At 69.8% G+C, this 54,899-nt stretch carries 56 protein-coding genes (1 of these 56 running past the window's edge); 26 read left to right on the forward strand and 30 right to left on the reverse strand.

Annotation, left to right across the window (positions count from 1 at the left end):
• Nucleotides 1-382 precede the first annotated feature (382 nt).
• The gene (locus ACFYO0_RS31115) at nt 383-1,024 is read right to left on the reverse strand and encodes a DNA-3-methyladenine glycosylase (protein ID WP_388682718.1); all 642 of its coding nucleotides are present in this window, start codon (nt 1,022-1,024) and stop codon (nt 383-385) included.
• A 158-nt stretch (nt 1,025-1,182) separates the two neighbouring features.
• On the opposite strand from ACFYO0_RS31115, the gene ACFYO0_RS31120 reads away from it, so the two are divergent.
• From ACFYO0_RS31120 to ACFYO0_RS31130, 3 genes are all read left to right on the forward strand, one after another.
• Nucleotides 1,183-1,968, forward strand: coding sequence for a sporulation protein (locus ACFYO0_RS31120; RefSeq protein ID WP_388682720.1), 786 nt, complete (start codon nt 1,183-1,185; stop codon nt 1,966-1,968).
• Between the two features lie 50 nt (nt 1,969-2,018).
• Complete coding sequence (locus tag ACFYO0_RS31125; protein ID WP_388682722.1) at nt 2,019-2,558, forward strand: YbhB/YbcL family Raf kinase inhibitor-like protein; 540 nt, start codon at nt 2,019-2,021, stop codon at nt 2,556-2,558.
• 145 nt (nt 2,559-2,703) lie between these two features.
• The gene (locus ACFYO0_RS31130) at nt 2,704-3,210 is read left to right on the forward strand and encodes an HNH endonuclease (protein ID WP_165343612.1); all 507 of its coding nucleotides are present in this window, start codon (nt 2,704-2,706) and stop codon (nt 3,208-3,210) included.
• Between the two features lie 70 nt (nt 3,211-3,280).
• Here the strand turns inward: ACFYO0_RS31130 and ACFYO0_RS31135 are convergent, their stop codons facing one another.
• The 3 genes from ACFYO0_RS31135 to ACFYO0_RS31145 form a co-directional block, all read right to left on the reverse strand.
• Nucleotides 3,281-4,216: an SPFH domain-containing protein gene (locus ACFYO0_RS31135; RefSeq protein ID WP_386345381.1), complete on the reverse strand. Its 936-nt coding sequence runs from the start codon at nt 4,214-4,216 to the stop codon at nt 3,281-3,283.
• Nucleotides 4,217-4,347: 131 nt separating this feature from the next.
• A complete protein-coding gene (locus ACFYO0_RS31140; RefSeq protein WP_388682725.1) occupies nt 4,348-4,779 on the reverse strand; it encodes an NfeD family protein in 432 nt (143 codons plus the stop codon).
• Between the two features lie 72 nt (nt 4,780-4,851).
• Nucleotides 4,852-5,643, reverse strand: coding sequence for an ABC transporter ATP-binding protein (locus ACFYO0_RS31145; protein WP_388682728.1), 792 nt, complete (start codon nt 5,641-5,643; stop codon nt 4,852-4,854).
• Between the two features lie 121 nt (nt 5,644-5,764).
• Here ACFYO0_RS31145 and ACFYO0_RS31150 point away from each other — a divergent pair, with 121 nt between their 5' ends.
• Entirely contained in the window at nt 5,765-6,544 is a 780-nt protein-coding gene (locus tag ACFYO0_RS31150) for a hypothetical protein (protein ID WP_388682730.1), read from the forward strand.
• A 271-nt stretch (nt 6,545-6,815) separates the two neighbouring features.
• Here the strand turns inward: ACFYO0_RS31150 and ACFYO0_RS31155 are convergent, their stop codons facing one another.
• The 3 genes from ACFYO0_RS31155 to ACFYO0_RS31165 all read right to left on the reverse strand — a co-directional run bounded on the left by ACFYO0_RS31155 (nt 6,816) and on the right by ACFYO0_RS31165 (nt 9,020).
• Nucleotides 6,816-7,058 carry a chaplin gene (locus tag ACFYO0_RS31155; RefSeq protein ID WP_388682731.1) on the reverse strand — a complete coding sequence of 81 codons (243 nt, stop codon included), beginning with the start codon at nt 7,056-7,058 and terminating at the stop codon, nt 6,816-6,818.
• A gap of 182 nt (nt 7,059-7,240) precedes the next feature.
• The gene (locus tag ACFYO0_RS31160; RefSeq protein ID WP_388682733.1) at nt 7,241-7,882 is read right to left on the reverse strand and encodes a response regulator; all 642 of its coding nucleotides are present in this window, start codon (nt 7,880-7,882) and stop codon (nt 7,241-7,243) included.
• Nucleotides 7,875-9,020: a GAF domain-containing sensor histidine kinase gene (locus ACFYO0_RS31165; RefSeq protein WP_388682736.1), complete on the reverse strand. Its 1,146-nt coding sequence runs from the start codon at nt 9,018-9,020 to the stop codon at nt 7,875-7,877. Before ACFYO0_RS31165 ends, ACFYO0_RS31160 begins: the two co-directional genes overlap by 8 nt.
• Before the next feature lie 190 nt (nt 9,021-9,210).
• Between ACFYO0_RS31165 and ACFYO0_RS31170 the strand changes: the two genes are divergently transcribed.
• From ACFYO0_RS31170 to ACFYO0_RS31180, 3 genes are all read left to right on the forward strand, one after another.
• The gene (locus ACFYO0_RS31170) at nt 9,211-9,906 is read left to right on the forward strand and encodes an SDR family NAD(P)-dependent oxidoreductase (protein ID WP_388682737.1); all 696 of its coding nucleotides are present in this window, start codon (nt 9,211-9,213) and stop codon (nt 9,904-9,906) included.
• Nucleotides 9,903-11,069: an S-adenosylmethionine:tRNA ribosyltransferase-isomerase gene (locus ACFYO0_RS31175; protein ID WP_388682740.1), complete on the forward strand. Its 1,167-nt coding sequence runs from the start codon at nt 9,903-9,905 to the stop codon at nt 11,067-11,069. Before ACFYO0_RS31170 ends, ACFYO0_RS31175 begins: the two co-directional genes overlap by 4 nt.
• 298 nt (nt 11,070-11,367) lie before the next feature.
• On the forward strand, nt 11,368-12,222 hold the full coding sequence (locus ACFYO0_RS31180) for a transglycosylase SLT domain-containing protein (RefSeq protein WP_388682741.1): 855 nt from the start codon (nt 11,368-11,370) through the stop codon (nt 12,220-12,222).
• Nucleotides 12,223-12,333: 111 nt separating this feature from the next.
• Here ACFYO0_RS31180 and ACFYO0_RS31185 read toward each other — a convergent pair whose 3' ends face one another.
• Complete coding sequence (locus tag ACFYO0_RS31185) at nt 12,334-14,874, reverse strand: FHA domain-containing protein (protein ID WP_388683153.1); 2,541 nt, start codon at nt 14,872-14,874, stop codon at nt 12,334-12,336.
• A 242-nt stretch (nt 14,875-15,116) separates the two neighbouring features.
• Here ACFYO0_RS31185 and ACFYO0_RS31190 point away from each other — a divergent pair, with 242 nt between their 5' ends.
• Both ACFYO0_RS31190 and serB read left to right on the forward strand, forming a co-directional pair.
• Nucleotides 15,117-16,931, forward strand: coding sequence for a streptophobe family protein (locus tag ACFYO0_RS31190; protein WP_388682742.1), 1,815 nt, complete (start codon nt 15,117-15,119; stop codon nt 16,929-16,931).
• A gap of 151 nt (nt 16,932-17,082) precedes the next feature.
• A complete protein-coding gene (gene serB / locus ACFYO0_RS31195; RefSeq protein WP_388682743.1) occupies nt 17,083-18,288 on the forward strand; it encodes a phosphoserine phosphatase SerB in 1,206 nt (401 codons plus the stop codon).
• A gap of 199 nt (nt 18,289-18,487) precedes the next feature.
• On the opposite strand, the gene ACFYO0_RS31200 is transcribed toward serB, so the two are convergent.
• The 4 genes from ACFYO0_RS31200 to ACFYO0_RS31215 all read right to left on the reverse strand — a co-directional run bounded on the left by ACFYO0_RS31200 (nt 18,488) and on the right by ACFYO0_RS31215 (nt 21,043).
• On the reverse strand, nt 18,488-19,006 hold the full coding sequence (locus ACFYO0_RS31200; RefSeq protein WP_388682745.1) for a SixA phosphatase family protein: 519 nt from the start codon (nt 19,004-19,006) through the stop codon (nt 18,488-18,490).
• 77 nt (nt 19,007-19,083) lie between these two features.
• On the reverse strand, nt 19,084-19,299 hold the full coding sequence (locus tag ACFYO0_RS31205) for a hypothetical protein (RefSeq protein WP_388682746.1): 216 nt from the start codon (nt 19,297-19,299) through the stop codon (nt 19,084-19,086).
• Between the two features lie 184 nt (nt 19,300-19,483).
• A complete protein-coding gene (locus tag ACFYO0_RS31210; protein WP_344392901.1) occupies nt 19,484-19,600 on the reverse strand; it encodes an SGM_5486 family transporter-associated protein in 117 nt (38 codons plus the stop codon).
• Nucleotides 19,601-19,663: 63 nt separating this feature from the next.
• Complete coding sequence (locus ACFYO0_RS31215; RefSeq protein ID WP_388682749.1) at nt 19,664-21,043, reverse strand: CynX/NimT family MFS transporter; 1,380 nt, start codon at nt 21,041-21,043, stop codon at nt 19,664-19,666.
• 61 nt (nt 21,044-21,104) lie between these two features.
• Here ACFYO0_RS31215 and ACFYO0_RS31220 point away from each other — a divergent pair, with 61 nt between their 5' ends.
• Nucleotides 21,105-21,794, forward strand: coding sequence for a FadR/GntR family transcriptional regulator (locus ACFYO0_RS31220; protein ID WP_388682751.1), 690 nt, complete (start codon nt 21,105-21,107; stop codon nt 21,792-21,794).
• A gap of 18 nt (nt 21,795-21,812) precedes the next feature.
• Here ACFYO0_RS31220 and ACFYO0_RS31225 read toward each other — a convergent pair whose 3' ends face one another.
• The 3 genes from ACFYO0_RS31225 to fabG all read right to left on the reverse strand — a co-directional run bounded on the left by ACFYO0_RS31225 (nt 21,813) and on the right by fabG (nt 23,834).
• Nucleotides 21,813-22,163 carry a hypothetical protein gene (locus tag ACFYO0_RS31225; RefSeq protein WP_388682752.1) on the reverse strand — a complete coding sequence of 117 codons (351 nt, stop codon included), beginning with the start codon at nt 22,161-22,163 and terminating at the stop codon, nt 21,813-21,815.
• 195 nt (nt 22,164-22,358) lie between these two features.
• The gene (fabI, locus tag ACFYO0_RS31230; RefSeq protein ID WP_388682754.1) at nt 22,359-23,126 is read right to left on the reverse strand and encodes an enoyl-ACP reductase FabI; all 768 of its coding nucleotides are present in this window, start codon (nt 23,124-23,126) and stop codon (nt 22,359-22,361) included.
• A gap of 3 nt (nt 23,127-23,129) precedes the next feature.
• Entirely contained in the window at nt 23,130-23,834 is a 705-nt protein-coding gene (gene fabG / locus ACFYO0_RS31235; RefSeq protein ID WP_388682756.1) for a 3-oxoacyl-[acyl-carrier-protein] reductase, read from the reverse strand.
• A 187-nt stretch (nt 23,835-24,021) separates the two neighbouring features.
• Between fabG and ACFYO0_RS31240 the strand changes: the two genes are divergently transcribed.
• The 3 genes from ACFYO0_RS31240 to tyrS all read left to right on the forward strand — a co-directional run bounded on the left by ACFYO0_RS31240 (nt 24,022) and on the right by tyrS (nt 28,319).
• Nucleotides 24,022-25,545 (forward strand): TldD/PmbA family protein, encoded by a 1,524-nt coding sequence (locus tag ACFYO0_RS31240; protein ID WP_388682758.1) that lies wholly within the window; start codon nt 24,022-24,024, stop codon nt 25,543-25,545.
• Nucleotides 25,542-26,936, forward strand: a complete 1,395-nt coding sequence (locus ACFYO0_RS31245) for a metallopeptidase TldD-related protein (RefSeq protein ID WP_388682760.1) — start codon at nt 25,542-25,544, stop codon at nt 26,934-26,936. Before ACFYO0_RS31240 ends, ACFYO0_RS31245 begins: the two co-directional genes overlap by 4 nt.
• Nucleotides 26,937-27,050: 114 nt before the next feature.
• Nucleotides 27,051-28,319 (forward strand): tyrosine--tRNA ligase, encoded by a 1,269-nt coding sequence (gene tyrS, locus ACFYO0_RS31250; protein ID WP_388682761.1) that lies wholly within the window; start codon nt 27,051-27,053, stop codon nt 28,317-28,319.
• Between the two features lie 81 nt (nt 28,320-28,400).
• Here the strand turns inward: tyrS and ACFYO0_RS31255 are convergent, their stop codons facing one another.
• Nucleotides 28,401-28,676, reverse strand: coding sequence for a GlsB/YeaQ/YmgE family stress response membrane protein (locus ACFYO0_RS31255; RefSeq protein WP_388682763.1), 276 nt, complete (start codon nt 28,674-28,676; stop codon nt 28,401-28,403).
• A 245-nt stretch (nt 28,677-28,921) separates the two neighbouring features.
• On the opposite strand from ACFYO0_RS31255, the gene ACFYO0_RS31260 reads away from it, so the two are divergent.
• Both ACFYO0_RS31260 and ACFYO0_RS31265 read left to right on the forward strand, forming a co-directional pair.
• Nucleotides 28,922-29,308 (forward strand): DUF3099 domain-containing protein, encoded by a 387-nt coding sequence (locus tag ACFYO0_RS31260; protein ID WP_388682764.1) that lies wholly within the window; start codon nt 28,922-28,924, stop codon nt 29,306-29,308.
• Between the two features lie 425 nt (nt 29,309-29,733).
• Complete coding sequence (locus ACFYO0_RS31265) at nt 29,734-30,006, forward strand: hypothetical protein (RefSeq protein ID WP_388682765.1); 273 nt, start codon at nt 29,734-29,736, stop codon at nt 30,004-30,006.
• A gap of 67 nt (nt 30,007-30,073) precedes the next feature.
• Here the strand turns inward: ACFYO0_RS31265 and moaA are convergent, their stop codons facing one another.
• The 3 genes from moaA to ACFYO0_RS31280 all read right to left on the reverse strand — a co-directional run bounded on the left by moaA (nt 30,074) and on the right by ACFYO0_RS31280 (nt 33,268).
• Entirely contained in the window at nt 30,074-31,063 is a 990-nt protein-coding gene (gene moaA / locus ACFYO0_RS31270; RefSeq protein WP_388682767.1) for a GTP 3',8-cyclase MoaA, read from the reverse strand.
• Nucleotides 31,064-31,265: 202 nt separating this feature from the next.
• Nucleotides 31,266-32,915: a cation acetate symporter gene (locus tag ACFYO0_RS31275; protein WP_388682768.1), complete on the reverse strand. Its 1,650-nt coding sequence runs from the start codon at nt 32,913-32,915 to the stop codon at nt 31,266-31,268.
• Nucleotides 32,912-33,268 carry a DUF485 domain-containing protein gene (locus tag ACFYO0_RS31280; RefSeq protein WP_344392925.1) on the reverse strand — a complete coding sequence of 119 codons (357 nt, stop codon included), beginning with the start codon at nt 33,266-33,268 and terminating at the stop codon, nt 32,912-32,914. Before ACFYO0_RS31280 ends, ACFYO0_RS31275 begins: the two co-directional genes overlap by 4 nt.
• A gap of 376 nt (nt 33,269-33,644) precedes the next feature.
• Here ACFYO0_RS31280 and ACFYO0_RS31285 point away from each other — a divergent pair, with 376 nt between their 5' ends.
• The 4 genes from ACFYO0_RS31285 (at nt 33,645) to ACFYO0_RS31300 (ending at nt 39,418) form a co-directional block, all read left to right on the forward strand.
• Nucleotides 33,645-35,168 carry a S8 family serine peptidase gene (locus tag ACFYO0_RS31285; protein ID WP_388682770.1) on the forward strand — a complete coding sequence of 508 codons (1,524 nt, stop codon included), beginning with the start codon at nt 33,645-33,647 and terminating at the stop codon, nt 35,166-35,168.
• 47 nt (nt 35,169-35,215) lie between these two features.
• Complete coding sequence (locus ACFYO0_RS31290; protein ID WP_388682773.1) at nt 35,216-36,763, forward strand: S8 family serine peptidase; 1,548 nt, start codon at nt 35,216-35,218, stop codon at nt 36,761-36,763.
• A gap of 139 nt (nt 36,764-36,902) precedes the next feature.
• A complete protein-coding gene (locus tag ACFYO0_RS31295; protein WP_388682775.1) occupies nt 36,903-38,276 on the forward strand; it encodes a CoA transferase in 1,374 nt (457 codons plus the stop codon).
• A 125-nt stretch (nt 38,277-38,401) separates the two neighbouring features.
• Nucleotides 38,402-39,418 (forward strand): CopD family protein, encoded by a 1,017-nt coding sequence (locus ACFYO0_RS31300; protein ID WP_388682776.1) that lies wholly within the window; start codon nt 38,402-38,404, stop codon nt 39,416-39,418.
• Nucleotides 39,419-39,432: 14 nt separating this feature from the next.
• On the opposite strand, the gene ACFYO0_RS31305 is transcribed toward ACFYO0_RS31300, so the two are convergent.
• Nucleotides 39,433-40,128, reverse strand: coding sequence for a lysoplasmalogenase (locus ACFYO0_RS31305; RefSeq protein WP_388682778.1), 696 nt, complete (start codon nt 40,126-40,128; stop codon nt 39,433-39,435).
• Entirely contained in the window at nt 40,125-41,036 is a 912-nt protein-coding gene (locus tag ACFYO0_RS31310) for a sterol desaturase family protein (protein ID WP_388682780.1), read from the reverse strand. Before ACFYO0_RS31310 ends, ACFYO0_RS31305 begins: the two co-directional genes overlap by 4 nt.
• A 193-nt stretch (nt 41,037-41,229) precedes the next feature.
• On the opposite strand from ACFYO0_RS31310, the gene ACFYO0_RS31315 reads away from it, so the two are divergent.
• The 5 genes from ACFYO0_RS31315 to ACFYO0_RS31335 all read left to right on the forward strand — a co-directional run bounded on the left by ACFYO0_RS31315 (nt 41,230) and on the right by ACFYO0_RS31335 (nt 46,266).
• Entirely contained in the window at nt 41,230-42,225 is a 996-nt protein-coding gene (locus tag ACFYO0_RS31315) for a DEDDh family exonuclease (protein WP_388682781.1), read from the forward strand.
• 174 nt (nt 42,226-42,399) lie between these two features.
• Nucleotides 42,400-42,633 (forward strand): hypothetical protein, encoded by a 234-nt coding sequence (locus ACFYO0_RS31320; RefSeq protein WP_328772585.1) that lies wholly within the window; start codon nt 42,400-42,402, stop codon nt 42,631-42,633.
• Between the two features lie 76 nt (nt 42,634-42,709).
• Nucleotides 42,710-43,504, forward strand: a complete 795-nt coding sequence (locus tag ACFYO0_RS31325) for an SURF1 family protein (RefSeq protein WP_388682784.1) — start codon at nt 42,710-42,712, stop codon at nt 43,502-43,504.
• Nucleotides 43,505-43,733: 229 nt separating this feature from the next.
• Complete coding sequence (locus tag ACFYO0_RS31330; protein WP_388683155.1) at nt 43,734-45,506, forward strand: glycoside hydrolase family 15 protein; 1,773 nt, start codon at nt 43,734-43,736, stop codon at nt 45,504-45,506.
• Nucleotides 45,507-45,510: 4 nt separating this feature from the next.
• Complete coding sequence (locus ACFYO0_RS31335) at nt 45,511-46,266, forward strand: SDR family oxidoreductase (protein WP_388682786.1); 756 nt, start codon at nt 45,511-45,513, stop codon at nt 46,264-46,266.
• On the opposite strand, the gene amaP is transcribed toward ACFYO0_RS31335, so the two are convergent.
• The 5 genes from amaP to ACFYO0_RS31360 are packed head-to-tail and all read right to left on the reverse strand — an operon-like array spanning nt 46,263 to nt 48,636.
• Nucleotides 46,263-46,841: an alkaline shock response membrane anchor protein AmaP gene (amaP, locus tag ACFYO0_RS31340; RefSeq protein ID WP_388682789.1), complete on the reverse strand. Its 579-nt coding sequence runs from the start codon at nt 46,839-46,841 to the stop codon at nt 46,263-46,265. The genes ACFYO0_RS31335 and amaP overlap by 4 nt on opposite strands.
• Nucleotides 46,842-46,847: 6 nt before the next feature.
• Nucleotides 46,848-47,528, reverse strand: coding sequence for a DUF6286 domain-containing protein (locus ACFYO0_RS31345; RefSeq protein ID WP_388682791.1), 681 nt, complete (start codon nt 47,526-47,528; stop codon nt 46,848-46,850).
• Complete coding sequence (locus ACFYO0_RS31350) at nt 47,525-47,917, reverse strand: Asp23/Gls24 family envelope stress response protein (RefSeq protein WP_388682794.1); 393 nt, start codon at nt 47,915-47,917, stop codon at nt 47,525-47,527. The genes ACFYO0_RS31345 and ACFYO0_RS31350 overlap by 4 nt, the downstream gene beginning before the upstream one ends.
• Before the next feature lie 5 nt (nt 47,918-47,922).
• Complete coding sequence (locus ACFYO0_RS31355; protein ID WP_388682796.1) at nt 47,923-48,108, reverse strand: hypothetical protein; 186 nt, start codon at nt 48,106-48,108, stop codon at nt 47,923-47,925.
• 33 nt (nt 48,109-48,141) lie between these two features.
• Entirely contained in the window at nt 48,142-48,636 is a 495-nt protein-coding gene (locus ACFYO0_RS31360; RefSeq protein ID WP_388682799.1) for an Asp23/Gls24 family envelope stress response protein, read from the reverse strand.
• Between the two features lie 89 nt (nt 48,637-48,725).
• Here ACFYO0_RS31360 and ACFYO0_RS31365 point away from each other — a divergent pair, with 89 nt between their 5' ends.
• On the forward strand, nt 48,726-49,466 hold the full coding sequence (locus tag ACFYO0_RS31365) for a nucleopolyhedrovirus P10 family protein (RefSeq protein ID WP_388682802.1): 741 nt from the start codon (nt 48,726-48,728) through the stop codon (nt 49,464-49,466).
• A gap of 190 nt (nt 49,467-49,656) precedes the next feature.
• Here ACFYO0_RS31365 and ACFYO0_RS31370 read toward each other — a convergent pair whose 3' ends face one another.
• From ACFYO0_RS31370 to ACFYO0_RS31380, 3 genes are all read right to left on the reverse strand, one after another.
• Nucleotides 49,657-50,448, reverse strand: a complete 792-nt coding sequence (locus tag ACFYO0_RS31370) for an enoyl-CoA hydratase/isomerase family protein (RefSeq protein WP_388682803.1) — start codon at nt 50,446-50,448, stop codon at nt 49,657-49,659.
• Nucleotides 50,449-50,580: 132 nt separating this feature from the next.
• On the reverse strand, nt 50,581-50,802 hold the full coding sequence (locus tag ACFYO0_RS31375) for a helix-turn-helix domain-containing protein (RefSeq protein ID WP_006123601.1): 222 nt from the start codon (nt 50,800-50,802) through the stop codon (nt 50,581-50,583).
• Nucleotides 50,803-51,174: 372 nt separating this feature from the next.
• A complete protein-coding gene (locus tag ACFYO0_RS31380) occupies nt 51,175-52,773 on the reverse strand; it encodes an ABC-F family ATP-binding cassette domain-containing protein (RefSeq protein ID WP_386345455.1) in 1,599 nt (532 codons plus the stop codon).
• Between the two features lie 330 nt (nt 52,774-53,103).
• Between ACFYO0_RS31380 and ACFYO0_RS31385 the strand changes: the two genes are divergently transcribed.
• Nucleotides 53,104-53,517, forward strand: coding sequence for a VOC family protein (locus tag ACFYO0_RS31385; RefSeq protein WP_388682807.1), 414 nt, complete (start codon nt 53,104-53,106; stop codon nt 53,515-53,517).
• Between the two features lie 53 nt (nt 53,518-53,570).
• Here ACFYO0_RS31385 and ACFYO0_RS31390 read toward each other — a convergent pair whose 3' ends face one another.
• Nucleotides 53,571-54,899, reverse strand: partial view of a hypothetical protein gene (locus ACFYO0_RS31390; RefSeq protein WP_388682810.1) — the 3' portion only. The gene runs 75 nt beyond the window's last position; 1,329 of the gene's 1,404 nt are visible here — the last part of the coding sequence; the start codon falls outside the window, past its right edge; its stop codon occupies nt 53,571-53,573.

Below are 54,899 nucleotides of genomic sequence, written 5' to 3' on the forward strand. Positions count from 1 at the left end.
CTGGCGTTGATTTTTGGCACGCTGTTGAGTTCTCAAGGAACGGACGCTTCCTTTGTACTCACCCTCGCGGGCTTTCCTCCGGGCTTCCCTTCGGTGTTTCCAACGTTACCAGACCTTTTCGGATCCGATTCCCCGTCGGAGGGGATTTGCCATTAGGCTCCAAGGTCTCCCTCGCGGCCTTTCGACATTTACTACGTTAACCGATCCTCCCCGGCAACTCATAATCGAGTCCCGCGAGTTCGAATTACGGCACGCAGGCGTGCCGAACTCACCCTCGCTGAGAGGAAGTCGTAGGTAGTGGGTTGGCCGCTTCCGGCTGCTGGCTGAACGCCGTACCCGGTTCAAGCGGCTCGGGCTACATTACGGATCGCCCACAGGCGCGTCAAGTTCGGCGGCGACGGGGCGTATGGGCCCGATATGGGCTCACCGTCGGGTCGTCGGCGATCCAGAAGCGCCAGGGGTGGACGCCTCCGGCGCCGGCCACGCCGGTGCGTGGACCGTTGCGCACCTGGTCGGGGTGTACGGGTATGCCGGTGAGAAGCGTCAATGGGGAGCCCTCGGCGGCGCAGGCGTCCGTGCCGTCCAGGGCTCTGCCGACGCCCAGAGCCGTGGCCAGGCGGGCGGGCCCTTTGGCCAGTTCCTTGTCGTATCGGGCCGAAAGTCGACGTTTGCGTGCGAGTTCCACACCCTCGGTGATCTCTCCGGCGCGGAGCAGGACTGCGCTTGCCCTGCCTTCCGGACCGCACACCAGGTTCATGCAGTGCCACATGCCATAGGTGAAGTAGACGTACACATGACCGGGCGGACCGAACATCACGTCATTGCGGGCGGTGCGGCCCCTATACGCATGGGAGCCAGGATCGTTCGGGCCGTCGTAGGCCTCGACCTCCGTGAGGCGGAGCGCGATCGGTCCGTCCGGGGTGGTGCGCACGAGGATGCGTCCCAGGAGATCGGGGGCGACGTCCAGGACAGGGCGGTCGAAGAACTCCCGGGGCAGGGGCGTACGGTCGGGGGCCGCGATCATGGCGTACGAGCGTAGTGGAAACGTGTGACGCTGAGCGGGGTGGCCAGGGAAGTGCCGCCTTGCCAGGGTGAAAGGGCGCGGAACCGGACACGTCCGGATCGCGTGTGTAGGGATCAAGGAACCGGACAGAGACAGGCGTTGCCTGAGGAGGAAAAGACATGGGGTTCAAGCGGCTGCTTGCGAGCCTTGGGGCCGGTGGGGCTTCGGTCGAGACGGAACTGACCGAGGTGAATGTCGTTCCCGGCGGCGTCGTTCAGGGTGAGGTGCGGATCCAGGGCGGGTCCGTGAAGCAGGAGATCGAGGGACTCTCCGTGGGGCTTCAGGCCCGGGTCGAGGTGGAGGGACAGAACGACCAGGAGCTCCAGCAGAACATGGAGTTCACGAAGATGCGGCTCGGGGGTGCCTTCGAGCTGCAGGCGAACGCGGTGCACGCGGTGCCGTTCGGGCTTGAGATCCCGTGGGAGACGCCTATCACGACCATCGCCGGTCAGCCGCTGCGCGGGATGAACATCGGTGTGACCACTGAGCTCGAGATCGCGCGCGCCGTGGACTCCGGTGACCTGGACCCGATCAGTGTGCATCCGCTGCCGGCGCAGCAGGCGATTCTGGACGCCTTCATTCAGCTGGGCTTCCGGTTCAAGAGCGCGGACATGGAGCGTGGGCACATCCGGGGTACGCGGCAGAAGCTGCCGTTCTACCAGGAGATCGAGTTCTTCCCGCCGCAGCAGTACCGCGGTCTCAACCAGGTCGAGTTGAGCTTCGTCGCCGATGAGCGCGAGATGGACGTCATCCTGGAGATGGACAAGAAGCCGGGTCTGTTCAGCGAGAGCAGCGACACGTTCCGGTCGTTCAAGGTGGGGCTGAACGACTTCCAGGGGACCGACTGGGCGGCGTACCTCAACCAGTGGCTGTCCGAGGTCGGTAGCCGCCGGAACTGGTTCTAGGCTCAGGGACGAAAGACTCCATCGAGCAGAACCGATCAGGAGGTGCCGAGGTGACCGAGTCCAAGAGGCCGCCGCTTCCCCATGACTTCCATCCGACCGTGCCGTCGTTCGCGGTGACGAGCGAGGATGTCGAGGCGGGCGCGGTGCTGAAGGACGCTCAGGTCTACGCGGCCGGGAACACCTCGCCGCAGCTGCGCTGGGAGGGCTTCCCGCCGGAGACCAAGAGCTTCGCCGTGACGTGCTTCGACCCCGATGCCCCTACGGGGAGCGGGTTCTGGCACTGGGTCGTGTTCGACATCCCGGCCTCGGTCACCGAGCTGCCGGTGGGTGCGGGCAGCGCCAAGTTCGAGGGGTTGCCGGAAGGCGCGGTGCAGGCGCGTAACGACTACGGGACGAAGGACTTCGGTGGAGCCGCGCCGCCGCCCGGAGACCCGGCACACCGATACGTCTTCACCGTGTACGCCGTGGATCAGGAGAAGCTGGGTCCTGACGCGGACGCATCCCCGGCTTTCGTGGGCTTCAACTTGCGTTTCCATACGCTGGCGAGGGCGCAGCTCATCGCCGAGTACGCGGCGCCCGCGGAGGGCTGAGCGTTCACGGAACGTTTGCCCGCCTCTGGTCTTGGAATTGATCAGAGGCGGGCATTTTTTATTGCGTTGTCCATCTCGGCGTGCCCGGCCAGAGTTGATCCAAGCCCGCCAGGAGGTGGGCCGGTGCGCATAGGAGGTGGGCTGGATGCGGGACACGCTGGTGCTGAACGCGAGCTTCGAGCCACTGTCGACGGTGACGTTGAATCGAGCCGTCGTTCTGGTGCTGCAGGACAAGGCTGTCGTCGAGCAGGCCCACCCCGAACTGCGTATGCGCGGAGCCGTGGTCGACATACCGGCGCCGCGGGTGATCAGGCTGTGCCGCTATGTGAGGGTGCCCTTTCGAAGACAAGCTCCTTGGTCCAGGCGGGGTGTTCTGGTGCGCGACCGGCACAGGTGTGCGTACTGCGGCAGGCGGGCGACGACCGTGGACCATGTGGTGCCGCGGGCGCAGGGGGGTACGGACTCCTGGCTGAACACCGTGGCCTCGTGTGCGGAGGACAACCACCGCAAGGCGAACCGGACTCCGGAGCAGGCGGGTATGCCGCTGCTGCGGCAGCCGTTCGAGCCGACGCCGGCGGACGCGATGCTGCTGGCGCTGGGCCGGGACGAGTTCGACGCGCTGCCGGAGTGGCTGGCTCAGCCGGCCGCATAGGGCGTACGTGACTGGGGCCCGCCTCCTGAGGGAGGTGGGCCCCTTCACATGCGTACGACTGCCTACGACGTCAGTCGGTGACCGTTGGCTTCTCGAGACGCTCTGTGCCTCCGCCGGACGAGTTGCCGCCCATCGGGCCGAAGTTGCCCATGGCGCCGCTCAGTCCCTTGAGGGCATCGCCGATTTCGCTGGGGACGATCCAGAGCTTGTTGGCATCGCCCTCGGCGATCTTCGGAAGCATCTGGAGGTACTGGTAGGCGAGGAGCTTCTGGTCCGCGTCACCGGCGTGGATGGACTCGAAGACCGTACGGATCGCCTGGGCCTCGCCCTCGGCGCGCAGTGCGGCGGCCCTGGCCTCACCTTCGGCACGCAGGATCGCGGACTGCTTCTCACCTTCGGCGGTGAGGATCTGCGACTGGCGGATACCTTCGGCGGTGAGGATCGCGGCGCGCTTGTCACGGTCGGCGCGCATCTGCTTCTCCATCGAGTCCTGGATGGAGGTGGGCGGCTCGATGGCCTTGAGCTCAACGCGGTTGACGCGGATGCCCCATTTGCCGGTGGCCTCGTCGAGGACGCCGCGCAGCGCCGCGTTGATCTCCTCGCGGGAGGTCAGCGTTCGCTCCAGGTCCATGCCGCCGATGATGTTCCGGAGGGTCGTGACGGTGAGCTGCTCGATGGCCTGGATGTAGCTGGCGACTTCGTACGTGGCCGCGCGGGCGTCGGTGACCTGGTAATAGATGACCGTGTCGATGTTGACGACCAGGTTGTCCTGGGTGATCACCGGTTGCGGTGGGAAGGGGACGACCTGCTCGCGGAGGTCGATGCGGTTGCGGATGGAGTCGATGAACGGGACGACGATGTTCAGGCCCGCGTTGAGAGTGCGCGTGTAGCGGCCGAAGCGCTCGACGATGGCGGCGCTGGCCTGTGGGATGACTTGGATGGTTTTGATCAGCGCGATGAAGACCAACACCACCAGAATGATCAGGACGATGATGATCGGTTCCATCGTGGCTCCCCGTACCCTTCTCCGCCTCGGCGTTCCGGAAGATCTTGTGATTGTTGAAGATCTTGCTGGACGAGTGTGTCAGACCACAACTCTCCACGTGCAGCGTTCCGGTCATGCGACTTCGCGTGACTTCACATGACGATCGCCGTGGCACCTTCGATGTCCACGACATCGACCTCCTGGCCGACTTCATAGGTCCGGCCGGTGTCGAGGGCACGCGCGGACCAGACTTCTCCGCCGAGCTTGACCCGCCCTCCGGAGCGGTCGACCCGCTCCAGGACGACTGCCTGCTTGCCCTTCAACGCGTCTACGCCCGTGGCCAGTTGGGGCATCTGGGCACGATGTCGGGCCGCGATGGGGCGTACGACGGCGAGTAGCGCGACCGAGACCGCGACGAAGACCAGGACCTGGAGAACCACACCGCCCCCGAGTCCCGCGGTCAGGGCGCCGGCCACAGCGCCGACGGCGAACATTCCGAACTCCGGCATCGCGGTCACGACGAGCGGGATTCCGAGCCCGGCCGCGCCGATCAACCACCACACCCATGCGTCGATGTCGTCCACGTGGTCATGGTAGGACCGCAGGTCGGCTCGCCGACAGGGCGCCGATCAACTTGGCACAGATGTTCGAGCTCGTCAGGACAGGGGCAGGCCCTGCGCCGTCCAGCGGTCGCCGACCTGCTCGACGACGAGCGGGAGGCCGAAGCACAACGACAGGTTGCGGGAGGTGAGTTCGAGCTCCAGCGGGCCGGCGGCGAGCACCTTGCCCTGACGGATCATCAGCACGTGGGTGAAGCCCGGTGCGATCTCCTCGACATGGTGCGTGACCATGATCATCGAGGGGGCGATCGGGTCGCGGGCGAGACGGCCGAGACGACGTACGAGATCCTCGCGGCCACCGAGGTCGAGGCCCGCGGCGGGCTCGTCGAGGAGCAGCAGCTCGGGGTCGGTCATCAGGGCGCGGGCGATCATGGTGCGCTTGCGTTCGCCCTCGGAGAGCGTGCCGAACTTGCGGTCCAGGTAGTCACTCATGCCGAGACGGTCGAGGAAGGCACGGGCGCGCTGCTGGTCGATGTCCTCGTAGTCCTCGTGCCAGCCGGCGGTCATGCCGTACGCGGCGGTCAGCACGGTCTGCAGGACCGTCTGGCGCTTGGGGAGCTTCTCCGCCATGGCGATGCCGGCCATGCCGATGCGGGGGCGCAGTTCGAAGACGTCGACCTTGCCGAGGGTGTCGCCGAGGATGGTGGCGGTGCCACTGCTGGGGAAGAGATAGCTGGACGCGATGTTCAGAAGGGTCGTTTTTCCGGCACCATTCGGACCGAGGATGACCCAGCGCTCTCCTTCTTTGACCGACCAGGAGACCTGGTCCACCAGAGCCCGGCCCTCCCGGACCACGGATACGTCCTCCAGCTCCAGAACATCGCTCATGAGCGCGCTGTCTCCCATTGCAGTCTCGACCGTCGCTTACGTCTGTGGACGCAGCCCCCAGGGAAAACCTACGCCACCGGCCCCCCGCACCTTTCCATCGGCCGGTCCTTAGGGTGGGGGCATGCTCTCGGAACCACGCTCAGGACGGCTGGCCGCATGGGGAAATGCCCTGTTGGCCGGGTTTGTTTCCCCGGACGACGCGGTCCTCGCCGTCGTCGGTGAGGACGCCGTGCACCGGGTCGAGGGGCTGCCCGGCGAGACGGGGCCCGTGGGGCTCACGCTCGCGCTGGGGCGGCTGCGCGGGTTCGGGGTGACCGGTCTTCGGGTCGCGCTGCCCGCGCCGGGACATCCGCTCGGGCTGAGCGGGCCGCCGGAATTCAATGCTCGGGCGCTGGACGCGGAGGAGGCGGTCATCTGTCACGGCGCCGCGCTGGGGCTGGTGCCCGAGGTGTTCGAGGCCGGCCCTGAAGGCGACGTACATGTGGAGGTCGTCTGGCACTGCCTGGCGGTGCGGGAAGCGCCGCCTGCCGATGTACCGTCCCTCGGCGAGGCCGAGCGGGAGCTCGCGGAGGCGCTGCGCGAGGCCACCGACATGCTGTCGCGGCTCGATGTGGCCGCTTCGGGTCCGGTCGCGGAGGCGGCGATCGACGCGTACCGGGCGAGGGCCGAGAAGGGCGGTGAGGTGCTGGCTCCCGGCTATCCGCCGCGTGCGGTACGGGTGTTGGAGCTGGCTCAGCGCGTCGGGCTGCTCATCTCGGTGGCGTACGAGAACGGCCACGGCGGAGCGGTGAGCGCCTCGGAGATGGCGGCGCGCTCCGAGGCCCTGCGGCCGGTCGAGCGCACGGCCAGGCGGGCGCAGGTGGCGGCGTACAACGCGTTCGTGGAGGAACGCGAGCGGTAGCGCTCCGCTGGGGGGCGGTTCGACGCTGCGCGTTCGTTGTGGCTGGTCGCGCCCACGCGGCGGAGCCGCATATCGATACAGCCCCGCGCCCTTTCCGGGGCGCTGGTTGCGCCCACGCGGAGCCGCACCTCGGACAGCCCCGCGCCCCTTGGGGGCGCGGTAGCGCACCGGACTTCGCCAAGGCCGCTCGCCCCGAAGGCCGGAGGCCAACGCGGACCGGCCCCCCAGAGGTACCTGAGAGGCCGGTGGTCACTGATGACCCGGGAGGGCGTCAGCCGTTGAAGCCCTCGTTGCCGAACGCCGGGTTCAGGATGCCGATGACGTTCGCGGTGTTGCCGACCGCGTTCACGTCGACGTCGACCGGGGCCTGGACGAGGTTGCCCGAGGCGATGCCCGGCGAGCCCACGGCCTGGCCGGAGGCGTGCGCATCGGTGGCGGACGCGAAGCCGGCACCGGCGGCAACCAGGCCGCCGGCCATCATCGTGACGGCTGCGGCCTTCTTCAGGTTCTTCACTTTTCTCAAGCCCTCCTTGTGGTCACTGCGGCAGGTGCCGCAGCACGCACTGGAGAACGCGTCGGATCCCCGGAGGATGCGCCATCTGGGTGACATTCCCACGACGGTATGAATCTCAGCCCGGAACGGAACCCTCCATATTGTCGTCAGGGAGTCGTCAAGTAAGCGTGCCGGAGCCGGGATCAGCCGGTCACCCCATGGCGTACCGCCCACAGGGCGGCCTGGGTGCGGTCGGCGAGGTCGAGTTTCATCAGGATGTTCGAGACGTGCGTCTTGACCGTCTTCTCGGAGAGGACGAGGGCGCGGGCTATCTCGCGGTTGGAGCGGCCGTCGGCGATCAGGCCGAGCACCTCCCGCTCCCGCTCGGTGAGTGAACCGCCTCTCCCCTGGCCGAGGTTGGAGTCCTCCTGGGACAGCAGCGCGTCGGCGACCTCGGGTTGCAGAAGTATGTGTCCCGCGTGGACGGAGCGGATGGCTCCGGCCAGGGCGTCGGGGTCCACGTCCTTGTAGACGTATCCGGCGGCGCCGGCGCGCAGGGCCGGGACGACTGTGCGCTGCTCGGTGAAGCTGGTGATGATGAGCACGCGCGCGGGGTTGTCGAGTTCGCGCAGCCTGCGCAGGGCCGCGACGCCGTCCATGCCCGGCATCTTGACGTCCATGAGAACGACGTCGGGCTTCAACTCCTCGGCTCGGTCCACCCCTTCGGCGCCGTCGGACGCCTCTCCCACGACCTCGATGTCGTCCTGTATCTCCAGAAAGGTGCGCAGTCCGCGGCGGACCACTTGGTGGTCGTCGACGAGCAGCACCTTGATTGCGTCAGCCACCGGGGACCTCCATCTCGATCGTGGTGCCTTTTCCGGGCGCCGATTCCACGGTCAGACGGCCGCCGACTCCGCTCGCCCTGTCGCGCATGGACACCAGGCCCAGGTGCCGTCCCGCGCGCCGTATCGCCTGGGGGTCGAAGCCGCTGCCGTCGTCGGTGACCCGCAGGGCCGCTCCCGGGCCCCACCTGTCGAGGGTGACATCGACGTGGGCCGCTCCGGAGTGCCGCAGCGCGTTGTGCAGGGCCTCCTGGGCGACGCGCAGTATCGCCTCTTCCTGGGCCGAGGGCAGGGCGCGTACGCGTCGGCCGGTGAAGGTCACGCGTGCGGCGTGGGCGCGGTCGAGGACCTGGATCTGGGTGCGCAGCGTGGCCACCAGGCCGTCCTCGTCGAGGGCCGCGGGGCGCAACTCGATGACGGCGGCGCGCAGTTCGTCGGCGGCCTCCGCGGCGAGCGCGGCCACCTGCTGGAGTTCGCCCTTGGCGCGGCCCGGGTCACGGTCGACCAGGGTGGCCGCGGCCTGGGCGGTCAGGCGCAGGGAGAACAGCTTCTGGCTGACGGCGTCGTGCAGTTCATGGGCGAGGCGGGAACGCTCCTCGGCGATGGTGAGCTCGCGGCTGCGCTCGTACAGGCGGGCGTTGGTCAGCGCTATCGCGGCGTGCTGGGCGAGGATCGCCAGGAGCTCTTCGTCCTCCTCGGTGAAGCCGCAACCGCCCTCCGGTTTCGGGCACTGCTTGTTGGCGAGGAAGAGGATGCCCATGACCTCGTCGCCGTCGCGGATGGGCAGGCCCAGGAAGTCGGCGAGCTCCGGGTGGGCGCTCGGCCAGCCCTCGAAGCGGGGGTCCTTGCGCACGTCGGCGAGGCGCTCGGGCCTGGCCTCATGGAGCATCGATGCCAGGATGCCGTGCTGGCGCGGCAGCGGGCCGATGGCCTTCCACTGAGCATCGCTCACGCCGTCCACCACGAACTGGGCGAAGCCGCCGTGGTCGTCGGGGACACCGAGCGCCGCGTACTCGGCGTCGAGCAGCTCGCGGGCCGAGGCGACGATCGTCTTGAGGACGTCGCGCACCTCGAGATGCCTGCTCATGGCCAGCAGCGCGGAACTCACCGCGGCCAGGCCCGACCGGGGTCCTTGACTCATGACCTCAACGTACCCGCCGGGTGTGACAGCCCGTATCGGACCTGTGGCGGCCCCTGACTAGGGCGGTGGGCCTAGGGCAAAGGGCCCCGGATCATTGCGGCTCCCGTCCGAGGCGGCGGGGGTGGCCCCGTTTCTACGTTGAAGGCAGCCGCCGGGAATGGCGGTGATGTGGGACGAGGGGACGGTTGGCATGCCGGTAGCGATCATCACGGGGGCTTCGAAAGGGCTGGGGCGGGCGCTCGCCGAAGCCCTGGCGGAGCGCGGCTGGGATCTGGTGCTCGACGCCAGGACGCCGGAGGTGCTCCAGGAGGCGGCCGCGGCGCTCGGCAAGCACGGGAAACGGGTGGAGGCGCTGCCCGGGGACGTCACGGATGCGGCGCACCGTGCCGCGCTGGTGGCGGCGGCACAGCGGCTCGGTGGTGTCGATCTGCTGGTGAACAACGCGAGCGCGCTCGGCGCCGAACCCCTCGTACGCCTGGAGAACCTGGCGCTGGACGGCCTGAGGCGGGCGCTGGAGGTCAACGTGGTCGCGGCGCTCGGCCTCATCCAGGAGGCGCTGCCGCTGCTGCGGGCCTCGGCGGCGGGCACGGTCATCGACATCAGCTCGGACGCGGCGGCCGAGGCGTACGAGACCTGGGGCGGCTACGGGGCGTCGAAGGCGGCCCTCGACCATGTCTCGGCGGTGCTCGCCGAGGAGGAGCCCGGGCTGCGGGTCTGGGCGGTCGATCCGGGCGACATGAACACGGATCTGTACGCGGCAGCCGTTCCGGACGACGAGGACCCTCGACCGGCACCGGCGAGCGTCATCCCGGGGTTTCTGCGGCTGCTCGACGAGCGACCGGCCAGTGGCCGCTATGCGGCGCCCTCGTTGGTGGGGGCGCGATGACGACCGCTGTGGAGGTTCCGGACGAGTTGCTGGCCCGGCTTCCGGTCGAGCAGCGAGGGCTCGGGCTCGACCGGGACGGGGTGCGGTTGCTTGTCTCGTACGGGGCGGAGGAGGTGTCGCATCACGCGTTCGTGGAGTTGCCAGGGCTGTTGCGGGCCGGGGACCTGCTGGTCGTGAACACGTCGTCGACACTGGCGGCGGCGGTGGACGGCCGGCTCGGGCACGCGCGCGTGGTGGTGCATTTCTCCACGCGGGGCGAGGACGGGCGGTGGGCCGTTGAGCTGCGGGATCCCGACGGAAGGGGCACCACGCGCGCGCGTGCGGGAGGACCCGCGGGTACAGAGGTGCTCCTCCCCGATGACGTACGACTCGTCCTGGAGGAGCCCTTCACCACGCGGAGCCCCCGGCTGTGGTGGGCGCGGGTGTCGGAACCGGACGTACCGGGGTTACTGCGGCGGCACGGGCGGCCCATTCGGTACTCCTACACGGAGCGGGACCAGCCCTTGTCGGTGTACCAGAGCGTATTCGCGCTGCCGTCCGCGGACGGTTCGGGCAGCGCGGAGATGCCGAGTGCCGCCCGGCCCTTCACGCCGCGTCTGGTGGCGGAGCTGGTGAGCCGGGGCGTGCAGTTCGCCCCGGTCACGCTGCACACCGGAGTCGCGTCGGCGGAAGCGCACGAGCCGCCGTATCCGGAGCGGTTCGCGGTGCCCGAGGCGTCCGCGCGGCTGATCAACGCGGCGAGAGCAGAACAAACAAGGGGCGAAGCACTTCCTTGGAAGGGTGGTGATGGGCGACGGGAGGGCGGCCGGGTCATCGCGGTCGGTACGACGGCCGTGCGGGCCGTGGAGTCCGCGGTCGGCCCCGACGGGGTGGTACGGGCAGCGGAGGGCTGGACCGATCTCGTGGTGACCCCGGAGCGCGGGGTCCGGGTGACGGACGGGCTCCTCACCGGGCTGCACGAACCGGAGGCCTCGCATCTGCTGATGCTGGAGGCGATCGCGGGACCGGCGGCGATCCGGCACAGCTACGACGAGGCCTTGTGTGGCCGCTACCTGTGGCACGAGTTCGGCGACATGCACCTCGTCCTGCCGTCCGAGATGTCTGAGGGTCGGCAGAGGTCCGAGAACCCTCACACAGAGCATTGCGTCAGCAACTGCAGGTGAGACCGGTATGCGCTCGATGTGACCCCGCACATAGGGCGCACATCACGTACGAAGGACGCTAGGAGGTACAAACACCCCATACGAGCGGGGCAGACGTGCCAGTCTGCCCCGTTTTGCCCTTTAGGGGTCCACTACCCAGGGTCGTACGTCACACCTTTGCCACAGCATTTTGCGGCCGCTAAGAATGGCTGCCGTCGCTCGACGCCGCGGGTTTTCGCCCGCGGCGTTGTGCCGGAACGAGCAATGTCCCCTCCGGCCCGAGAGCGACCTCCGCGCTATTCGAAGAGGTCCTTCAGCCATGCCCAAGTACACCAACGGTTCCGGCCATCGCCCCACCCTCGCCAAGCTGACCGAGCTCACCGAGCAGACCAGGACGAAGCTGACCCACACCGGGCAGAAGCTGAACGCCACGAGGCAGAAGCTGGGCAAGAAACGTCAGCTCGGGATCGCCGGTGTTGCCGGTCTCGGTGCCGCGGCCCTTGCGCTCTCCCTCGTACCGGGCGACGGCTCCGAGGCGAGTACCACCGAGTCCGTCTCCGCCTCCTCGGTGGCCTTCAGCTCCCGGCAGGTCGAGGACGTGCAGGGCGGCGTCGAGAAGCAGCTGAACGACGCCCTCGCGCAGGCCAAGGCCGCCGCCGAGAAGAAGAAGGCCGACGCCGAGGCCGCCGCGAAGAAGGCAGCTGCGGACGCCAAGGCGAAGGCCGCTGCAGACGCCAAGGCGAAGGCCGCAGCGGAAGCCGCCAAGCAGCAGGCCGAGCAGGCGCGCAAGGCGAAGGAGGCCGCGAGCCGGTCCGCCCAGCGCGCCAAGGCCAAGCCGGTCGCGAAGACCTACCCCAACAACCTCGACGGCTGGATCCGTGAGTCGCTCGACGTCATGAAGAAGCACGGCATCCCGGGCTCGTACGACGGCATCAAGCGCAACATCCTGCGTGAGTCCTCGGGCGACCCGAAGGCCATCAACAACTGGGACATCAACGCCATCAACGGCGTCCCGTCCAAGGGCCTGCTGCAGGTGATCCCGCCCACCTTCCAGGCGTACCACGTCGCGGGCACGTCCTGGAACATCTACGACCCGGTCGCCAACATCACCGCCGCCTGCAACTACGCGGCCGACCGCTACGGCTCCATGGACAACGTCAACGGCGCGTACTGAGTCCCGTACTGAGTCCCGCGCGGACCTCTGGTCTCAGTACAGACGGCGAGGCGCGGCATCCCCTACGGGATGCCGCGCCTCGTTCGTGCACTCGTTACTGCACCAGAGCCCTTACTTACGCATGACCTCGGGCTCATGGCGGCGCAGGAAGCGGGCCACGAAGAAGCCGCAGATGACGCCGAGGACGATCAGCGCGGCCATGTCCATGCCCCAGGCCGAGGCCGTGTGCTCCCACAGCGGGTCCGTGCTGCCCGGGTCGTCCGTGTTCGGGTTGATCCGGTTGAAGTCCAGCGTGGTACCGGCGGCGGCGACCGCCCAGCGCGAGGGCATCAGATACGAGAACTCGTTGACGCCGGGCGTGCCGTGCAGGATGAAAAGGCAGCCGGTGAACACGACCTGGACGATCGCGAACATCACCAGCAGCGGCATCGTCTTCTCGGAGGTCTTCACCAGCGAGGAGATGACCAGGCCGAACATCATTGAGCTGAAGCCGAGCGCCATGATCGGAATGGAGAGCTCGAGCATCACGGCGAGCTTGCCGGTGCCGAAGATCAGGGCCTCGTCGGGGATCGTCCGGCTGGAGAAGCCGATCGCGCCGACCATGGCGCCCTGCAGCACCGTGATCACGCCGAGGACGATCACCTTGGACATCAGATACGCGGAGCGCGACAGGCCGGTCGCCCGCTCCCGCTCGTAGATGACCCGTTCCTTGATCAGCTCGCGGACGGAGTTGGCGGCGCCCGCGAAGCACGCGCCGACCGCGAGGATGAGCAGGACGGTGGTGGCCGTGCCGTTCGGGATGATTCTGCCGGTCTTCGGGTTCTCGTTGACCAGCAGGGTCTTGTCCGGGTCGATGAGCAGGCTCACCGCGCCGAGCACCGCCGGCAGGATCACCGTCAGCGCCAGGAAGCCCTTGTCGGACGCGATCACCGACACATAGCGACGGATCAGAGTGAACAACTGCGAGCCCCAGCCCTGGGGCTTCGGTGGACGCATCGACTGGACGGACGGCATCTGCGTCGACTGCGCGGCGACGGCGTCGATGTCCGCGGCGTACATCTGGTAGTGCTGCGAGCCCTTCCAGCGGCCCGCCCAGTCGTAGTCGCGGTAGTTCTCGAAGGCGGAGAAGACATCGGCCCAGGTGTCGTAGCCGAAGAAGTTCAGGGCCTCCTCGGGCGGGCCGAAGTACGCGACCGCGCCGCCGGGCGCCATCACGAGCAGCTTGTCGCAGATCGCCAGTTCGGCCACGGAGTGCGTGACGACCAGGACCGTACGGCCGTCGTCGGCGAGGCCGCGCAGCAGCTGCATGACGTCGCGGTCCATGCCCGGGTCGAGGCCGGAGGTCGGCTCGTCCAGGAAGATCAGCGACGGCTTGGTGAGCAGCTCCAGGGCCACCGAGACGCGCTTGCGCTGGCCGCCGGAGAGCGAAGTGACCTTCTTCTCCTTGTGAATGTCCAGCTTGAGTTCGCGCAGCACCTCGTCGATGCGGGCCTCGCGCTCCGCGCCCGTGGTGTCCGCGGGGAAGCGCAGCTTGGCCGCGTACTTGAGCGCCTTCTTGACGGTCAGCTCCTTGTGCAGGATGTCGTCCTGCGGGACCAGACCGATGCGCTGGCGCAGCTCGGCGAACTGCTTGTAGAGATTCCGGTTGTCGTAGAGGACGTCGCCCTGGTTGGCGGGGCGGTAGCCCGTGAGCGCCTTGAGGAGCGTCGACTTGCCGGAGCCGGACGGGCCGATGACCGCGATGAGCGACTTCTCCGGTACACCGAAGGAGACGTCCTTGAGGATCTGCTTGCCGCCGTCGACCGTCACCGTCAGATGGCGGGCGGAGAAGGAGATCTCACCGGTGTCGACGAACTCCTCGAGACGGTCGCCGACCAGGCGGAACGTCGAGTGGCCGACACCGACGATGTCGTTCGGGCCGAGCAGCGCGGAGCCGCCCTTGGCGATCGGCATGCCGTTGACGTACGTGCCGTTGTGCGAGCCGAGATCGCGGATCTCGTAGCGGCCGTCGGGCGTCGCGTGGAACTCGGCGTGGTGGCGGGAGACTTGCAGGTCGGAGACGACCAGCTCGTTCTCCAGCGCACGGCCGATGCGCATCACACGACCGAGGGCCAACTGGTGGAATGTAGTGGGGCTGCGGTCGCCGTAGACCGGCGGCGCCCCCGCGACACCACCGGGGACCTTCTGCGCGTACGAGTCCGACGGGCCCTGTTGCGGGACCTGTGGCGGCTGCTGCCAGCCCTGTTGCGGGGACTGCTGCTGCGGTGGCGCCTGCTGGGCCGCCCAGCCGGCCGCTCCCGCGCCCTGTGCGGCGTACGGCTGCTGCTGGGGCTGCGCCTGCGGTGCGGCCGAGGATGCGGCGGCGCCCGAGACGTTCACGCGCGGGCCGTCGGTCGCGTTGCCGAGGTGCACGGACGAACCCGGACCGATCTCCATCTGGTGGATCCGCTGCCCCTGCACAAAGGTGCCGTTGGTGCTGCCGTGGTCCTCTATGACCCAACTGCGGCCGTTGAAGCTGATCGTGGCGTGACGCCAGGACACCCTGGCGTCGTCGAGCACGATGTCCCCCTGCGGATCGCGTCCGAGGGCGTATGGCCTGGACGCATCGAGCGTCCAGGTCCGTCCATTCAATTCCAGTACGAGTTCCGGCACTCCATGCCCCACGTGAGTTGTCCCCCGAGTTACCCCCATCACAGGGAGTCTAGGGATGTCGAACATCGGGGGGAACTATTTCAGGACGACCCCTCTGACCGAAAGTCGGGCCTTGTGATGACCGACTACGGGCGGCTTGTCCGTTTGCGTTGACTGTGTTCAAACCGACCCGGAGAGTGGTAATCCCACGCGAGGGGGACATCCACGGTGGAGACATCGCGGCGCGAGTCGGGGGGCTGACGATGAGCTACGAGACCGCGAGGGACGGCAGGCGACTGCCGGTGGGCGATGTGCTGTTGTCCGCGATCGCCGCTGTGAGCTGGGCGTTGATCGGGATGGCGGGCGTGGCCGCGTTGGGGCTGCATCTGCTGGAGGCGGACGCGTCGGGCTCGCTCGGGACGATGACCGCGGCTGTGGTGGCGCTCGGGGCCGGTGGTTCGGTGACGCCGTCCGGCGATGTGTCGACCTTCGGCCTTGAGGGCGCCGAGGCGGAGACCGCCCTACAGATCACGCCACTCGGAGTGAGCCTTGTGGGTGCGCTTCTGCTGGCCTGGTTCTTCCTGCGCTCCTTGCGCGGAGCGGGAGTTGTGATCTCACCCGGTGAACTCGCGGCGCGTGCGGGCGCTGTGGTGGTGCTCTTCGTGGCGATGCTGGGCGGGCTCGCCTGGGCCGGTCACGACGTGATCACGATTGACGGTGGCTCGCTCGGGCTCGACCAACTGCCGGGCGGCGGGCTGCCGGACGACATCGAGGTGCCCGGGCTCGGTGACATCGGCGGGCTGCTGCCCGACCGGCTCGGGGACCTCGCGGACGCGAACGCGAAGGTCGGCTTCACGGTCGACACCGTGCCGACACTGCTCGGCGGTGCGGTGTGGGTGCTCGGCGTCCTACTGATCGCGCTGCTGGCCTCGCGCCGTACGCCGCTGCCGCGCGGCTGGGAGGCCGTCCACCGGCTGGTACGGCCGGCCGCGTCCGCGCTGGTCACGGTGTTGCTGGTGGCGGTCCTCGCGGGGCTCGCGGCGGCGACGTACGCGGCGATCGGCGACGAGCATCCGAAACGGATCGCGGGCGCTGCCCTGCTCGGGGCGCCCAACGGGGTGTGGCTGGGCGTCCCGATCGGGCTCTTCGTTCCGTGGGACGGCTCGGCCTCGGGCGGGCTCGTCCAGTTCCTGCCCGCCCCGCTGGACGAGCTGCTGGGCCTGTCCTCCGACCAGCCCGTCACTCTCGGGCGGCTGGCCGAACTGGACGGGCGGGTCTGGCTGTTGGGGGTCGCGACCACGTTGATGATGCTGTACGCGGGCGTGCTGACCGCGGTGCGTACGCCGTTCGTACGCGAGCGGGGGGCCGCCCTCGGTTTCGCGGGGCGCTGTGCGCTCCGGCTGGCGATCGTGACGGCGCTCGCGCTGCCGCTGCTCGCCTGGCTGACGGAGGTGTCCGTGGACGCCTCGCTGTCCGTTCTCGGTGTCGACGCGTTCGAGGCCGGCATCGAGTTGCACGGACAGTTGGGCATGGCACTGCTGCTCGGCGCCTTGTGGGGCGCGGGTGCGGGGGCGACGGGGGCGCTGCTCGCCTGCGCCAGCGGGGCCGCGGGTCGGCACGCGGCAGCGCTGGCGCGGGGCGGGGCGGAGGATCCGCCGGAGCCTATCGGGCCGGACGAGCCGGCCGAGTCGGTCACACCGCCGTACACGAAGGCCCCCGAACAGCCTGGCCCCTACAGCCCCACCCCCTCGTACCGCCCGGCGAACCCCGACACCAACCCCTATCTGCACCTCCCGGAGGACTTGCGGGAGCCGGAGGACGGACGGCGGCATCCCGGTGCGCGGTCGTCCGATGCACCGCCTCCCGGTGCTCGGTCCTCCCGTGCCCGGCCTCCTGGCGCACGGCCCCCCGAGAACGGGCGCCCACCCGATGTGTACGGCGCCCCCACGGTCGCGGGCCCCTACACCCCACCGCCCGTCCCGAAGCCGCCCTCCAAGCGCAGGCCGTCCCAGGACGGGCCGCCTCCGCCGCCGGAGGAGCCGCCGCCTCCGCCCAGGCGGCCTCGCGGACGGCCGTGAGGGAAGGGCTTCGGCATACGTTGGCTGATCGGTCTCGTGGGCGTCATGGCTCGGGAATGACGAGGTCACCGAGATGACACCCAGTGTTTCCCGTCCGCTGGGCGGACCGTAGAAGCAGTGGGCAGTGAGTGCCGGTTACTGTGGGAAAACCATGAGCGCTTCGCAGACCTCCGACGCCCCCACCCTCCTCGTCAAGATCTTCGGCAAGGACCGCCCCGGTATCACGGCCGGGCTCTTCGACACCCTCGCCGGCTACTCGGTCGACGTGGTCGACATCGAGCAGGTCGTCACCCGAGGCCGGATCGTGCTGTGCGCGCTCGTGACCCAGCCGCCGGCCGGCGTCGAAGGCGAGCTGCGGGCCACGGTGCACAGCTGGGCGGACTCCTTGAAGCTCCAGGCCGAGATCATCTCCGGCCACGGCGACAACCGGCCGCGCGGCCACGGCCGGTCGCTCGTCACCGTGCTCGGGCACCCGCTCACCGCACAGTCGACGGCCGCGATAGCCGCCCGGATCACGTCGACGGGCGGCAACATCGACCGTATCTTCCGGCTCGCCAAGTACCCCGTGACGGCAGTCGAGTTCGCCGTGTCCGGTACGGAGCCCGAGAAGCTGCGGACCGCCCTGGTGACCGAGGCCGCGGCCCTTGGTGTCGATGTCGCGGTCGTCGCGGCCGGGCTGCACCGGCGTGCCCAGCGCCTGGTCGTCATGGACGTCGACTCGACGCTGATCCAGGACGAGGTGATCGAGCTCTTCGCCGCCCACGCCGGCTGCGAGGACAAGGTCGCCGAGGTGACGGCGGCGGCGATGCGTGGCGAGCTGGACTTCGAGCAGTCACTGCACGCGCGCGTGGCACTCCTCGAAGGGCTCGACGGCTCCGTGGTGGACAAGGTGCGCAGCGAGGTGCGGCTGACGCCGGGGGCGCGCACGCTGATCCGTACGCTGAAGCGGCTCGGCTACCAAGTGGGCGTCGTCTCAGGCGGGTTCACGCAGGTGACGGACGACCTCAAGGAGCGGCTCGGGCTCGACTTCGCCCAGGCCAACACGCTGGAGATCGTCGACGGGAAGCTGACGGGCAAGGTCACCGGCGAGATCGTGGACCGCGCGGGCAAGGCGCGGTTGCTGCGCCGGTTCGCCGCCGAGGCGGGCGTACCCCTCGCTCAGACCGTGGCGATCGGTGACGGCGCGAACGACCTCGACATGTTGAACGCGGCCGGTCTCGGCGTCGCCTTCAACGCCAAGCCGGTCGTCCGCGAGGCCGCGCACACCGCCGTGAACTTCCCCTTCCTGGACACCGTCCTCTACCTGCTCGGCGTCACCCGCGAAGAGGTCGAGGCGGCGGACATGCACGTGGACTAGGCGCTCCGCGAGGGTGCTCCGCGGGGAGGGCAGGGCAGGATCGAAGGCGCGGGTTCGTTGTAGCTGGTCGCGCCCGCGCGGCGTAGCCGCAAATTGACACAGCCCCGCGCCGGACTTCGCCTACGCCTCATAGCGCCGCCCAGAACACAGACGGGCCCGGCGCCCCTCGCGGTGCCGGGCCCGTCCACGAAGGGGCGGGCTATTCGGTCGGCGCCCAGTAGTCGAGGAGCGTGCCCAGGCCGGGCTCCAGGGTCTTCCAGGAGCCGGAGAAGCTGAGCACGGCGAACGCGGCGGTGGGGAAGTCGCGGCTGCTCATCCGCTCACGGGCGTCGCCCTCGGACTGGTCGGCCAGGATGTCGGCGAGGCCCTGCACTCCGGGGTTGTGACCGATCAGGAGTACGTTCCGCACGTCGTCCGGGGTTTCGTTGAGCACGGCGATCAGCTCGCCTGGCGAGGCCTCGTACAGCCGCTCCTCGTAGACCGTTTTCGGCCGCTGTGGGAACTCATGAACGGCGAGTTTCCATGTCTCGCGGGTGCGGGTCGCGGTGGAGCAGAGGGCCAGATCGAAGGGGATGCCGGTGTCGGCCAGCTTGCGTCCGGCGACGGCGGCGTCCTTGCGGCCCCGCTCAGCGAGCGGCCGCTCATGGTCGGACACCTGTGGCCAGTCGGCTTTCGCATGCCGGAAGAGGACAATCTTGCGGGGTTCTGCGACGCTCATGAAACCCAGCTTCGCATGAAACACGCCACGGGGCGCAGGGAGTTGGCACGCTGCCCCAACCTGGCGGATCCTCCAGCTCAGGAGCCCTGCCGCAGCACCGTCTGCTGGATGCGCTCGATGAGCTCGCCGACCGCGGGATCACCGCTCGCCGCATGGGCATCCGCGGGGTTGAGTATCAGCAACAGCAGCGCGACGAAGGCGAGCGCGGGCAGGGCGAGGGCCCACCAGGGCAGCCGAACCTCGACGCCGCCCCTGGTCGCCGAGCTGGGCCGGGTCTGCGTACGCGCCGACATGCCGCCTCCGTGGGTCTTCGACTGGTCCGTGGATCCGCGTCCTCGCGGCCACACTTCGAAGCTACGGAAGGTAGAGCCCTCAACCCATCCGGTGATCCACCCACTTGACCCTGACACTCACCCCCTAGGGGATGGTGGTGCTAGCCCCACCATCCCCTGACGGGGCCGGGGTGAGGCAACGGCATCAGGGCGAAGCGATCGACGCGATGATGCCGATGATCACGAAGATGGCGAAGAAGGCGCCGAAGACGAGCAGCATCTTCTTCTGGCCGTTCTTGGGGTTCGGGTCGAGCACAGGCATACGGCCAGTCTCGCACCCTTCGTCCAGCCCCTGCCGGTGGGGTCGCCCGCCGGTGCGGGCCGGTCAGCGCCGGGCCAGGCGAGCGGTCTCCGCCTCGACAGTGCGGTCGCGACCGGCAAGGAAGCCCGCCACGATCTGCGGGATCATCAGGGCCGTCATGAGCGCGAGCGGCAGCCCCCAGCCGCCGCTGTGCTGGTAGAGCACGCCCACCAGGAGCGGTCCCGGGATCGAGATCAGGTAACCGGTGCTCTGCGCGAAGGCCGAGAGCTTCGCGACCCCGGCGCTGGACCCGGTCCGCATGCCGATCAGTGTGAGGGCCAGCGGGAAGGCACAGTTGGCGAAGCCGAGCAGCAGCGCCCAGGCCCAGGCGCCTTCCGCCGGGGCGAAATAGAGGCCCGCGTAGCCGGTGAGGCCGCACAGGCCCAGGGCGACCGCGATCGGTCCCTGGTGGGGCAGGCGCGTGGCCACCCGCGGGATGACGAACGCCAGCGGCACGCCCATGACCATCGTGACGGCGAGGAGCAGTCCGGCCGTGCCCGCCGGGACACCCGCGTCACGGAAGATCTGCGGCATCCACCCCATCGTGATGTACGCGGCGGTGGCCTGAAGCCCGAAGAAGACGGCAAGCGCCCAGGCGGTACGGCTCCGGGTGATCCGCAGCGCGTCCGGCTCCCGGCGTGCCACGGGAGCCGATTCCATGCCAGGTGCCGAGTCCGTGCCAGGTGCCGAAGCCGGGGCCGCGCCTGGAACCGGGGCCGCACCCCGTTCGCGTACGAGAAACACCCACGGCACCACGGCAAGGGCCGCAAGGCCGGCCCAGGCGGCGAGGCCCGACTGCCAACTGCCGCCCAGGGCCTTGGTCATGGGCACTGTCACGGCGGCCGCAGCGGCGGTGCCGAGGGCCATGGCCATGGAGTACAGGCCGGTCATGGAGCCGACCCGGTCCGGGAACCAGCGCTTGACGATCACCGGCATCAGGATGTTGCTGACCGCGATGCCCATGAGTGCGAGAGCGCTGGCCGCGAGGAAGCCCGCCGTGTTCCCGGCGAAGGGCCGGATCGCCAGGCCCGCGGTGATGGCCACCATGCCGGCGCACACCACGGTGCCGGGTCCGAAGCGGCGGGCGAGGCGCGGTGCCATGACGCCGAAGACCGCGAAGCAGAGCGCCGGTACGGAGGTGAGCAGTCCGGCGACGCTGCCGCTCATGCCGAGTCCGGCACGCACCTCTTCGAGGAGGGCACCGAGGCTGGTGATCGCGGGCCGCAGGTTGAGGGCCGTGAGGACGAGGCCGACGATCACCAGGCGCGTCCCCCACGCGCGCGGGGTGGGCTTCGGGGATTCGCCGGCGATTCCGGAGGAACTGCGTAGGGCCATGGGCTGGGATGTGGACGTCGTCGTCCGGGTTTCCGTGCGGGTTTCCTCGCTTGCCATGCCGCCCATCATAGAATCATGGGATGATTGGTTGTCTACCTGGAGTCAGCTTCGTTCTGCGCGAAGGAATGCCATGCCCCTGAGCCACCCCCGACGGTCGGCGCTGTCCGAGCAGGTCATCACCGCGCTGCGCGGCCAGATCACCTCGGGCGAATGGCCCGTCGGCTCCCGCATCCCCACCGAGCCGGAGCTGGTCGAGCAGCTGGGCGTGGCCCGCAACACGGTGCGCGAGGCCGTGCGCGCACTCGCGCACAATGGTCTGCTCGACATCCGCCAGGGATCGGGGACGTACGTCGTGGCGACCAGCGAGCTGGCGGGCGTGATGCACCGCCGCTTCGCGGACGCCGATCCCCGGCACATCGCCGAGCTGCGCTCCGCGCTGGAGTCGAGCGCCGCGAAACTGGCCGCCGAGCGCCGCACGGAACGCGACCTGAAGCAGCTGCACGCGCTTCTGGTGCGCCGGGAGGAGGCCTGGGAGTCGGGCGACACGGAGGCATTCGTCGTCGCCGACACGTCGTTCCACATGGCGGTGGTGGCCGCGTCCCACAACGACGTCATGACGGCGATGTACGCCGATCTCGGCGAGGTCGTGCGCGACTGGCTGCGCGAGGACCTGGGCGAGGAGCTGACCCCCGAGACGTACATGGACCACACGCGTCTGCTGGACGCGATCCGCGTGGGCGACGCGGAGTCGGCCGCCACGGAGGCCGCGAGCTATCCGTTCCTGTGCCGCCCGAAGGGCCGTGTCGCCTCCGGAGACTGACGCGTCACCTCTGAAGCGTCACTTCTGGTGCGTGACCCACGCCGAGCGGACCTCCTTCCAGCACCGGCCGGTGAGCCGCACGGTCTGCGTGGGCCCCACCGCGACCGGGGTCCCGTCGCTGTCGATGTCCCACCATCGGTCGCACTCGATGTGCAGGGCGAGCCGGTCGATCTCCGGGTACGGGTTATGGCAGTACGCGGTCACATACGAGCCCTCGACTCTGATACGGCACTCCGCCCCGAAGGGCCTGTCGACGGGCACGCGCGCGTGGGGGACGGTTTTCGCGAGGTGCGGGGCGTCACCGTAGGCCGGCGTGAGCGGGAGAGCGAGAGCGGCCAGCAGCGGAGCGAAGCGCGGGAAAAGGCGCACAAGGGGGGCCTCCTCTGCCGGGCCGGGGAGGGACGCACATGGCGAACGCCTAGTCCAGAGTGCGCAGTTGCCGTCCCCGACCGCCCGGCCGGGTAGGCCGAACGGGTGAGGGCCCGCGACCTGCGGGACGTTCGGCAGGTCGCGGGCCCTCACCCGTCACTCGAGCCACGGCTCAGTCAGGCCACAGCGGCAGCGTCACGCACCGATCGCGTGCAGACCGCCGTCCACGTGGATGATCTCGCCGGTGGTCTTCGGGAACCAGTCGCTCAGCAGGGCGACCACACCGCGGCCGGCCGGCTCGGGGTCCTTGAGGTCCCACTCCAGGGGCGCGCGGTCGTCCCATACGGAGGCCAGCTCGCCGAAGCCCGGGATGGACTTGGCGGCCATCGAGCCGATGGGGCCGGCCGAGATGAGGTTGCAGCGGACGTTCTGCTTGCCGAGGTCGCGCGCCATGTAGCGGCTGGTGGCCTCCAGGGCGGCCTTGGCCGGGCCCATCCAGTCGTACTGCGGCCAGGCGTACTGGGCGTCGAAGGTGAGGCCGACGACCGAGCCGCCGTTCTGCATCAGCGGCAGACAGGCCATGGTCAGCGACTTCAGGGAGTACGCCGAGACGTGCATGGCGGTGGCGACGGACTCGAACGGCGTGTTGAGGAAGTTGCCGCCGAGGGCGTCCTGCGGGGCGAAGCCGATGGAGTGCACGACACCGTCGAGACCGCCCAGCTCCTCACCGACGATGTCGGCCAGGCGCCCCAGGTGCTCGTCATTGGTGACGTCGAGCTCGATGACCTTGGTGGGCTTGGGAAGCTTCCTGGCGATGCGCTCGGTCAGCGTGGGCCGCGGGAAGGCGGTCAGGATGATCTCGGCGCCCTGCTCCTGGGCCAGCTTGGCGGTGTGGAAGGCGATGGAGGACTCCATCAGCACACCGGTGATCAGGACGCGCTTGCCCTCGAGGATTCCGCTCATGGTTCAGTGACCCATTCCCAGTCCGCCGTCTACGGGGATGACGGCTCCAGTGATGTACGAGGCGTCGTCCGAGGCGAGGAACCGCACCGTCGCGGCGATCTCCTCGGGCTGCGCGTACCGGCCGAGCGGCACCTGCTTGACGATGCCCTCGCGCTGCTCGTCGGTGAGCACCTTGGTCATGTCGGTGTCGACGAAGCCCGGCGCGACGACGTTGAAGGTGATGTTGCGCGAGCCCAGCTCGCGGGCGAGGGAGCGCGCGAAGCCGACGAGGCCCGCCTTGGAGGCGGCGTAGTTGGCCTGGCCCGGGCCGCCGTACAGCCCGACGACCGACGAGATCAGCACGACGCGGCCCTTCCTGGCGCGCAGCATGCCGCGGTTGGCGCGCTTCACGACCCGGAAGGTGCCGGTCAGGTTGGTGTCCAGGACGGACGTGAAGTCCTCTTCGGACATCCGCATCAGCAGCTGGTCCTTGGTGACGCCGGCGTTGGCGATCAACACCTCGACCGGACCGTGCTCGGCCTCGATCTCCTTGTAGGCCTGCTCCACCTGCTCGGTGTCGGTGATGTCGCACTTGACGGCGAGGAACCCCTTTGGGGGCTCCCCCGAGCGGTACGTGATCGCGACCTTGTCGCCCGCGTCGGCGAAAGCGCGGGCGATGGCGAGGCCGATGCCCCGGTTTCCTCCGGTGACGAGAACCGAGCGGCTCAACGGATCACCCTTTCGATAGCCGGTCTGGTACCTCGAAAACCTATCGTTGCCGCCCGCCTTACGGAGAATCGAGCACCGACAGTGGCGTACGGGACTCACTGTCGGATCCCTACAGAAACGTGTGGCCGCGGAACCGTCGGCGCGACATGATCGGACCTGACAGGGCGACGACAGCAGGGAGACCTCCGTGCCTCATTCCATCGACGAAGCCTTCACGGCACTACCGCTCAGGTCCTTGGCCGACGCCGCGCTCGCCCGCGCCCGCGCGCTCGGCGCCGAGCATGCCGATTTCCGGTTCGAGCGGGTGCGCAGTGCGGCCTGGCGGCTGCGGGACGGCAAGCCGTCCGGGTCGTCGGACACGACCGATCTGGGGTTCGCGGTGCGGGTGGTGCACGGCGGGACCTGGGGGTTCGCTTCCGGTGTCGACATGACGATGGACGCCGCCGCGAAGGTCGCCTCGCAGGCCGTGGCGATGGCGAAGCTGTCGGCGCAGGTGATCAAGGCGGCGGGCTCGGACGAGCGAGTCGAGCTGGCCGATGAGCCCGTGCACGCCGAGAAGACCTGGGTCTCCTCGTACGAGATCGACCCCTTCTCCGTACCGGACGACGAGAAGGTGGGGCTGCTCACGGACTGGAGTGCGCGGCTGCTCGCGGCCGACGGGGTCAGCCATGTGGACGCCTCGCTGCTGACGGTGCACGAGAACAAGTTCTATGCCGATACGGCGGGGACCGTCACCACGCAGCAGCGCGTAAGGCTGCATCCGCAGCTCACCGCCGTCGCGGTCGACGAGTCGAGCGGCGAGTTCGACTCGATGCGGACGATCGCGCCGCCGGTCGGGCGCGGCTGGGAGTACCTGACGGGCACCGGCTGGGACTGGGATTCCGAGCTGGCCCGCATCCCGGAACTGCTTGCCGAGAAGATGCGGGCGCCGAGCGTCGAGACGGGGGTGTACGACCTGATCGTCGACCCGTCCAACCTGTGGCTGACCATCCACGAGTCCATCGGGCACGCCACCGAGCTGGACCGCGCGCTCGGCTACGAGGCGGCGTACGCCGGGACGTCCTTCGCCACCTTCGACCAGCTGGGCAAGCTGAGGTACGGCTCCGAGCTGATGAACGTCACCGGCGACCGGACCGCCGAGCACGGGCTCGCGACGATCGGGTACGACGACGAGGGCGTCGCAGGGCAGTCCTGGGACCTGGTCAGGGACGGGACGCTGGTCGGCTATCAACTCGACCGCAGAATCGCGAAGTTGACCGGCTTCGAACGGTCCAACGGCTGCGCGTACGCCGACTCCCCCGGCCGTGTGCCGGTGCAGCGCATGGCCAACGTGTCGCTCCAGCCGGATCCCGGCGGGCTCTCCACCGACGACCTGATCAGCGGCGTCGACCGCGGGATCTATGTCGTCGGCGACCGGTCCTGGTCCATCGACATGCAGCGCTACAACTTCCAGTTCACGGGGCAGCGCTTCTTCAAGATCGAGAACGGGCGGATCACGGGCCAGCTGCGAGATGTCGCGTACCAGGCGACGACCACTGACTTCTGGGGCTCGATGGCCGCGGTCGGCGGCCCGCAGACGTACGTCCTGGGCGGTGCCTTCAACTGCGGCAAGGCCCAGCCGGGCCAGGTCGCGGCGGTCTCGCACGGCTGCCCGTCCGCCCTCTTCAAGGGCGTCAATATCCTCAACACGACCCAGGAGGCCGGTCGATGAGCGCGCGTACGAACAAGCCGCACGAGGTCGTCGAGCGCGCCCTTGAGCTGTCCCGGGCCGACGGCTGCGTCGTGATCGCGGACGAGTACTCGACGGCCAATCTGCGCTGGGCGGGCAACGCGCTGACCACGAACGGGGTCACGCGCGGGCGCACGCTGACCGTCATCGCGACCGTCGACGGCAAGGAGGGCACGTCCTCCGGGGTCGTCTCACGCTCGGCCGTGACGGCGGACGAGCTGGAGCCGCTGGTCCGGGCCGCCGAGGCGGCGGCGCGGGGCGCGGGCCCGGCCGAGGACGCGCAACCGCTGGTCACCGGGGTCGCGGAGTCCCCCGAGTTCACGGACGCGCCCGCCGAGACCTCGTCGGGCGTCTTCGCGGACTTCGCCCCGGCGCTCGGCGAATCGTTCGCCCGCGCGCGTGAGGGCGGACGCGAGCTGTACGGCTTCGCCAACCACGAGTTCGTCTCCAGCTACCTCGGTACGTCGACGGGGCTGCGTCTGCGGCACGACCAGCCCAACGGCACGCTGGAGCTGAACGCCAAGTCGCCGGACCGTACGCGCTCCGCGTGGGCGGGGCGGTCGACGCGCGACTTCAAGGACGTGGACCCGGCGGCGCTCGACGCGGAGCTGGCCACGCGCCTGAGGTGGGCGGAGCGGCGCGTCGAGTTGCCGGCCGGGCGGTACGAGACGCTGCTGCCGCCGACCGCTGTCGCGGATCTGTTGATCTACCAGTTGTGGTCGTCGTCGGCCCGGGACGCGACAGAGGGCCGGACGGTGTTCAGCAAGCCCGGCGGCGGTACGCGCATCGGCGAGAAGCTCGCCGAGCTGCCTCTGACGCTGCGCAGCGACCCGAACGAGCCGGGTCTGGAGTGTGCGCCCTTCGAGCTCGCGCACTCCTCCGGGGGCGACTCCTCGGTGTTCGACAACGGGCTGCCCCTCCAGGCCACCGAGTGGATCCGGGCGGGCGAGCTGGCGCGTCTGATCAGCTCCCGGCACAGCGCGGGCCTGACCGGACTGCCGGTGGCTCCCGGCATCGGCAATCTGATCCTCGACGGCGGCCAGGACCGCTCCCTGGAGGAGATGGTCGCGAACACGGAGCGCGGGCTGCTGCTGACCTGCCTCTGGTACATCCGCGAGGTCGACCCGGCCACGCTGCTGCTGACCGGCCTGACCCGGGACGGCGTCTACCTGGTCGAGAACGGCGAGGTCACGGGCGAGGTGAACAACTTCAGGTTCAACGAGTCCCCGGTGGATCTCCTGGGGCGGGCGACCGAGGCGGGGCGCACGGAGAAGACGCTGCCGAGGGAGTGGAGCGACTGGTTCACCCGGGCCGCGATGCCGCCCCTGCGCATTCCGGACTTCAACATGAGTTCCGTCAGTCAGGGCGTATGACAGGGCCTGCGGCTCAGGGCACAGAACGGCGTGGGCTCTGTCAGTCGGGGCGTATAACCTCGTAGCTGGCTGTCGTTCGACCGCCCGAAGATCATCCAAGGAGATACGAGAACCGTGACGGACATCGTCGACGAGCTGAAGTGGCGCGGGCTGATCGCCCTGTCCACTGACGAGGACGCTTTGCGCAAGGCGCTCGCGGACGGTCCCGTCACGTTCTATTGCGGCTTCGACCCGACGGCGGCCAGTCTGCACGTCGGCCACCTGGTGCAGGTCCTCACCATGCGCCGCCTCCAGCTGGCGGGCCTGCGCCCGCTGGCCCTGGTGGGCGGTGCGACCGGCCAGATCGGAGACCCGCGCCCGACGGCGGAGCGCACGCTGAACGATCCGGAGACGGTCGCGAACTGGGTCAACCGGCTGCGCGGGCAGATCGAGCCGTTCCTGACCTTCGAGGGTGAGAACGCCGCGGTGATGGTGAACAACCTGGACTGGACGGCCGGGATGTCGGCCATCGAGTTCCTGCGGGACATCGGCAAGCACTTCCGCGTCAACAAGATGCTGACCAAGGACTCGGTCGCCCGGCGCCTGGAGTCCGAGGAGGGCATCAGCTACACGGAGTTCAGCTACCAGCTGCTCCAGGGCATGGACTTCCTGGAGCTCTACCGCCGGTACGGCTGCACCCTCCAGCAGGGCGGCAGCGACCAGTGGGGCAACCTCACGGCGGGCCTGGACCTGATCCACAAGCTGGAGACGCACGCCGACGTCCACGCGCTGGCGACGCCGCTGATGACCAAGGCGGACGGCACGAAGTTCGGCAAGACCGAGGGCGGTGCCATCTGGCTGGACCCCGAGATGACGACGCCGTACGCGTTCTACCAGTTCTGGCTGAACGCGGACGACCGGGACATCTCGGCGTACATGCGGATCCTGTCCTTCAAGTCCCGCGAGGAGCTGGAGGAGCTGGAGAAGGTCACCGAGGAGCGTCCGCAGGCCCGTACCGCCCAGCGGGCGCTGGCCGAGGAGCTGACGACGCTGGTGCACGGCGCCGAGCAGACGGCCTCCGTGATCGCCGCGTCGCGCGCCCTCTTCGGTCAGGGTGAGCTGGGCGAGCTGGACGAGGCGACGCTGAGTGCGGCGCTCTCCGAGGTGCCGCACATCCAGGTCGCGGAGCCTGCCCTGGTGGTGGATCTCTTCGCGGAGGTCGGCCTGGTGGCCAGCAAGTCGGCCGCCCGGCGGACGGTCAAGGAGGGCGGGGCGTACGTGAACAACGTCAAGGTCGCCGGCGAGGACTCCGTCCCCGCCAAGGAGGACCTGCTGCACGGGCGGTGGCTGGTCCTGCGGCGCGGCAAGAAGAACCTCGCGGCGGTGGAGGTCACGGGCGGCTGAGCGGCTACGGAGAGGCCTGCGCGGACGCACTGAGGGGGCGGCTTCCGGTGCCGGAGGCCGCCCCCTTCGCCGTACCCTCTGTCATGCCCTTCGCCTGGTACCCCGGAACGCCGAGTACGCCCGGTCGCCGAGGCCGACGAGGATGATCGCGGCCACGAGCTGGAACCCGTGGCGCCACCAGTCGATGCCTGCCGTGGCGTCGACGCCTGCCGCCCGGGCGACCGCGTTGCCGCCGACGGCGCCGAGCATGCCCAGAATGGTGGTCAGCCACAGAGGGATATGCTGTTTGCCCGGAATGACCGCCTTGGCGATCAGGCCAAGCACCAATCCGACGATGATCGCCCACAACCAGCCCATCGCTGCCTCCTCGTCCGGCTCGACCTGAGCATCACGGCCAGTGTCCGCCCAGGCCTCGTACTGCGCATGCCGGGTGGGACCGTACACACCGGGGCGCAGGCCGTTCGCGCAGGCAGCAGGTGCCCCGGTCTCGTGACTGACGCAGGCGCGGCGTAACGTGGAGTCATCCGGGCCCTGGTTCCCGGACCGGCTGCGGACCGGGTACGGGACGGGGAGAGTCCGATGCGGGCGGGTGGTGGAACGTGATGCGGAAGCACAGCGAAACCGAGGTCTTCCGGATCACCGGGGCCAGGCAGGGGCTCGCCGACGACATACGCGGCAGGCAGCGCCGCTATGTCATCTCGATGTCCGTCCGTACGCTCGCCGTGATCCTCGCGGCCACCCTCTGGAACGTCGAACGGCACGTCGCCATCGTCGCGTTGGTGCTCGGCGCCGTCCTCCCCTACATCGCCGTGGTGATCGCCAACGCGGGCCGCGAGAACGCGCCGTCGCTGCCGTCGACGTTCGTCACCATGCCCGCCCGGCCGATGCTCACGGAGCCCCGTCCGGACGACGCCGCGGAATCCGTTCCGGAAGACCTCGCGTCCGACTCCCCGGCCGGCGCCCAGGGCGAGCCGCACGAGCGGACCTGACCACCGCCGTTCATGCCCGCCGGACGTCACCACGGCACCAAGCTCAAGAAAAGCTCAGATCAATCATGCTGTTCCAGTGCCGGGCAACGGGTTACCCGTGACATACTTCGTACGCGCTCCGCATCCCCCGTCGGAGCGACAGACCGACGCCGGGCAGCTCCCCCCGTGGCTGCTCGGCGTCGCCTTTTGTCACGGGGTTTCTCCCGGCTCTTCCTCTGGTTCTTCTCCCTCGGCACCGCGGTCACGCTGTAGCCGCGCCGGCCGGGTACGCGGCCCACGTTCTGTGTGGTGCCGTTCCTTGTGGCGTGGCCGACCGTGCTCGGGATCTTCTACGCGTTCGATCTGCCGCTGGGACCGCTGGGACCGGGCGCCGGCATCGAGATGCCGTAAGGGGTGGTGATGCCGTCAAGGGTTAGGGTCGGGGGGTGATCCTGAACGTCCCCGGCTCCGAACCGGCATCGCCCATCTGCTCCGCCAAGGGCTGCCGGGCCGACGCGGTGTGGGTGCTCGCCTGGAACAACCCGAAGCTGCACGCCCCTGACCGCCGCAAGACGTGGCTGGCGTGCGAGGAGCACCGTGAGTACCTGTCCAAGTTCCTTGGCGTACGGGGCTTCTTGAAGGACGTCGTGCTCCTGGAGGACTGGGACTCCCAGGAACCCCTGGAACGCCAGGAGCCGCCGCAGCCCCCCGAGGCTTAGCGAGGCTTGGCCCCGAAGTCCCCGAAGTCCCCGAAGTCCCCGAAGTCCCCGAAGGATCGGAGAGCTCTCAGCCGCCGATCGCCGACATGGGTCGCTCCGGCTGCACGAACGACGGGTCGTCCAGCCCTGCGCCCGCCTTCTTGCCCCACATCGCCAGCTTCCATATGCGGGCGATCTCCTCGTCCGGCGCGTCCGAGCGCAGGGCGGCCCGCAGGTCGGTCTCCTCCTGGGCGAAGAGGCAGGTGCGGACCTGGCCGTCGGCCGTGAGCCTCGTACGGTCGCAGGCCGAGCAGAACGGGCGGGTGACGGAGGCGATGACCCCGACGCGGTGCGGGCCGCCGTCGACGAGCCAGCGCTCGGCCGGGGCCGAGCCCCGCTTCTGGGAGCCCTCCTCGGTGAGCTCGAAGCGAGTGCGCAGTGAGGCAAGGATGTCACCGGCGGTGACCATGCCCTCGCGCTTCCAGCCGTGCTGGGCGTCCAGGGGCATCTGCTCTATGAAGCGCAGTTCGTAGTCGTGCTCCACGGCCCAGGCCAGCAGGTCCGGGGCCTCGTCGTCGTTCAGTCCGGGCATCAGGACGGTGTTGACCTTGACCGGGTTCAGGCCCGCCTCGCGGGCGGCTTCGAGGCCCTCGATGACGTCCTTGTGGCGGTCCCTGCGGGTGAGGGTCTTGAAGACGTCGGGGCGCAGCGTGTCCAGGGAGACGTTCACCCGGTCCAGGCCCGCCGCCTTCAGGGCCGGGGCCGTGCGCTTGAGGCCGATGCCGTTGGTGGTCAGGGACATCTGGGGGCGCGGCTCGAGCGCGGCCACGCGCTCCACGATGCCGACGAGGCCGGGGCGCAGCAGGGGCTCGCCGCCGGTGAAGCGGACCTCGGTGATGCCCAGCTGCCGTACTGCTATGTCGATGAGGCGGACGATCTCGTCATCCGTGAGCAGGTCGGGCTTGGCGAGCCACTGCAGGCCCTCTTCGGGCATGCAGTACGTGCACCGCAGATTGCAGCGGTCCGTCAGCGACACACGCAGATCAGTGGCCACACGGCCATAGGTGTCGATGAGCACGTGGGGCCCCCTCCACTCGAGCGAACAAGCACTCAGAACCGGCACTCAGAACAAGCACTCATGTGAATCAGTTACCAGCGAGCCTACGTGACAGGACCGACAACGACGGCAAGGGAGCGGCAAGCGGATCACACGAGACATGGCGCGGCCGCGCCGTAGAACGTCCAGGGGACTACGGCGCGGCCGCGGAAGGCAGGGAGCCTCAGTGGGCTCCGGTGCCGGTCAGCGAGCGCACCTCCAGCTCGGCGTACTTGCCGGTGTCCGGCTCCTCCTTGGACAGGACGGTGCCGAGCCAGCCCATCACGAAACCGAACGGGATGGAGATGATGCCCGGGTTCTTCAGCGGGAACCAGGCGAAGTCGACGTCGGGGAACATCGCCTTGGGGTCGCCGGAGACGACGGGCGAGAACAGCACCAGGCCGACGGCCACGATCAGACCGCCGTAGATCGACCACAGGGCGCCCTGGGTGGTGAACCGCTTCCAGAACAGGCTGTAGAGGATTGTTGGCAGGTTGGCGGAGGCGGCGACGGCGAAGGCGAGCGCGACGAGGCCGGCGACGTTCAGGTCGCGGGCGAGTGCGCCCAGGAGGATGGAGACGGCGCCGATGCCGATGGTCGCCAGACGGGCCGCCCGGACCTCCTCCTTCTCGGTGGCTTTGCCCTTCTTGATGACGTTCGCGTAGATGTCGTGGGCGAACGAGGAGGATGAGGCGAGGGTGAGGCCGGCCACCACGGCGAGGATCGTCGCGAAGGCCACCGCGGAGATCACGGCGAGCAGGATCGCGCCCCAGGCCGAGTCGACGCCGCCCAGGTGCAGGGCGAGCAGGGGCGCCGCCGTGTTGCCGGACGGGTTGGACGCGATGATCTCGTCCTGCGAGATGATCGCGGCCGCGCCGAAGCCGAGCGCGATGGTCATCAGGTAGAAGCCGCCGATGATGCCGATCGCCCAGTTCACGGACTTCCGGGCGGCCTTGGCGTTGGGCACCGTGTAGAAGCGGATCAGGATGTGCGGCAGGCCGGCGGTGCCGAGCACCAGGGCGATGCCGAGGGAGATGAAGTCCAGCTTGGTGGTGCCGCTCGCGCCGTACTGCAGGCCGGGCTCCAGGAACGCGGCGCCCTTGCCGCTGTTCTCGGCCGCCGTGCCGAGCAGGTCGGAGATGTTGAAGTTGAACTTCAGCAGCACCAGGAACGTGATCAGGATGGTGCCGCCGATGAGCAGAACGGCCTTGACCATCTGGACCCAGGTGGTGCCCTTCATGCCGCCGATGGAGACGTACACGATCATCAGGAGGCCGACAAGGGCGACGATGAGGATCTTGCCGGCGTCCGAGGTGATGCCGAGCAGCAGCGAGACGAGGACACCCGCGCCGGCCATCTGCGCCAGCAGGTAGAAGATCGACACGACGATCGTGGAGGTGCCTGCCGCGGTACGCACCGGGCGCTGGCGCATGCGGTACGCGAGGACGTCGCCCATCGTGTACCGGCCGGAGTTGCGCAGCGGCTCGGCGACCAGGAGCAGGGCCACCAGCCAGGCGACCAGGAAGCCGATGGAGTACAGGAAGCCGTCGTATCCGAAGAGGGCGATCGCACCCGCGATGCCCAGGAAGGACGCGGCGGACATGTAGTCGCCGGATACGGCGAGTCCGTTCTGGAAGGCGCTGAACTGCCGTCCGCCCGCGTAGAAGTCGGCGGCGTCCTTGGTCTGCCGGCCCGCCCATACGGTGATGAAGAGGGTGGCGATGACGAAGGCGGCGAACAGGGAGATGATCAGCGGCCGGTGCTCGCTGGCCTCGTTCGCCGCGAGCTGCACTTCGCTCGCCGCGAACTGGACCTGAGTGATCGCGGGACTCATTCGCCGCCCTCCATCCGGGACTTGATCGCGTGGGCCTTGGGGTCGAGCTTGCTGGAGGAGTGCCGCTCGTACCACCAGGCGATGAGGAACGTGGTGAGGAACTGGGCGAGACCGAAGACGAGGGCGACGTTGATGTTGCCGAACAGCTTGGTGCCCATGAAGCCGCCCGCGTAGTTCGACAGCAGGACGTACAGCAGGTACCAGCTGATGAAGCCGACGGTCAGCGGGAAGGCGAAGGAGCGGTGGGAGCGGCGTAGTTCACCGAACTCAGCGCTCTCCTGCACCTCGACGAACTCCTCGGTGGTGGGGAGGTGAGGCTGGGATTTCGAGGGGGGCGGTGCGTCGGTAGCCACGGGGTCTCCTCGCGTTTGCGGTTGCGGCGTCCGAATCGGAAGCGGGCGGACGGGGATAGGGGGTCTCACTGGCTATGGACATGGTTCTGTCGTGACCTCACGGAACGTGTGGATCACGTGGGCCGGGTGGCGATGCTAGGGCCTCCCGGGCGTGATCCAACAGGGGCTCACTGTTGCTCTCGTTCCTGCCCAAGGTCACGGAGCAACGCGAAGACCGGTTCAACGCCCGGCCGTCCTTTCGGAAGTCATTTCCTGTAAGTCGTTGCTGGCCGCGGATCATGAGGGATAGCTTCGCCCTGCACCACTCAAGTCATGTACCTGCCCGAGCACCACCTGTGTTCGGGCCGGTTCCTTTTCCGGATGATGTGGAGACCCCATGGCTCATCTGCGCTCCAGACGCCGTCTTGCGCTCGCCGTGCCCGTCGTGCTGTCCCTCACCGCCTCGCTCGGCTTCCTGCCGGGCGTCGCCTCGGCCGCCCCGGTCGACGCCCCCGCTGTGGCCGCGGAGGAGGGTCCGAACCTCGCGTACGTGGTCAACACGAAGAAGGCGGACCACGGCACGATCGAGTCGGTGAAGAAGGCCATAGCCAAGGCCGACGGCACAGTTGTCGCGACGTACAAGAAGATCGGCGTCATCGTCGTCCACTCGGCCAACCCGGAGTTCGGCAAGCAGATGCGTGCCGTACGCGGGGTGCAGTCCGCGGGTGCGACGCGCACCGCGCCGCTGGCCCCGGCGGGGACGACGGACGAGGGTGCGGCGCAGTACCTGTCGGCCGCCGAGGCCGCCAAGGTCGAGGCCAGGAGCACGGCCGCCGAGGAGCCCCTCGAGGCCGACCAGTGGGATCTGCGCGCGATGGGCGCCGACAAGGCCGCGAAGATCAACCCGGGCAGCAAGAAGGTCACCGTCGCCGTGATCGACACCGGCGTCGACGACACCCACCCGGACCTCGCCCCGAACTTCTCCGCGTCCCAGTCGGCCAACTGCGCCGGCGGCGTGGCGGACACCAGCGAGGGCGCCTGGCGCCCGTACACCCCGGAGGACTACCACGGCACGCACGTGGCCGGTGAGATCGCCGCGGCACGCAACGACGTCGGCGTGGCCGGTGTCGCGCCCGGCGTGAAGGTCTCCAGCATCAACGTGACCGACCGGGAGAACGGCCTGTTCTACCCGGAGAGCGTCGTCTGCGCCTTCGTGTTCGCCGCCGACCAGGGCGTCGAGATCACCAACAACAGCTACTACGTGGACCCGTGGCTCTACAACTGCATGGACGACCCGGACCAGCGGGCCATCGTCGACGCGGTGAACAGGGCCCAGCAGTACGCCACGAAGAAGGGCACTCTCCACCTCGCCTCCGCGGGCAACTCCAACCACGACCTCGACTCGGACGCGATCGTCGACGACTCCAGCCCCGACGACTCGACCCCGGTCACCCGCACCATCGATCCGCACGAGTGCTTCGACGTGCCGACCCAGCTGCCGGGTGTCGTCACGGTCAGCGCGACCGGCGTCAAGGGCGCCAAGTCGTACTACTCCACCTACGGCAAGGGCGTGATCGACATCGCGGCGCCCGGCGGCGACCGGTACCAGATCCCGGACACCCCGTCGAAGAACGGCCGGATCCTGTCCACCATGCCGAACAACCAGTACGGCTTCCTGCAGGGCACGTCGATGGCGGCGCCGCACGCCTCCGGGGTCGCCGCGCTGCTCAAGTCCAAGTACCCGTGGGCGACTCCGGGCCAGCTCCAGGCGCTGCTGAAGGCCCAGGCGGACAGCCAGAGCTGCCCGACCGATTACGACGGCAACGGCGACGGTGTCGTGGACGCCACCTGCGAGGGCGGCAAGCGTGTGAACGGCTTCTACGGCTTCGGTATCGTCAACGCGCTGCGGGCGGTCAAGTAAGCGGTGAGGCAGGCCGACTTGTACGCCACGAATGAACTGGAGACTCCATGACAGCGCCTCATACGCGCTCTCGTCGCGTCCTGGCCGTCCCGGTCGGGATGGCCATGGCGACGGCACTCGCCTTCCTGCCCAATGCCAGCGCCGCGGCGGCGCCCGCGGCCTCGGCGGCCGGGGACGACGCGCCGCTGCTCTCCGCCCTCTCGGCGGATGCGACCTCGCTCAGTTACGTCGTCAACGTCCGCCCCGGCCACGGCACTTCCTCTTACGTGAAGAGGGCCATCACCAAGGCCGGCGGCACCTTAGTGACGTCGTACGACAAGATCGGCGTGATCGTCGTCCACTCGTCGAACGCCGACTTCGCCAAGACCATCCGCAAGGTGCGCGGGGTGGAGTCGGCGGGCTCGACACGTACGGCGCCGCTGCCCGCGCAGTCCACGACCGATCTCGGCACCCCCAAGGTGCTCACCTCGGAGCAGGCCGCGGGCGTCGAAGCGGCGGCCGGGCAGGACCCGTTGGAGCCGTTGCAGTGGGACCTGCCCGCCATCAAGGCGGACAAGGCGCACGAGAAGTCGCTGGGCAGCCGGGACGTCACGGTCGCCGTGATCGACACCGGCGTGGATGACACGCACCCCGACATCGCGCCCAACTTCGACCGCGAGGCGTCGGTCAACTGCGTGACGGGCAAGCCGGACACGGCCGACGGGGCGTGGCGGCCGAGCGCCTCAGAGAGCCCGCACGGCACGCATGTCGCGGGTGAGATCGCCGCCGCCAAGAACGGCGTAGGCGTCACGGGCGTCGCCCCGGGCGTGAAGGTCTCCGGCATCAAGGTGTCCAACCCGGACGGCTTCTTCTACACGGAGGCCGTCGTCTGCGGCTTCATGTGGGCGGCCGAGCACGGCGTCGACGTGACCAACAACAGCTATTACACCGACCCGTGGTACTTCAACTGCAAGAACGACCCGGACCAGAAGGCCCTCGTGGAAGCCGTCTCCCGGGCCTCGCGGTACGCGGAGAAGAAGGGCGCGGTCAACGTCGCGGCGGCGGGCAACGAGAACTACGACCTCGCGGCGGACGAGATCACCGACCCGGTCTCGCCGAACGACTCCACGCCGTCCGACCGCGTGATCGACCCGTCCGATTGCCTTGACATCCCGACCCAGTTGCCGGGGATGGTCACGGTCGCGTCGACAGGCGCGAAGGGCATCAAGTCGTCCTTCTCCAACCTCGGCCTGGGCGTCATCGACATCGCCGCACCCGGCGGCGACTCGACGAAGTACCAGACCCCGGCGCCGCCCGCCACCGACGGCCGCATCCTGGGTCCGGTCCCCGGCGGCAAGTGGGGCTACATGGCCGGTACGTCGATGGCCTCCCCGCACGCCGCGGGCGTGGCCGCGCTCATCAAGTCGACGCACCCGTACGCCCCGCCGGCCCTGGTGAAGGCCCTCCTGTACGCGGAGGCCGACGCCGTACCGTGCACCGACCCGTACGACATCGACGGCGACGGCAAGATCGACGCGATCTGCGAGGGCGGCAAGAACCGCAACGGGTTCTATGGCGCGGGGATGGTGGACGCACTGGACGCGGTGACGAAGTAGCGGACAAGCAGTGCCTCCCTGCGGGGAGTTGAGCCGGGCGACCCAAGGGTCGCCCGGCTCTCGTATGGAGTGATCGGAGGTGCGCCTGTGGTGGTCGGCCGCTTCCGTGGTGACCGGGGCAAGGCCGCATAGTGCTCTCATGACTGACATCGAGTACCTGTGGTCCGCGCTGGGCGGCGATCCCTCCCTGGTCTCGCGGGTCTCCGCGGTCGTACGGGACGGAGCGCTGGAGGCGCGGTTGCCGGTGCGGGAGTTGGCGCGGGGCTGTGTGGGGGCGTGTGCGCTCGCGGCCGCTGAGCTCGGCGCGCGCCGTACCGGGCGGGAGGTCCCCGCGGTGCCGGTCGATGACGGAGCCGTCGCCACCGCGTTCGTGAGCGAGCGGCATCTGCTCGTGGACGGGCGGGCGCCGGTCGACTTCGCGCCGCTGTCGCGGTTCTGGCGTACGGCGGACGGCTGGGTGCGTACGCATGCGAACTATCCGCACCATCGGGAGCGGTTGCTCGCAGCACTGGAGCTGTCGGCGGACGCGTCCGTGGAGGCTGTGGGCGCCGGTCTCGCGGAGCGGCCGGCCGTGGAGGTGGAGAGCACGGTGTACGCGGCCGGAGGGCTCGCGGTGGCGCTCCGTACGGCCGAGGAGTGGGCCGCGCACGAGCAGGGCGCGGCGGTGGCCGGGCACGGACTGCTGGAGCGGGGGCGGACGGGTTCCTCAGGGGTACGGCGCGTCCTCGCACCCCTCCACGGTGATCCGCTGTTGCCCGCGGCCGGGCTGCGGGTACTCGACCTCACCCGCGTCATCGCCGGGCCCGTCGCGACCCGTACCCTCGCCCTCCTCGGCGCGGACGTCCTGCGGATCGACCCGCCGCGGCTGCCCGAACTCGCCGACCAGCATGCGGACACGGGCTTCGGCAAGCGGTCCGCCACACTCGATCTCACGGGCGGCCGGCGCGACTTCGAGGAGCTGCTCGCCTCGGCTGACGTCGTCGTCACCGGCTACCGCCCCGGGGCCCTGGACCGCTTCGGGCTCACGCCGGAGGCACTGGCCGAGCGCAGGCCCGGGATCGTGGTGGCGCAACTTTCCGCATGGGGCGCTTACGGGCCGTGGGCCGGGCGGCGCGGCTTCGACAGCCTGGTGCAGGTGGCGACGGGCATCGCCGCGCTGGAGGGTTCCGGGGGGAAGCCCGGTGCCCTGCCCGCCCAGGCCCTCGATCACGGCACGGGGTATCTACTGGCCGCCGCGGTGCTGCGCGCGGTCACGGAGCAGTTGGACCGGGGCGGGACCCGGTTCGTGCGGCTGGCGCTGGCGCAGACGGCACGGCGGCTGATGAACGGAGTCGCTCGGGGCAAGGAGCCCGCAGACGCTTTGTACGACAGCCCCGCCCTCTGGCTCGGCGAGACGGACAGCGGGCTGGGGCGGCTGCGGTACGCCCTTCCGCCGGTGTCCTTCACCGGCGGGCCTGGGGACTGGTCGCAGCCGCCCGGGCCGTGGGCCGCGGATGCCGCGCGGTGGAACTGAGCGGCGAGGTTCCGCGTCCGGCCTGAGTCGCGTAGGCGGTCGGAGGCGTATGCAGGGTGGAAAGTCGTTCCCTCAGTTGTTCTCCAGGACTTGCCCGGATCTGAACAACTGGTGAAGATCCTGAGGTGAGTTCGATAAGACCGAGTGCCGACGCGGGTGGCGAGGTGGGCGCCTCCCGGGTGAGCGGGGCCGGGGGGCGACGGGCCGTTGCCGTTCTCGTCCTGGTGGGCCTGGCCGCGTTGATCCCGCTGGTGGGGCCGCCCGTCGTCCTGCGGGGCACGGGGGAGGCCGCCGTGCCCGCTGACGGGGGGATCGCCCTGCTGCGTACGGTGCTGTTCGCGGCGGTGTGCGTGTCGGCGGGCGAACTGTTCGCCGCCCGGCTGGCCCGCCGAGTGCCGGGGGCGCCCCTGGACGACAAACCCCGGAGCTGGGCTCCCGTCGCGGCGGGCGCCGGCTTCGTCGCCGCGCTCGGGCTCGCCTCGGTCGTGGCCAACGGCAACCTGGTGCCGCGCCGGTTCTCCGACATGGACATCGGCGGCCTGTACGAGACCCGGGACGGCATGCTCGCGCTTCTGGAGGTCAACGCGTTCGTCGTGGCGGGCCTGTGCGCCCTGTCGCGCCGTCCGGCGACCCAGGTGTGGGCGCTCGCCGCGGTGGCAGTCGCGGAGGCGCTGCGGGCCCATCCCACCACGGAGTACAGCCCGCTGCTCGGCTCGGGCCTGACGCTCGTACATGTGACGTGCGCGGCCCTGTGGACGGGCGGCCTGCTGCACGTCCTGCGCCTGCTGCGGCGTTGGCGCGACCCGGAGGCGGGCGCCGCGCTTCTCGGGCTCTACGCGCGCGTGGCGGCCGTTCTGTTCGCCGCGATCACCTTGACGGGCGTGGGCAGCACCCTGCGCCGGATGCCGGCCGGAACCGTCCTGGACCAGCTCACAGCCACGGCGTACGGGCGTGCCCTGCTGGCCAAGTTGCTCCTCGTGGTCGCCGTCGCCGTCCTCGCCCTGTGCGCGCGCCGACGGCTGCGCAGGGCTGCCGACCCGCTCACCGCCTACTCCCCCGCCCGTGCGGAAGTCGTCGCCCTGGGTGCGGTGGTCGCGGTGTCCGCGGTGCTCACGGCACTGCCGGTGCCGATTCGCTGGTGAGAGCCCGATCGGCGTCAGTTGGTGACCAGGGCCTTGGGGGCGGCGCGCCCGGCTACGTCCAGCACCCCACGCGCCAGCAGGAGTTGCGCGGCGACATAGGTGGCCATGATCCAGAACTCGGGGCTCGGGAGCTGTGGCCACTCGGCGACTCCGGTCGCGATGAGCGTGTCCGAGAGCATGAAGAGGGCGCCTCCGAGGGCGGCAGTGAGGCCAAGGCGGGTTGCCCGGTACGCCATGGCCGTGAGCAGCACGCTGTAGCCGGCGACAGGGACCCGCAGTTCGGGAGGCAGGTCCGGCCACAGAAGGGCGACGGTCGTGACGAGAGCGACGCCGTAACCGGCCGCCGGCCAGGCGGCACGCACGCGTGGAGCCCCATTTTCCGCGTCGTGCCCCAGGAAGGCGTGCCTCTTGAAGAGCACGAGGTAGCAGACGTGCCCGGCCGCGAAGGAACTCATCCCGGCGAGGAACGCCGTGTCGACGTCGAACAGCAGGAGCACGTCGCCTCCCCAGCCGAACAGGAGGGCGGCGACGAGGAGTCGAGGCCCGCCGCGGAGGCCCACATGTGCGGCGAGCAGCGGCATCAGCAGCGGCTTGGCGAGCGCGTGCCCGAGGCCGGAACCGAACACCAGACAGACGAGATCGACGACGGTGACGAGACCGAGGGCGACGAGCGCCACGCGCGCATGGCGCTCGCGGCGGCCTGGGTTCACGCGACCGTCCCGGTGACTGTCCCTGTGGCCGTGTCCGAGACCGGATCACCGACCTCCTCGACACCGGCAGGCGTCGGCGGCTGCCAGCCGGGCCCCCGGAACACCCGCCCCGCCCGCTCACGCCAACTGCCCGCCGCGCGCAGGTCCCTGGCGATGGCGGCGTACTCGTGCGTGGCGACGCGCAGGGGGTTGTACGTGTCGATGTTCTTCGTCAGCCCGTACACCGGCCGCTCGGTCTCCGGGACGAACGAGCCGAAGAGTCGGTCCCAGACGATGAGGATCCCTCCGAAGTTGCGGTCCAGATAGCCACCTTGGGAGGCGTGGTGGACGCGATGGTGCGACGGCGTGTTGAAGACGAACTCGAAGGCGCGGTGGAGCTTTCCGATGCGCTCGGTGTGGATCCAGAACTGGTACACGAGGTTCGCGGACGAGCAGAACGCGAGCGCGGCCGGATGCACGCCGAGGGCGACGAGAGGAACGTAGAACGGCCAGACGGTCCAGGTCGTCCACGGCTGCCTGAGTGCGGTGGTGAGGTTGAACTTCTGGCTGGAGTGGTGCACCACGTGGCAGGCCCACAGGATGCGGATGACGTGATGCCCGCGATGCGACCAGTAGTAGAAGAAGTCCTGCGCGAGCAGCATCAGCGGCACGGTCCACCACAGGACGGGCACGCGCAGGGGCGTCAGCTCGTAGACGGCCGTGTAGATGGCGACGATCGGAATCTTCCACAGCAGGTCGAAGCCCAGGCTGCCCAGCCCCATGGAGACGCTCGTCACGGCGTCCTTCGCCTCGTACCCCGCGGCAGCCCCTTCGGCGGCTGGATGTATCCGGACACTCACCATTTCGACAACGGTGAGCAGCACGAAGGCGGGTATCGACCACAGCACGACATCGGGCAGGTTCGGCATGTGTGCACCGTAGAGCGGCCGTTGAGCTGCGGCCAGACGTTGTTACCCACAAGTATTACCTGGGGTACGCGCTTGCTTCTTGGCCATCTCCACCAAGAGACGCAGATGGCCGGGCAGCTGACGGACGCTCGGGGTCGCGAGCGAGGGAGTCCGGCGAACGGACTGTCAGTCGTGCCCTTTATCCTCGGTGACCATGCTCGAAGACCGTACGTCCGCAGCGTCCGCAGCCTCGTGGCCGGCCGCGTATCCGCAGGGATACGCGGTGGTCGACGTGGAGACCACCGGCCTGGCCCGCGACGACCGCATAGTGTCGGCCGCGGTCTACCGGCTGGACGCACGCGGTGAGGTCGAGGACCACTGGTACACGACGGTCAATCCGGAGCGGGATCCCGGGCCGGTGTGGATCCACGGCCTGACGAGCGAGGCACTCGAAGGCGCGCCTCTTTTCCGGGACATCGCCGAGGAGTTCGCGGCCCGGCTCGACGGCCGTGTGCTCGTCGCGCACAACGCCGTCTTCGACTGGTCGATGATCGCCCGGGAGTACGCGCGCGCGGAGCGCGAGGCGCCGGTCCGTCAGCGGCTGTGCACCATCGCGCTCTCCAAGGAGCTGGGCCTGCCGCTGGCCAACCACAAGCTGGCGTCGCTCGCCGCGCACTTCGGCGTCGTACAGCAGCGCGCGCATCACGCGCTGGACGACGCGCGCGTGCTCGCCGAGGCGTTCCGGCCGAGTCTGCACGCCGCCGCGCGCGACGGCGTACGACTGCCGCTGCTGGAGTGCCGGCCCCTCACGGAGTGGGCGGACGGGTCCGCGCCGCGCATCGGCCGGCAGTCCGGCGGCGGAGGCTACGGCGGATACGGGCCCGGAAGTTGGCGCCCCTCCCGCAAGCGGCCCGCGTGCCCTTACCCCAACCCGGGCCGGTACGAACCGGGCAGACCACTCAAGCAGGGCATGCGGATCGCGTTCTCCGGGGACACCTCGGTCGACCGCGAGCTCCTGGAGGACCGGGCCGTCGACGCCGGACTGCATGTCGCGACGAGCCTGTCCCGGCTCACCAGCCTCCTCGTCACGAACGACCCGGACTCCGGTACGTCCAAGGCAGTCAAGGCCCGCCAGTTCGGCACGCCGGTCGTCGACGAGGCGGCCTTCGGACAGCTGCTCCTGGATGTGGAGCCGGCCGAGGGTGCGTGACGGGGACCGCCCCGGCCCGCGGCGCGAGATCCTGGCCCACGGACGCAGGCGGGGCCGGGCATACGACGAGAGATCCAGACGTACGGCGCGGGATCCCGGGCGTACGGGTGATTGGCGGGCGACTCGCCACGCGGCCGCTCGCCCGTGCCGTCGCGGCGGCCCACCCTGTGGCGCATGGCACGTTGCGAGGTCTGCGGAAACGACTACGGGATGTCCTTCGAGGTGCACGCGCAGGGCGCGGTACATGTCTTCGACTGTTTCGCCTGCGCCATCCACCGTATGGCACCCATCTGCGAGCACTGTCGCGTCCAGATCATCGGCCAGGGGGTCGAGGTCGGAGGCCAGTGGTTCTGCGGGGCGCACTGCGCCCGCTCGGAGGGGAAGGTGGGGATCATCGACAAAGTGTGAGGGACCCTCGGCGCACGTTCACCCTCGGCGGGACCCTCCCGTCGAGGGCCGATTCATGCGGGGTAACGTCAATGGGGTGTACCGCTTTCTGTTGTCCCGGCAGTGGGTGATCCTCACGCTGGTCGCCCTCCTCCTCATCCCCACGATGATCAGGCTGGGCATCTGGCAGATGCACCGCTACGAGGAGCGCACCGCCCGGAACCAGCTGGTCTCCGAGGCGCTGGGCGCCAAGCCGGTGCCCGTGGAGAAGCTCACCTCCCCCGGGCACCGCGTCACCAGCGACGAGCGGTACCGCAGTGTGACCGCGAAGGGCCGCTTCGACACCGACGACGAGGTCGTCGTCCGCCGCCGCACCAACTCCGACGACGAGGTCGGCTACCACGTCCTGACCCCCTTCGTCCTCGACGACGGCAAGGTCCTTCTCGTCAACCGGGGCTGGATCCCCGGGGCCCCGACCCAGACGGCCTTCCCCAAGATCCCCGCACCGTCCCGCGGCGAGATCACCGTCACCGGGCGGCTCATGCCCGACGAGACGACCGAGGCGAGCGGCATCAAGAACCTCGAGGGCCTGCCGGACCGGCAGATCATGCTGATCAACAGCGGGCAAGAGGCCCGCCGCCTCGGCAAGCAGGTGCTCGGCGGCTACATCGCGCAGACAGCACCCGCGCCGAAGGGCGCCACCCCGGAGCCGATCGGCAGGCCCGGCGACGAGGACGCCGCACTGAACTACGCGTACGCGGTCCAGTGGTGGCTCTTCGCGGCAGGCGTCCCCCTGGGCTGGGTGATCCTGGTCCGCCGTGAGCGCCGGGACCGGGCGGAGGCCGCGGCCAAGACGGAAGCGCCGGAGGCGGCGACACCGGCCTCCGTGTAGGCGGACCGCCCGGAGGCGACACCGGCCGCCGCATGGTCGTAACCCCCGGGTGCCACCGGCCGGCCGTACAGCCCGGACCGCCGACACGATCCCATCCTGATTGGTCACCGGCCGTGACGGGAACCCGTCACCCGTGCACTCATCGAACGAGCCCCTCCCACCCAACGGGTCCGAGGCGCCCCACACAGCCGAGTACGAAGCCGGGAAAGCGGACGGGACCGCCCCCGCCATCGAGGACTACGCGCTGATCGGCGACCACCAGACCGCCGCCCTGATCGGGCGGGATGGTTCGATCGACTGGCTGTGCCTGCCCCGGTTCGACTCGGCGGCCTGCTTCGCGAAGCTGCTGGGGGACGAGGAGCACGGTCACTGGAGGCTTGCGCCGAAGGGCGCGGAGGCGTGCACACGGCGGGCGTACCGGCCTGAGTCACTCGTGCTCGACACCGAGTGGGAGACCGCCGAGGGGACGGTGCGCGTCACCGACCTGATGCCGCAGCGCGACCGCTCTCCCGACGTCGTGCGCGTCGTCGAGGGTCTCAAGGGCCGCGTGACCATGCGCAGCACCCTGCGGCTGCGGTTCGACTACGGCTCGATCGTGCCGTGGATGCGCAAGTCGGACAGCCATCGGGTGGCCGTGGCAGGCCCGGACTCGGTGTGGCTGCGCAGTGAGCCCAAGGTCCGTACCTGGGGCAAGGACTACAGCACACACTCGGAGTTCACGGTCGCCGAGGGCGAGAAAGTCGCCTTTGTGATGACCTGGCACCCCTCACACGAGCCGCGCCCCCCGCTCGTCGACCCGCACGAGGCGCTGGCCTCAAGCGTCGAGGACTGGCGGGCATGGGCGGCCCGCTGCCGTTACCGGGGCCCGCACCGGGACGCGGTCGTCCGCTCCCTGATCACCCTCAAGGCCCTCACGTACGCGCCGACCGGCGGCATCGTCGCGGCGCCCACCACCTCGCTCCCGGAGGAGTTCGGCGGCGTACGCAACTGGGACTACCGCTACTGCTGGCTGCGTGACTCCACGCTCACCCTGGGCGCGCTGCTGACGTGCGGCTACCACGAAGAGGCCGAGGCGTGGCGCGACTGGCTGCTGCGTGCGGCGGCGGGTGACCCGGCGGATCTGCAGATCATGTACGGGCTCGCGGGCGAGCGGCGGATCCCCGAGTACGAGTTGCCGTGGCTGCCGGGATTCCAGGGCTCGCGTCCGGTCCGGGTCGGCAACGACGCCGTACGCCAGTTGCAGCTCGACGTGTACGGCGAGGTCATCGACTCCCTGGCGCTGGCGCTGCGCGCGGGCCTGCCGACCAAGCCGCACATGTGGCGTCTGCGGGAGGCCCTGATGGAGTTCCTGCGGTCCAACTGGCGCAGGCCCGACGAGGGCCTGTGGGAGGTACGCGGTCCGCGCCGGCACTTCGTGCACTCGAAGATCATGGCGTGGGTGGCCGCCGACCGCACCGCCCGGGCCCTGGAGGAGAACCCCGGCCTGAGCGGCTACCCGGACCGCTGGCGCGCGATGCGCGACGAGGTGCACCGCGAGGTGTGCGAGCGCGGCTACGACCCGGAGCGGAACACCTTCACGCAGTTCTACGGCTCCCGTGAACTGGACGCCTCGCTGCTGCTCATCCCCCGTACCGGCTTTCTGCCGCCGGACGATCCGCGGGTCATCGGCACGATCGACGCGATCCGCGACGAGCTCGCTCATGACGGATTTCTGCGCAGGTACTCCTCGGAGCCGACGATGATCGACGGGCTGCCGGGCCATGAAGGCGCGTTCCTGGTCTGCTCGTTCTGGCTCGCGGACGCGCTGCATCTCACGGGGCGTGCGAAGGAGGCGCGCGAGCTGTTCGAGCGCTTGCTCACGCTCTGCAACGACGTGGGGCTGCTGTCCGAGGAGTACGACCCCGTCGAGGGCCGTCACCTCGGCAACTTCCCGCAGGCGTTCAGCCATATCGGACTGGTGGGCACCGCCCTCACCCTGTTCGGCGAGGAGGGGGCAGGATAGGGGCATGGATCTTGGACTGAAGGACCGTGTCTACGTCGTCACCGGGGCCACCCGCGGCCTGGGCAACGCCTCCGCGCGGGAACTCCTCGCCGACGGCGCGAAAGTGATCATCACGGGCCGGGACGAGAAGACGGTGGCCGAGGCCGCCGCGGCTCTCGGCCCGAACGCCCACGGAGTCGCCGTCGACAACGCCGACCCGGCGGCCTCGGCAAATCTGATAGCCGCCGCACGGGAGCGCTTCGGCGGCTTCGACGGCATTCTGATCAGCGTCGGCGGCCCGGCACCCGGCTTCGCCGCCGACAACACGGACGAGCAGTGGCAGTCGGCGTTCGAGTCGGTCTTCCTGGGCGCGGTCCGGCTGGCCCGCGCGGCTGCCGCGGAGCTGGCCGAGGGCGGAGTCATCGGCTTTGTGCTCTCCGGTTCGGTGTACGAGCCGATCTCGGGCCTGACCATCTCCAACGGTCTGCGCCCGGGGCTCGCGGGCTTCGCCAAGTCGCTCTCGGACGAGCTCGGCCCGCGCGGCATCCGCGTCGTGGGCGTGCTCCCGGGCCGTATCGCCACGGATCGCCTGCGCCAGCTCGACGGACTGTCCCCCGACCCGGAGGCCACCCGCGCGGCCAACGAGTCACGCATCCCGCTGCGCCGCTACGGCACCCCGGAGGAGTTCGGGCGGACGGCCGCGTTCCTGCTGTCACCGGCTGCGTCGTATCTGACGGGGGTCATGGTTCCTGTTGATGGCGGGGCTCGGCGCGGGTTCTAACTGACCCGTTCCGCCCGGTGCTTGACCCCGCGAAGGCGTACTTCGGCGGGCAGCGCGGCCAGCCCGGCCGAGTCCCTGGCGTGAGCGAGGGCCTGGGTCGTCAGGACGTGCAGTGCGTCGCCGGGGTCGGCGTGCGGTTCGAGGAGCAGCTGTACCCGTGCTTGAGGGGTGCTGCGCCTGCCGGTCAGCGCTGCCTGCGCGCGCTGTACGCCGTCCAGTGCGCCCGCCTCGCCGGCCAGCACGCCCTCCAGGGCGCGCCCGCGCAGCAGTGCCCCCTCGCCGTCGCCTGTGTCGACGAGCACCTCGGCCAGCCGACGCCGTCGTAGTATCGCCGTCAGCCACCACAGGGCGAGCAGCACGGTGACGGCGAGTACGGCGATGACGGTGGGCCACCACCAGCCCTCGTCCCGCCAGCGGGTCCGGTCCGCGTCGCTCAGCAGCACATCCCGCTGCCCGTCGTGGACCCACCACGAAGGCGGCTCAAGACCGAGGCCCACGGCGAGCACTGAGCCGCCGCCCACGATGAGCAGCAGGCCTGCGAGCCCCACGAGAACACGGTTCACGATCCTCAGCACCGGCCGTCACCCCTTCCGGTTCTTGTTCGCCCGCACGACATGCACGGACAGGGCGGGCCGCCGGGCCAGCCCGAGCCCCTTGATGCCCGCGGCGAGCGCGGCGTCCAAGTCGGCGCGTACGTCGTCGAGTTCACGGAAGTGCGACACCGCCCGCACACCGACCTTCCTACGCCCCACTCGGACTCGTGCCGAGCGCACGCCGGAGACCTCCATGGCCCGGTCGCGCAGCATCGTGGCGGCCGCACCCCGGTGCAGACCGGCCCGTACGTCGGTGTGGGGGCGACGCATGGGCAGTACGTCCCGAAGACCGGGCGTCACGGCGAGCAGCAGCAGCCAGACGCCGAGAGCGGCCGCGATCCCGGCGCCGACGAGCACCCAGATGTCGTCGAGGGGCCGCTCGGCGAGCTCCCGGGCGAGGGACCTGCGCCAGGCCATGGCGGACCGGTCGAGGCGCACGGCGACGATGTCGTAGAGCAGGAGGCCCGCGCCGGCCAGGACCAGCAGTGCGAGGATGCCCGCGGGGACGCGGCGTCCGGACCAGAAGCGGCCGTTCCCGTCGTCCTCGGCGTCGGCGGTGGGCAGCGGGTCGTACGCCGCCGCGGACGCGGACTGACCGAGTTCGCTCTCGGCCGCCTTCTCGATGACGGGCAGTTGGCGGGTGCTCTCGGCGCCCTGGGACTCGCTCATTGGGTCCTCCCCTCTGCCGCGCCGCGTGCCTGCGCGGAGTGCAGGCCCTGCACCTGGACGGCGACCTCGGGCACCTCCATACCCGCCAGCATCCTTACCCGCTGTGTGACTTGGCGACGCACGGCGGCGCACTGGGCGCCGATGTCGGAGGGGTATTCGAGTTCGAGGCCGATCCGGACGCGGGCCACGCCATGGTGCACGACGACGGTGGCGTGCGGCGGCCCGGCGTCCGGGGGCAGCACGTCCAGTGCCTCGCGCGCCGCCTGCGCGGCGATCTTCGAGACGACGCGGTCGGCGACGCGGAGCGCACCGCGTTCCGCAGGTGCGACGGTCCGGCCGGGGCTGCCGGGCCGGATGGGGGCTCCGGCCGCGGCGAGCTCACCGGTCACGTGCGTCACCGCCGCCGGTCGCCGCGGGTACGGAAGAAGTCACCGAGTTCCCAGTCGCCCTCCAGAAAGCGGCCCACCACGAAGCCGACGGCGCCAAGGGCCGCCACGAGGAGGAAGGCACCGAACCCGCCGAAGTATCCGGCGAAGCCCAGCGCCATTCCGGCGATCATGCCGATCGCGGCCATTCTCATGCTGCGCTCCTCTGCCCATCAAAGGGGGCGGTGCTACTGAAGCCGGGTCTCTTCTTCCTCTTCTTCCTCTTCCGGCAGTTTGACATCGCTGACCGCGATATTGACCTCGACGACTTCAAGACCCGTCATCCGTTCGACGGCCGAGATGACGTTCTCGCGCACGGCGCCGGCGACGTCGGTGATCGAGACGCCGTAGTCGACGACGATCTCCAGGTCGAGGGCCGTCTGCACCTCGCCGACCTCGGCCTTCACGCCCCGGGTCACGGATTTCGTACCGCCTGGGACGCGGTCCCTCACCGCTCCGAAGGTGCGCGAGAGCCCGCTGCCCATCGCATGCACCCCGAGCACATCGCGGGCTGCGAGCCCGGCGATCTTCTCCACCACACCGTCCGCGATCGTGGTACGTCCCCTGGAGGCCGGGTCGCCTCCCCCGCGCTTGGTCACACTGGGCCTGCGGGGCTGTACATCCGGCGCCCCTTTCTCGCCCTCGGGATTGTCCGTCCGGTTCCGCTGCGTCATGTCCGTCATCGCCCTGCGTCCCTTCCGGCTTGCGCTCCTTCCCTCACACTAAGTGTGGTTGCACGGCAGCGCAGCAGGTGATGCGGCAGGCTGGAGCAATGATGGCGGACCAGTGGACCCGGGCAGTACGACGTCAGCTCAGTTTCGGCAGGCTCCTTCCACTGGGCGGCCCGCGCGACGGCGCCTGGATCACGGAGAGGGCGGCCGAGTCGGTGCTGCGCCGCGCCGCGCGCCATGTGCCGGGCGTACACCTCGGCACGCTACGGCTCGCGCTCGCCGACCCGGACCAGACATACGTGGCCGCCGTACCGCCTCCGCCCAGCGCCCTGCCGCCGGGGCCACTGCGGATCAGCGGCGAGTTCACCGCCACCCTCGCGACCGGCGAACCCCTCCCCACCCTCGCGTCTCGCCTCCGCGCGACTCTGGCCGAGGCGGCGACGGAGCGGCTCGGGCTGACGGTCACGGAGGTGGATCTCCGGGTGACGGGATTGCTGGAAGAGGGGGACGAGACCGACGTACCTCCTGATGAACGGCAGCAGACCAAGGAACCTGAGCCTGAGCCGACACTGGAAGACGACGAGTCCCGAGTGGCAGCCGCCGCGCTCACTGTCCCGGGCGTAGCCCGCCTGACGGGCACACTCGCCGGCCTGGGCCGCGCGGTGCACATCGAGGAACACTCCGGTGAGGCCACCCTGCCGCGCCGTCACGTCCGCGTGGAGCTCGAGGTTCACGCGGACCGGCGAGCACTGGAGGTGGCGCGTGAGGTCCGGGAGGCGGCGAGCGAAGCACTCCCGGACCACCCGTCGGTGGCGGTACTGATCACGAGGATCACAGAATGAGCCGACCCGGTGGGACGCGCCCCTTTTGAGGGGCGCGGGGCGGTATCAATTTACGGCTCCGCCGCGATGGGGTTCCCCCGCTCATGGGGGTCCCCCCGGCAGAGCGATTCCGAGAAGGGGGAGAAGTCGAGAGTGGGGGAGCGACGAGTCGCAATGGACCCGCAGCTTCGAACGGCCTCCAGCAACGCGCCTAGTCACCGATTCCGGCAAGGTCCCGCAACCGCCGCCCCTGCGCGGAGCGCTCCGCGACCCGCTGGTCCTCATACGTGCGGTCAACGGCACCCTGGAGCAACGCCTTCGTCTCGACAAGCGCATCGCGAGGCGCAGCCGACAACGCCGCCCCCAAATCCCGTACCGCATCGTCGAGCTGCCCCACAGGCACGGCAAGATTCGCCAGCCCCGTACTCACGGCCTCCTCGGCCAGAACGACGCGTCCCGTCGCGCAGATCTCCAGCGCACGGGCGTACCCGACCAGCCCCACCAGCGGATGCGTACCCGTGAGGTCGGGCACGAGCCCGAGGCTGGTCTCGCGCATGGCGAACTGCACGTCGTCCGCAACGACGCGCAGGTCACAGGCGAGAGCGAGCTGGAAGCCCGCCCCGATGGCATGCCCCTGCACGGCGGCGATGGACACGATGTCGCTGCGCCGCCACCAGGTGAAACCCTCCTGGTACCCGGCGATCGCCGCATCGAGCTCGGCATCGGAACTGCGCGCGAGTTCGATGAACGACGGCTCGCCCTCGAACCCCTCGGGCGTGAACGCCTGCCGATCGAGACCCGCGGAGAAGGACTTGCCCTCCGCGCGCAGCACGACAACGCGAACGGTGCCCGGCAGCAGCCGCCCCGCTTCGGCCAGCGCCCGCCACAGAGCAGGGCTCTGCGCATTGCGCTTGGCCGGATTGGTCAGCGTCACCGTGGCGATCGCCTCGTGGACGGTGAGCCGTACGCCGTCCTTGTCGAGTACCGGGTCGAGCGAAGCCATGGGGCGCCTCCGATGGGTGCGGTCAGAGCGGGTGCCGTACGCGCGCACCCTCAAGTGACTGCACAGTAACCACCCGGCCGGTCACCCGACCGACCGGGTGGCCACCATCGGAGAACAAGGAGCCGCCCGGCTTCAGGCCGAGGCGGCCTTCTTACCGCGAGTCGCTCCGCCACGCCCTCGGAGCGTGACTCCCGACTCGCTGAGCATCCGGTGGACGAAGCCATACGAGCGGCCGGTCTCCTCGGCCAGTGCCCGGATGCTCGCACCGGAGTCGTACTTCTTCTTCAGGTCTGCCGCGAGCTTGTCGCGCGCGGCGCCGGTCACCCGGCTGCCCTTCTTCAGAGTCTCGGCCACCCGTGCCTCCTCATGGGAAGTGCGCTCTGGACTTCTCATGATCACCCCTCGAGAGCTTCCTGGCCACCCATTCGGCAAGGTCCGTAGGACAAGCTTTGAGTCGCGGAAGCTCATCCTCACGAGCGGAATCCTTTGTTCCGGGCAGCGGTGTCCGTACGGCCGAACGGGTTCACGCGCGAAGGTCCAGGTCAGCGGAGCGGAGCGGCCGAGCCCCGGCCGGCCGAGGGCCCGCCCGCGAAATCGATGTACGACACACCTCGGTACGAGGAGATCTCACACAGATGATGGATCACGGATGAGCCGAATGATCCATACGCAGTTGATCAGTCATTCGATCAAGCCCCGCTGACCCCGCCCCGGACCGTGCGCGGCTCAGGCGAGGGCCACAAGGTCTGCGTAGTCCGCGCCCCACAGGTCCTCGACGCCGTCGGGCAGCAGGATGATCCGCTCCGGCTGGAGTGCGTCGACTGCGCCCTCGTCGTGGGTGACGAGGACGACGGCGCCCTTGTAGGTGCGCAGGGCGCCGAGGATCTCCTCGCGGCTGGCCGGGTCGAGGTTGTTGGTCGGTTCGTCGAGGAGGAGGACGTTCGCGGACGACACCACGAGGGTGGCGAGCGCGAGGCGGGTCTTCTCGCCGCCGGACAGGACCCGGGCCGGCTTGTCGACGTCGTCGCCGGAGAACAGGAAGGAGCCGAGGGTCTTGCGTACCTCGACGAGGTCGAGGTCGGGGTTCGCGGAGCGCATGTTCTCCAGCACTGTGCGATCCGGGTCCAGGGTCTCGTGCTCCTGCGCGTAGTAGCCGAGCTTGAGTCCGTGGCCCTCCACGACCTGGCCGGTGTCGGGCTTCTCCACGCCGCCGAGGAGCCTCAACAGGGTCGTCTTTCCGGCGCCGTTGAGGCCCAGGATGACGACGCGTGAGCCCTTGTCGATGGCAAGGTCGACGTCGGTGAAGATCTCCAGAGAGCCGTACGACTTCGACAGGCCCTCCGCGGTCAGCGGTGTCTTGCCGCAGGGCGCGGGCTCGGGGAAGCGCAGCTTGGCGACCTTGTCGGACTTGCGCTCGGCCTCCAGGCCGGCCAGCAGCTTGTCGGCGCGGCGGGCCATGTTCTGTGCGGCGACGGTCTTGGTGGCCTTGGCACGCATCTTGTCGGCCTGCGAGTGGAGCGCGGAGGCCTTCTTCTCGGCGTTCTGCCGCTCGCGCTTACGGCGCTTCTCGTCGGCCTCGCGCTGCTGCTGATACAGCTTCCAGCCCATGTTGTAGACGTCGATCTGGGAGCGGTTGGCGTCGAGGTAGAACACCTTGTTGACGACCGTGTCGACGAGGTCGACGTCGTGGGAGATCACGATGAAGCCGCCGCGATACGTCTTGAGGTAGTCGCGCAGCCAGACGATCGAGTCGGCGTCGAGGTGGTTCGTCGGCTCGTCGAGGAGCAGGGTGTCGGCGTCCGAGAAGAGGATGCGGGCCAGCTCGATACGCCGGCGCTGGCCGCCGGAGAGTGTATGCAGGGGCTGGCCGAGCACCCGGTCCGGCAGGTTGAGCGCGGCGGCGATGGTGGCGGCCTCGGCCTCGGCGGAGTATCCGCCCTTGGTGAGGAACTCCGTCTCCTGGCGCTCGTACTGCCTGAGTGCCTTGTCGCGGGTGGCGCCCTGGCCGTTCGCGATGCGCTGTTCGTTCTCGCGCATCTTGCGGATCAGGGTGTCCAGGCCGCGAGCGGACAGGATGCGGTCGCGGGCGAGCATGTCGAGGTCGCCGGTACGGGGGTCCTGCGGGAGGTAGCCGACCTCGCCGGAGCGGGTGACGGTGCCCGCGGCGGGCACGCCCTCACCTGCGAGGACCTTGGTGAGCGTGGTCTTGCCCGCGCCGTTGCGGCCGACCAGGCCGATGCGGTCGCCCTTGGCGATACGGAAGGTGGCGGACTCGATGAGGATGCGGGCACCGGCACGCAGCTCGATACCGGAGGCGGAAATCACGGACAGACTCCAGGGCGGGGTTGATGACGGAGTGGGCGAATGAGGTGGTGCCGCCGTAGCGCGCCCTTGGAAGTGTGGTGGCGGGCGACGGGCGGGGCGATCACGCCGTCTAATGCGCGAGGAGAATGGCCATGGGGCCAGTCTAACGGGGGTCTGCAACCAGTTTTTCAGCGTGCGCATGTTCTACGTCACCTTTACGGCCCGGCAGTTCGTTGCCCCAGGAGCCGTGGATTCCGGCTCCGAGGGCGTTGTCAGTGCCGGGTGCGAGACTGGGAACAAGTCGGATTCAGCAGGTCACATGCGGCGACGAGGCGAGAGGAAGTGGTCGGCATGGCGGGCACGGTCGGCGGACGCCCGAGCATCTTTCCGACGCTGCTGTACGGGGACGCGAAGGCCGCGATCAGGCAGCTCACGGAGGCCTTCGGCTTCATCGAGGCATCGGTGTACGAGGGCGAGGACGGCACGGTGCTGCACGCGGAGCTGGTGCAGGGCAATGGCGCGGTGATGCTCGGTTCCAGGGGCCGCGGCGGGCGCTTCGACGAGGCGATGAAGGGCTCGACCCACACCGGGGTGTACGTCGTCGTGGACGACGTCGACACGCACCACCAGCGGGCCGTCGACCACGGGGCGGAGATCCTCATGCCCCCGACGGACCAGGACTACGGATCGCGGGACTACATGGCGCGTGACCTGGAGGGCAATGTCTGGAGCTTCGGCACGTACGCCCCCGAAATGCAGACCTGACGCCGAATCCCGAATCCGGGCCTGACCCCGCCGCCCCCACTCGGCGACGCGCCTCAGTTGCCTCCGGTGTGCACCTGGAAGGCGGCGCGGCGCACGGCCCTGGCCAGGGCCGGGTCGGGGTGAGCGGCGGCGAGGGCGACCAGGACCTGCACGGTGCGGGGGTGGCCGACGGCGCGGACCTCGTCGAGGAGCGCGGGCACGGTGGGCTGCACCGCGGACTCCAAGTGCCGTACGAGCAGCGGGGCTTCGCCGTGGTCGGCGACGGCCGCGGCGGTGTCCACCCACAGCCAGGTGGCCTCGTCGCGGGTGAGGATCTCGTGGGCGTCCTCGGGGTCGTGACCGTCGTGCTCGGCAAGCCACAGCAGGGCGTACGGGCGCAGGTGGACCTCGTCGACGATGGCGCGTACGTCCGGCTCGGCGGGGGCGCCGACGACGCGCAGTGCCTCGAAAGCGAGCCCGCGCAGCAGGGCGTCCTCACCCCGGGCGGCGTCGAGGAGTTCGGTGACGGCGCTGCCGACGGGGCGCGCGGCGAGCCAGGCGCGGTATTCGGCACGGGCCGCGTTCGGGCGCAGCTGGGCGCAGCCGCGGAGCATGTCCTCGGCCGACTGCTCGATGTTCCCGGCGGGGCTCTGCGCGGCGACGCAGATCTGCTCCAGTTTGACCCACACCGCCCAGCTGCCGAGCGGGGTGAGCGTGGCCTGGCCGTCGGCGCAGGTGAGGGCGCCCACGGAGGCGAGGGCGCCCAGAGCCCAGTCGAGGAGGGGGGCGAGAGGGGTGTCCTGTGCAGGTTCCTCCACCGGCTCGGGCTGCGGGCCGTACGGGATTTCGCAGCGCTCGGTGCGCAGTTCCGTGACGCGCTGGTCGAGGAGGTCGAGGAGTTGGGTGACGGGGACGGGGCCAGCCGAGAGCTGGAGGAAGGAGAGCACCTGGGGCATCGCGGAGACGACCTCGGCGACGGCCGCGTGCTCCCGGTCCTCGGGCTCCGGACAGGCGAGCGACCAGGCGTCGAAGAGGGCGACCCAGCCGCGCAGTACGGCGCTGTCGTCGCGGTTCCAGGCGCGCAGCCGCCAGCCGGGGCGGGCGCTGTGGCCGTGCACCTCGATGAGGCCCGCGAGACGTGCGGTGTCCCAGTCCGCGCGGACCTGAGCCGGAGTCAGCCCCAGGTCGTCAGCGGCCCGTTGGGCGGTCGCCTCGGAGAGCGTGCCCGTGCCGTCGGGTGGCGTGCCGTCGAGGTCCCGGCCGGGGCTGAGCGCGGCGTCGGCCCAGCGGGCGACACGGGCCGCGCCGGCGAGCTGGGCGCGTGCCATGCGGGCCAGCTCCGCGGGCGCCGGGGTGCCCTCGGGCGGGCGCGGTGCGGGTCGGCGCGTACGCCGCTGGTCCAT

This window comes from Streptomyces sp. NPDC006365, from assembly GCF_042870755.1.
Classification (GTDB): domain Bacteria; phylum Actinomycetota; class Actinomycetes; order Streptomycetales; family Streptomycetaceae; genus Streptomyces; species Streptomyces xiangluensis.

What these genes read in the sequence shown, in the direction of transcription:
- ACFYO0_RS31115 (WP_388682718.1), bottom strand. Translation starts at nt 1,024, where the DNA reads ATGATCGCGGCCCCCGACCGTACGCCCCTGCCCCGGGAGTTCTTCGAC.
- ACFYO0_RS31120 (WP_388682720.1), top strand. Translation starts at nt 1,183, where the DNA reads ATGGGGTTCAAGCGGCTGCTTGCGAGCCTTGGGGCCGGTGGGGCTTCG.
- ACFYO0_RS31130 (WP_165343612.1), top strand. Translation starts at nt 2,704, where the DNA reads ATGCGGGACACGCTGGTGCTGAACGCGAGCTTCGAGCCACTGTCGACG.
- ACFYO0_RS31135 (WP_386345381.1), bottom strand. Translation starts at nt 4,216, where the DNA reads ATGGAACCGATCATCATCGTCCTGATCATTCTGGTGGTGTTGGTCTTC.
- ACFYO0_RS31145 (WP_388682728.1), bottom strand. Translation starts at nt 5,643, where the DNA reads ATGAGCGATGTTCTGGAGCTGGAGGACGTATCCGTGGTCCGGGAGGGC.
- ACFYO0_RS31150 (WP_388682730.1), top strand. Translation starts at nt 5,765, where the DNA reads ATGCTCTCGGAACCACGCTCAGGACGGCTGGCCGCATGGGGAAATGCC.
- ACFYO0_RS31165 (WP_388682736.1), bottom strand. Translation starts at nt 9,020, where the DNA reads ATGAGTCAAGGACCCCGGTCGGGCCTGGCCGCGGTGAGTTCCGCGCTG.
- ACFYO0_RS31170 (WP_388682737.1), top strand. Translation starts at nt 9,211, where the DNA reads ATGCCGGTAGCGATCATCACGGGGGCTTCGAAAGGGCTGGGGCGGGCG.
- ACFYO0_RS31175 (WP_388682740.1), top strand. Translation starts at nt 9,903, where the DNA reads ATGACGACCGCTGTGGAGGTTCCGGACGAGTTGCTGGCCCGGCTTCCG.
- ACFYO0_RS31180 (WP_388682741.1), top strand. Translation starts at nt 11,368, where the DNA reads ATGCCCAAGTACACCAACGGTTCCGGCCATCGCCCCACCCTCGCCAAG.
- ACFYO0_RS31190 (WP_388682742.1), top strand. Translation starts at nt 15,117, where the DNA reads ATGAGCTACGAGACCGCGAGGGACGGCAGGCGACTGCCGGTGGGCGAT.
- serB (WP_388682743.1), top strand. Translation starts at nt 17,083, where the DNA reads ATGAGCGCTTCGCAGACCTCCGACGCCCCCACCCTCCTCGTCAAGATC.
- ACFYO0_RS31200 (WP_388682745.1), bottom strand. Translation starts at nt 19,006, where the DNA reads ATGAGCGTCGCAGAACCCCGCAAGATTGTCCTCTTCCGGCATGCGAAA.
- ACFYO0_RS31205 (WP_388682746.1), bottom strand. Translation starts at nt 19,299, where the DNA reads ATGTCGGCGCGTACGCAGACCCGGCCCAGCTCGGCGACCAGGGGCGGC.
- ACFYO0_RS31210 (WP_344392901.1), bottom strand. Translation starts at nt 19,600, where the DNA reads ATGCCTGTGCTCGACCCGAACCCCAAGAACGGCCAGAAGAAGATGCTG.
- ACFYO0_RS31215 (WP_388682749.1), bottom strand. Translation starts at nt 21,043, where the DNA reads ATGATGGGCGGCATGGCAAGCGAGGAAACCCGCACGGAAACCCGGACG.
- ACFYO0_RS31220 (WP_388682751.1), top strand. Translation starts at nt 21,105, where the DNA reads ATGCCCCTGAGCCACCCCCGACGGTCGGCGCTGTCCGAGCAGGTCATC.
- fabI (WP_388682754.1), bottom strand. Translation starts at nt 23,126, where the DNA reads ATGAGCGGAATCCTCGAGGGCAAGCGCGTCCTGATCACCGGTGTGCTG.
- ACFYO0_RS31245 (WP_388682760.1), top strand. Translation starts at nt 25,542, where the DNA reads ATGAGCGCGCGTACGAACAAGCCGCACGAGGTCGTCGAGCGCGCCCTT.
- ACFYO0_RS31255 (WP_388682763.1), bottom strand. Translation starts at nt 28,676, where the DNA reads ATGGGCTGGTTGTGGGCGATCATCGTCGGATTGGTGCTTGGCCTGATC.
- ACFYO0_RS31260 (WP_388682764.1), top strand. Translation starts at nt 28,922, where the DNA reads ATGCGGAAGCACAGCGAAACCGAGGTCTTCCGGATCACCGGGGCCAGG.
- ACFYO0_RS31275 (WP_388682768.1), bottom strand. Translation starts at nt 32,915, where the DNA reads ATGAGTCCCGCGATCACTCAGGTCCAGTTCGCGGCGAGCGAAGTGCAG.
- ACFYO0_RS31285 (WP_388682770.1), top strand. Translation starts at nt 33,645, where the DNA reads ATGGCTCATCTGCGCTCCAGACGCCGTCTTGCGCTCGCCGTGCCCGTC.
- ACFYO0_RS31290 (WP_388682773.1), top strand. Translation starts at nt 35,216, where the DNA reads ATGACAGCGCCTCATACGCGCTCTCGTCGCGTCCTGGCCGTCCCGGTC.
- ACFYO0_RS31295 (WP_388682775.1), top strand. Translation starts at nt 36,903, where the DNA reads ATGACTGACATCGAGTACCTGTGGTCCGCGCTGGGCGGCGATCCCTCC.
- ACFYO0_RS31310 (WP_388682780.1), bottom strand. Translation starts at nt 41,036, where the DNA reads ATGCCGAACCTGCCCGATGTCGTGCTGTGGTCGATACCCGCCTTCGTG.
- ACFYO0_RS31315 (WP_388682781.1), top strand. Translation starts at nt 41,230, where the DNA reads ATGCTCGAAGACCGTACGTCCGCAGCGTCCGCAGCCTCGTGGCCGGCC.
- ACFYO0_RS31320 (WP_328772585.1), top strand. Translation starts at nt 42,400, where the DNA reads ATGGCACGTTGCGAGGTCTGCGGAAACGACTACGGGATGTCCTTCGAG.
- ACFYO0_RS31335 (WP_388682786.1), top strand. Translation starts at nt 45,511, where the DNA reads ATGGATCTTGGACTGAAGGACCGTGTCTACGTCGTCACCGGGGCCACC.
- ACFYO0_RS31345 (WP_388682791.1), bottom strand. Translation starts at nt 47,528, where the DNA reads ATGAGCGAGTCCCAGGGCGCCGAGAGCACCCGCCAACTGCCCGTCATC.
- ACFYO0_RS31355 (WP_388682796.1), bottom strand. Translation starts at nt 48,108, where the DNA reads ATGAGAATGGCCGCGATCGGCATGATCGCCGGAATGGCGCTGGGCTTC.
- ACFYO0_RS31360 (WP_388682799.1), bottom strand. Translation starts at nt 48,636, where the DNA reads ATGACGGACATGACGCAGCGGAACCGGACGGACAATCCCGAGGGCGAG.
- ACFYO0_RS31365 (WP_388682802.1), top strand. Translation starts at nt 48,726, where the DNA reads ATGATGGCGGACCAGTGGACCCGGGCAGTACGACGTCAGCTCAGTTTC.
- ACFYO0_RS31370 (WP_388682803.1), bottom strand. Translation starts at nt 50,448, where the DNA reads ATGGCTTCGCTCGACCCGGTACTCGACAAGGACGGCGTACGGCTCACC.
- ACFYO0_RS31385 (WP_388682807.1), top strand. Translation starts at nt 53,104, where the DNA reads ATGGCGGGCACGGTCGGCGGACGCCCGAGCATCTTTCCGACGCTGCTG.